Source organism: Corynebacterium frankenforstense (assembly GCF_030211955.1).
GTDB lineage: Bacteria > Actinomycetota > Actinomycetes > Mycobacteriales > Mycobacteriaceae > Corynebacterium > Corynebacterium frankenforstense_A.
Genome location: NZ_JASODI010000001.1, coordinates 55,633 through 111,000, shown reverse-complemented (window position 1 = coordinate 111,000; position 55,368 = coordinate 55,633). Strand labels below are relative to the sequence as shown.

Annotated in this window: 56 protein-coding genes and 4 pseudogenes (2 of these 60 cut by a window edge); 29 read left to right on the top strand and 31 right to left on the bottom strand. The window is 70.4% G+C overall.

Annotated elements, in window-relative coordinates; genetic code table 11:
• The 4 genes from QP119_RS00565 to QP119_RS00550 all read right to left on the bottom strand — a co-directional run.
• Positions 1–955, bottom strand: the start of a protein-coding gene (locus tag QP119_RS00565) for a potassium transporter Kup (RefSeq protein WP_284772925.1). The gene continues 1,001 nt to the left of window position 1, outside the view; only the first 955 of its 1,956 coding nucleotides appear in the window; it begins with the start codon at positions 953–955; its stop codon lies beyond the left edge, outside the window.
• A 155-nt stretch (positions 956–1,110) separates the two neighbouring features.
• On the bottom strand, positions 1,111–1,791 hold the full coding sequence (locus tag QP119_RS00560) for a PIG-L deacetylase family protein (protein ID WP_284772924.1): 681 nt from the start codon (positions 1,789–1,791) through the stop codon (positions 1,111–1,113).
• Positions 1,792–1,865: 74 nt separating this feature from the next.
• The gene (locus QP119_RS00555) at positions 1,866–2,378 is read right to left on the bottom strand and encodes an O-acetyl-ADP-ribose deacetylase (protein ID WP_284772923.1); all 513 of its coding nucleotides are present in this window, start codon (positions 2,376–2,378) and stop codon (positions 1,866–1,868) included.
• A gap of 40 nt (positions 2,379–2,418) precedes the next feature.
• Positions 2,419–3,624: a calcium:proton antiporter gene (locus QP119_RS00550; protein WP_284772922.1), complete on the bottom strand. Its 1,206-nt coding sequence runs from the start codon at positions 3,622–3,624 to the stop codon at positions 2,419–2,421.
• A gap of 377 nt (positions 3,625–4,001) precedes the next feature.
• On the opposite strand from QP119_RS00550, the gene betT reads away from it, so the two are divergent.
• Together betT and QP119_RS00540 are read left to right on the top strand one after the other, a co-directional pair.
• Entirely contained in the window at positions 4,002–6,155 is a 2,154-nt protein-coding gene (gene betT / locus QP119_RS00545) for a choline BCCT transporter BetT (RefSeq protein ID WP_284772921.1), read from the top strand.
• A gap of 288 nt (positions 6,156–6,443) precedes the next feature.
• Entirely contained in the window at positions 6,444–7,943 is a 1,500-nt protein-coding gene (locus tag QP119_RS00540) for an aldehyde dehydrogenase family protein (protein ID WP_284772920.1), read from the top strand.
• Positions 7,944–8,048: 105 nt separating this feature from the next.
• On the opposite strand, the gene QP119_RS00535 is transcribed toward QP119_RS00540, so the two are convergent.
• The 5 genes and pseudogenes from QP119_RS00535 to QP119_RS00520 form a co-directional block, all read right to left on the bottom strand.
• On the bottom strand, positions 8,049–8,477 hold the full coding sequence (locus QP119_RS00535) for an SDR family NAD(P)-dependent oxidoreductase (RefSeq protein ID WP_284772919.1): 429 nt from the start codon (positions 8,475–8,477) through the stop codon (positions 8,049–8,051).
• Between the two features lie 283 nt (positions 8,478–8,760).
• A pseudogene (locus QP119_RS11835) lies at positions 8,761–9,273 on the bottom strand (hypothetical protein); the annotation flags it as partial.
• 1 nt (position 9,274) lies between these two features.
• Positions 9,275–9,481, bottom strand: a pseudogene (locus QP119_RS11830) (NAD(P)-binding protein); the annotation flags it as partial.
• Between the two features lie 139 nt (positions 9,482–9,620).
• Complete coding sequence (locus QP119_RS00525; RefSeq protein WP_284772917.1) at positions 9,621–10,277, bottom strand: hypothetical protein; 657 nt, start codon at positions 10,275–10,277, stop codon at positions 9,621–9,623.
• 125 nt (positions 10,278–10,402) lie between these two features.
• Positions 10,403–11,062 (bottom strand): LppP/LprE family lipoprotein, encoded by a 660-nt coding sequence (locus QP119_RS00520; protein ID WP_284772916.1) that lies wholly within the window; start codon positions 11,060–11,062, stop codon positions 10,403–10,405.
• 143 nt (positions 11,063–11,205) lie between these two features.
• On the opposite strand from QP119_RS00520, the gene QP119_RS00515 reads away from it, so the two are divergent.
• Positions 11,206–11,781, top strand: coding sequence for a carboxymuconolactone decarboxylase family protein (locus tag QP119_RS00515; RefSeq protein ID WP_284772914.1), 576 nt, complete (start codon positions 11,206–11,208; stop codon positions 11,779–11,781).
• On the opposite strand, the gene QP119_RS00510 is transcribed toward QP119_RS00515, so the two are convergent.
• Positions 11,703–12,638, bottom strand: coding sequence for an SDR family oxidoreductase (locus QP119_RS00510; RefSeq protein ID WP_284772911.1), 936 nt, complete (start codon positions 12,636–12,638; stop codon positions 11,703–11,705). The two genes, QP119_RS00515 and QP119_RS00510, sit on opposite strands and share 79 nt — an antisense overlap.
• A gap of 112 nt (positions 12,639–12,750) precedes the next feature.
• Between QP119_RS00510 and QP119_RS00505 the strand changes: the two genes are divergently transcribed.
• Positions 12,751–13,146 carry a hypothetical protein gene (locus QP119_RS00505; protein WP_284772910.1) on the top strand — a complete coding sequence of 132 codons (396 nt, stop codon included), beginning with the start codon at positions 12,751–12,753 and terminating at the stop codon, positions 13,144–13,146.
• A 4-nt stretch (positions 13,147–13,150) separates the two neighbouring features.
• Entirely contained in the window at positions 13,151–14,002 is an 852-nt protein-coding gene (locus QP119_RS00500) for a DUF1963 domain-containing protein (RefSeq protein WP_284772909.1), read from the top strand.
• 22 nt (positions 14,003–14,024) lie between these two features.
• Here the strand turns inward: QP119_RS00500 and QP119_RS00495 are convergent, their stop codons facing one another.
• The 3 genes and pseudogenes from QP119_RS00495 to QP119_RS00485 form a co-directional block, all read right to left on the bottom strand.
• A complete protein-coding gene (locus QP119_RS00495; RefSeq protein WP_284772908.1) occupies positions 14,025–14,342 on the bottom strand; it encodes a HigA family addiction module antitoxin in 318 nt (105 codons plus the stop codon).
• Positions 14,317–14,598, bottom strand: coding sequence for a type II toxin-antitoxin system RelE/ParE family toxin (locus tag QP119_RS00490; protein WP_284772906.1), 282 nt, complete (start codon positions 14,596–14,598; stop codon positions 14,317–14,319). The genes QP119_RS00495 and QP119_RS00490 overlap by 26 nt, the downstream gene beginning before the upstream one ends.
• Positions 14,599–14,751: 153 nt before the next feature.
• A pseudogene (locus QP119_RS00485) lies at positions 14,752–14,979 on the bottom strand (DUF933 domain-containing protein); the annotation flags it as partial.
• A gap of 174 nt (positions 14,980–15,153) precedes the next feature.
• Here QP119_RS00485 and QP119_RS00480 point away from each other — a divergent pair.
• From QP119_RS00480 to QP119_RS00470, 3 genes are read left to right on the top strand one after another with little or no spacing between them, the layout of a single operon-like run.
• Positions 15,154–15,330, top strand: a complete 177-nt coding sequence (locus tag QP119_RS00480; RefSeq protein WP_237562138.1) for a hypothetical protein — start codon at positions 15,154–15,156, stop codon at positions 15,328–15,330.
• The gene (locus QP119_RS00475) at positions 15,327–16,547 is read left to right on the top strand and encodes a relaxase/mobilization nuclease domain-containing protein (protein ID WP_284772905.1); all 1,221 of its coding nucleotides are present in this window, start codon (positions 15,327–15,329) and stop codon (positions 16,545–16,547) included. Before QP119_RS00480 ends, QP119_RS00475 begins: the two co-directional genes overlap by 4 nt.
• Complete coding sequence (locus tag QP119_RS00470) at positions 16,501–17,085, top strand: hypothetical protein (protein ID WP_284772903.1); 585 nt, start codon at positions 16,501–16,503, stop codon at positions 17,083–17,085. Before QP119_RS00475 ends, QP119_RS00470 begins: the two co-directional genes overlap by 47 nt.
• Positions 17,086–17,455: 370 nt before the next feature.
• Here the strand turns inward: QP119_RS00470 and merA are convergent, their stop codons facing one another.
• Positions 17,456–18,880 (bottom strand): mercury(II) reductase, encoded by a 1,425-nt coding sequence (gene merA, locus QP119_RS00465; protein WP_284772902.1) that lies wholly within the window; start codon positions 18,878–18,880, stop codon positions 17,456–17,458.
• Between the two features lie 106 nt (positions 18,881–18,986).
• On the opposite strand from merA, the gene QP119_RS00460 reads away from it, so the two are divergent.
• The 4 genes and pseudogenes from QP119_RS00460 to QP119_RS00445 all read left to right on the top strand — a co-directional run bounded on the left by QP119_RS00460 (position 18,987) and on the right by QP119_RS00445 (position 22,574).
• Positions 18,987–19,376, top strand: a complete 390-nt coding sequence (locus tag QP119_RS00460) for a heavy metal-responsive transcriptional regulator (RefSeq protein WP_042529932.1) — start codon at positions 18,987–18,989, stop codon at positions 19,374–19,376.
• 36 nt (positions 19,377–19,412) lie between these two features.
• Positions 19,413–20,198 (top strand): annotated as a pseudogene (locus tag QP119_RS00455) (LLM class flavin-dependent oxidoreductase); the annotation flags it as partial.
• Positions 20,199–20,325: 127 nt separating this feature from the next.
• On the top strand, positions 20,326–20,685 hold the full coding sequence (gene cmtR / locus QP119_RS00450; protein ID WP_284772898.1) for a Cd(II)/Pb(II)-sensing metalloregulatory transcriptional regulator CmtR: 360 nt from the start codon (positions 20,326–20,328) through the stop codon (positions 20,683–20,685).
• On the top strand, positions 20,682–22,574 hold the full coding sequence (locus tag QP119_RS00445) for a heavy metal translocating P-type ATPase (RefSeq protein ID WP_284772896.1): 1,893 nt from the start codon (positions 20,682–20,684) through the stop codon (positions 22,572–22,574). The genes cmtR and QP119_RS00445 overlap by 4 nt, the downstream gene beginning before the upstream one ends.
• Positions 22,575–22,652: 78 nt before the next feature.
• Here QP119_RS00445 and QP119_RS00440 read toward each other — a convergent pair whose 3' ends face one another.
• The gene (locus QP119_RS00440) at positions 22,653–23,633 is read right to left on the bottom strand and encodes an NAD(P)-binding domain-containing protein (protein ID WP_284772895.1); all 981 of its coding nucleotides are present in this window, start codon (positions 23,631–23,633) and stop codon (positions 22,653–22,655) included.
• Between the two features lie 351 nt (positions 23,634–23,984).
• On the opposite strand from QP119_RS00440, the gene QP119_RS00435 reads away from it, so the two are divergent.
• From QP119_RS00435 to QP119_RS00425, 3 genes are all read left to right on the top strand, one after another.
• Positions 23,985–24,479, top strand: coding sequence for a putative glycolipid-binding domain-containing protein (locus QP119_RS00435; protein ID WP_284772894.1), 495 nt, complete (start codon positions 23,985–23,987; stop codon positions 24,477–24,479).
• A 51-nt stretch (positions 24,480–24,530) separates the two neighbouring features.
• Positions 24,531–25,073, top strand: a complete 543-nt coding sequence (locus tag QP119_RS00430) for a DUF488 family protein (RefSeq protein WP_284772892.1) — start codon at positions 24,531–24,533, stop codon at positions 25,071–25,073.
• Between the two features lie 67 nt (positions 25,074–25,140).
• Positions 25,141–25,500 (top strand): hypothetical protein, encoded by a 360-nt coding sequence (locus QP119_RS00425; protein ID WP_284772891.1) that lies wholly within the window; start codon positions 25,141–25,143, stop codon positions 25,498–25,500.
• A 12-nt stretch (positions 25,501–25,512) separates the two neighbouring features.
• On the opposite strand, the gene ychF is transcribed toward QP119_RS00425, so the two are convergent.
• Positions 25,513–26,598 (bottom strand): redox-regulated ATPase YchF, encoded by a 1,086-nt coding sequence (gene ychF / locus QP119_RS00420; RefSeq protein ID WP_284772890.1) that lies wholly within the window; start codon positions 26,596–26,598, stop codon positions 25,513–25,515.
• Between the two features lie 268 nt (positions 26,599–26,866).
• On the opposite strand from ychF, the gene QP119_RS00415 reads away from it, so the two are divergent.
• From QP119_RS00415 to QP119_RS00405, 3 genes are read left to right on the top strand one after another with little or no spacing between them, the layout of a single operon-like run.
• Entirely contained in the window at positions 26,867–28,306 is a 1,440-nt protein-coding gene (locus tag QP119_RS00415) for an AI-2E family transporter (RefSeq protein WP_284773053.1), read from the top strand.
• 35 nt (positions 28,307–28,341) lie between these two features.
• Positions 28,342–29,514: a DNA recombination protein RmuC gene (locus QP119_RS00410; RefSeq protein WP_284772889.1), complete on the top strand. Its 1,173-nt coding sequence runs from the start codon at positions 28,342–28,344 to the stop codon at positions 29,512–29,514.
• Complete coding sequence (locus QP119_RS00405) at positions 29,495–30,448, top strand: DUF6542 domain-containing protein (RefSeq protein WP_284772887.1); 954 nt, start codon at positions 29,495–29,497, stop codon at positions 30,446–30,448. The genes QP119_RS00410 and QP119_RS00405 overlap by 20 nt, the downstream gene beginning before the upstream one ends.
• 38 nt (positions 30,449–30,486) lie before the next feature.
• Here QP119_RS00405 and QP119_RS00400 read toward each other — a convergent pair whose 3' ends face one another.
• A complete protein-coding gene (locus QP119_RS00400) occupies positions 30,487–31,473 on the bottom strand; it encodes a 4-hydroxy-3-methylbut-2-enyl diphosphate reductase (protein ID WP_284772886.1) in 987 nt (328 codons plus the stop codon).
• Between the two features lie 150 nt (positions 31,474–31,623).
• Between QP119_RS00400 and xseA the strand changes: the two genes are divergently transcribed.
• Together xseA and QP119_RS00390 are read left to right on the top strand one after the other, a co-directional pair.
• Positions 31,624–32,865: an exodeoxyribonuclease VII large subunit gene (xseA, locus tag QP119_RS00395; RefSeq protein WP_284772885.1), complete on the top strand. Its 1,242-nt coding sequence runs from the start codon at positions 31,624–31,626 to the stop codon at positions 32,863–32,865.
• 54 nt (positions 32,866–32,919) lie between these two features.
• Entirely contained in the window at positions 32,920–33,261 is a 342-nt protein-coding gene (locus QP119_RS00390) for an exodeoxyribonuclease VII small subunit (RefSeq protein ID WP_284772883.1), read from the top strand.
• Between the two features lie 62 nt (positions 33,262–33,323).
• Here the strand turns inward: QP119_RS00390 and QP119_RS00385 are convergent, their stop codons facing one another.
• Together QP119_RS00385 and QP119_RS00380 are read right to left on the bottom strand one after the other, a co-directional pair.
• Positions 33,324–34,427 (bottom strand): DUF3500 domain-containing protein, encoded by a 1,104-nt coding sequence (locus QP119_RS00385; protein ID WP_284772882.1) that lies wholly within the window; start codon positions 34,425–34,427, stop codon positions 33,324–33,326.
• An 81-nt stretch (positions 34,428–34,508) separates the two neighbouring features.
• On the bottom strand, positions 34,509–35,153 hold the full coding sequence (locus QP119_RS00380) for a DUF4245 domain-containing protein (protein WP_284772880.1): 645 nt from the start codon (positions 35,151–35,153) through the stop codon (positions 34,509–34,511).
• 238 nt (positions 35,154–35,391) lie between these two features.
• Between QP119_RS00380 and glpX the strand changes: the two genes are divergently transcribed.
• The 4 genes from glpX to QP119_RS00360 all read left to right on the top strand — a co-directional run bounded on the left by glpX (position 35,392) and on the right by QP119_RS00360 (position 40,510).
• Positions 35,392–36,423, top strand: coding sequence for a class II fructose-bisphosphatase (glpX, locus tag QP119_RS00375; protein ID WP_284772879.1), 1,032 nt, complete (start codon positions 35,392–35,394; stop codon positions 36,421–36,423).
• A gap of 147 nt (positions 36,424–36,570) precedes the next feature.
• Positions 36,571–37,974 (top strand): class II fumarate hydratase, encoded by a 1,404-nt coding sequence (locus tag QP119_RS00370; protein WP_284772878.1) that lies wholly within the window; start codon positions 36,571–36,573, stop codon positions 37,972–37,974.
• 165 nt (positions 37,975–38,139) lie between these two features.
• Positions 38,140–38,877, top strand: coding sequence for a TetR family transcriptional regulator (locus tag QP119_RS00365; protein ID WP_284772877.1), 738 nt, complete (start codon positions 38,140–38,142; stop codon positions 38,875–38,877).
• Between the two features lie 46 nt (positions 38,878–38,923).
• Entirely contained in the window at positions 38,924–40,510 is a 1,587-nt protein-coding gene (locus tag QP119_RS00360) for an MDR family MFS transporter (RefSeq protein ID WP_284773052.1), read from the top strand.
• Positions 40,511–40,654: 144 nt separating this feature from the next.
• Here the strand turns inward: QP119_RS00360 and QP119_RS00355 are convergent, their stop codons facing one another.
• The 4 genes from QP119_RS00355 to QP119_RS00340 all read right to left on the bottom strand — a co-directional run bounded on the left by QP119_RS00355 (position 40,655) and on the right by QP119_RS00340 (position 44,422).
• Positions 40,655–41,206 carry a GNAT family N-acetyltransferase gene (locus QP119_RS00355; RefSeq protein WP_284772876.1) on the bottom strand — a complete coding sequence of 184 codons (552 nt, stop codon included), beginning with the start codon at positions 41,204–41,206 and terminating at the stop codon, positions 40,655–40,657.
• 63 nt (positions 41,207–41,269) lie between these two features.
• Positions 41,270–42,646 carry a PhoH family protein gene (locus QP119_RS00350; RefSeq protein WP_284772875.1) on the bottom strand — a complete coding sequence of 459 codons (1,377 nt, stop codon included), beginning with the start codon at positions 42,644–42,646 and terminating at the stop codon, positions 41,270–41,272.
• 237 nt (positions 42,647–42,883) lie between these two features.
• Positions 42,884–43,474 (bottom strand): LGFP repeat-containing protein, encoded by a 591-nt coding sequence (locus QP119_RS00345; RefSeq protein ID WP_284772874.1) that lies wholly within the window; start codon positions 43,472–43,474, stop codon positions 42,884–42,886.
• A 138-nt stretch (positions 43,475–43,612) separates the two neighbouring features.
• On the bottom strand, positions 43,613–44,422 hold the full coding sequence (locus QP119_RS00340; protein ID WP_284772873.1) for a LysR family transcriptional regulator: 810 nt from the start codon (positions 44,420–44,422) through the stop codon (positions 43,613–43,615).
• 24 nt (positions 44,423–44,446) lie between these two features.
• Between QP119_RS00340 and QP119_RS00335 the strand changes: the two genes are divergently transcribed.
• Complete coding sequence (locus QP119_RS00335) at positions 44,447–44,857, top strand: DUF5997 family protein (RefSeq protein WP_284772872.1); 411 nt, start codon at positions 44,447–44,449, stop codon at positions 44,855–44,857.
• 19 nt (positions 44,858–44,876) lie between these two features.
• Here the strand turns inward: QP119_RS00335 and QP119_RS00330 are convergent, their stop codons facing one another.
• Both QP119_RS00330 and glyA read right to left on the bottom strand, forming a co-directional pair.
• The gene (locus tag QP119_RS00330) at positions 44,877–46,118 is read right to left on the bottom strand and encodes an alpha-amylase family protein (RefSeq protein ID WP_284772871.1); all 1,242 of its coding nucleotides are present in this window, start codon (positions 46,116–46,118) and stop codon (positions 44,877–44,879) included.
• A 104-nt stretch (positions 46,119–46,222) separates the two neighbouring features.
• Positions 46,223–47,515: a serine hydroxymethyltransferase gene (gene glyA, locus QP119_RS00325; RefSeq protein ID WP_284772870.1), complete on the bottom strand. Its 1,293-nt coding sequence runs from the start codon at positions 47,513–47,515 to the stop codon at positions 46,223–46,225.
• Positions 47,516–47,622: 107 nt separating this feature from the next.
• Between glyA and coaA the strand changes: the two genes are divergently transcribed.
• Positions 47,623–48,549, top strand: coding sequence for a type I pantothenate kinase (gene coaA / locus QP119_RS00320; RefSeq protein ID WP_284772869.1), 927 nt, complete (start codon positions 47,623–47,625; stop codon positions 48,547–48,549).
• An 84-nt stretch (positions 48,550–48,633) separates the two neighbouring features.
• Here the strand turns inward: coaA and QP119_RS00315 are convergent, their stop codons facing one another.
• From QP119_RS00315 to mca, 5 genes are all read right to left on the bottom strand, one after another.
• Positions 48,634–49,161, bottom strand: coding sequence for a flavodoxin domain-containing protein (locus QP119_RS00315; protein ID WP_284772868.1), 528 nt, complete (start codon positions 49,159–49,161; stop codon positions 48,634–48,636).
• A 144-nt stretch (positions 49,162–49,305) separates the two neighbouring features.
• A complete protein-coding gene (locus QP119_RS00310; protein ID WP_284772867.1) occupies positions 49,306–50,079 on the bottom strand; it encodes an isoprenyl transferase in 774 nt (257 codons plus the stop codon).
• An 11-nt stretch (positions 50,080–50,090) separates the two neighbouring features.
• Positions 50,091–51,206: a 3-deoxy-7-phosphoheptulonate synthase gene (locus tag QP119_RS00305; protein ID WP_284772866.1), complete on the bottom strand. Its 1,116-nt coding sequence runs from the start codon at positions 51,204–51,206 to the stop codon at positions 50,091–50,093.
• Positions 51,207–51,531: 325 nt separating this feature from the next.
• A complete protein-coding gene (locus QP119_RS00300) occupies positions 51,532–51,825 on the bottom strand; it encodes a hypothetical protein (RefSeq protein ID WP_284773050.1) in 294 nt (97 codons plus the stop codon).
• Between the two features lie 143 nt (positions 51,826–51,968).
• Complete coding sequence (mca, locus tag QP119_RS00295; protein ID WP_284772865.1) at positions 51,969–52,883, bottom strand: mycothiol conjugate amidase Mca; 915 nt, start codon at positions 52,881–52,883, stop codon at positions 51,969–51,971.
• 169 nt (positions 52,884–53,052) lie between these two features.
• Between mca and QP119_RS00290 the strand changes: the two genes are divergently transcribed.
• From QP119_RS00290 to QP119_RS00280, 3 genes are all read left to right on the top strand, one after another.
• The gene (locus QP119_RS00290; RefSeq protein ID WP_284772864.1) at positions 53,053–53,499 is read left to right on the top strand and encodes a DUF4307 domain-containing protein; all 447 of its coding nucleotides are present in this window, start codon (positions 53,053–53,055) and stop codon (positions 53,497–53,499) included.
• Positions 53,500–53,680: 181 nt separating this feature from the next.
• Entirely contained in the window at positions 53,681–54,202 is a 522-nt protein-coding gene (gene greA / locus QP119_RS00285; RefSeq protein ID WP_284772863.1) for a transcription elongation factor GreA, read from the top strand.
• 53 nt (positions 54,203–54,255) lie between these two features.
• Positions 54,256–54,708 carry a hypothetical protein gene (locus tag QP119_RS00280; RefSeq protein WP_284772862.1) on the top strand — a complete coding sequence of 151 codons (453 nt, stop codon included), beginning with the start codon at positions 54,256–54,258 and terminating at the stop codon, positions 54,706–54,708.
• 108 nt (positions 54,709–54,816) lie between these two features.
• On the opposite strand, the gene QP119_RS00275 is transcribed toward QP119_RS00280, so the two are convergent.
• On the bottom strand, positions 54,817–55,368 hold the 3' portion of the coding sequence (locus QP119_RS00275) for a Bax inhibitor-1/YccA family protein (protein ID WP_284772861.1). 318 nt of this gene lie beyond the right edge of the window; the window shows 552 of its 870 coding nt (coding positions 319–870); its start codon lies off the right edge, out of view; the stop codon is at positions 54,817–54,819.

Sequence of the window (55,368 nt, the reverse complement as noted above, 5' to 3'; positions counted from 1 at the left end):
AGGCGATGACCGTCGCCGCGGTGGCCAGCAGCACCAGGAGGAAACCGAAGTGCTGCGGGACCAGGGTGAAGAAGGGGTCGGCCACGCGTGCCGGGTCGCGCAGCAGGCCGGCGCCCTGACCGAGGTAGTTGAGGACCAGGGCCGGCAGCACCACGGCGAACCAGGTCTCCTGGATCGGGCGGCGGCCGAAGTGCGCAATGTCCGCGTAGAGGGCCTCGGCGCCGGTGGTCGCCAGCACGAGTGCGCCGGCGGCGAAGAAACCGGCCAGCGGGCGGCCGAGGATGAACTCCACGGCGGGCAGCGGCGAGAGCGCGGCGAGGATCGCCGGGCGGGCCAGGATCTGGGGCACGCCGACGGCGGCGAGGGTGAAAAACCAGACGAGCATGACCGGGCCGAAGACGCGGCCGACCTTCTCGGTGCCGCGGCGCTGGGCGGCGAAGAGCGCGGTGAGCACCCCGAGGGCCAGCGGGAGGATCAGCGAGTTCGGCAGCCAGGGCACGGCCACGCGCACGCCCTCGACGGCGGAGAGCACCGAGATGGCCGGGGTGATCACGGCGTCGCCGAAGAAGAGCGCGGCGCCGAAGACGCCGACGCCGCCGAGGGCCGCCAGCAGGCGCCGCCTGCCGGCGGTGTCGGTGCCGGCGGCGGCGACGCGGGAGCGCACCAGGGTGGCCAGGGCGATCACGCCGCCCTCGCCGTCGTTGTCGGCGCGCAGGACGAGCAGGACGTACTTGACCGCGACGATGAGGAAGACGGTCCAGATCAGGGCGGAGACCGCCCCGACGACGGTGGCGTCGGTCAGCGGGACCGCGCCGTGGTGGACGGTGAATACCGCCCGGAGGACATAGAGCGGGGAGGTGCCGATGTCACCGAACACCACCCCCAGCGCGGCGGTGCCGGCGGCGAGCCGGGCACCGTGGCGTGGGACCGCGTGGGCCCCGGACCGGGTTGTCATGGCCCGGTAGATTACGCCATCCGCACTCCTACGCCACGCCGAAGACATATGGTCTGCATCACATATACGGTATCTATCCTGACCTGGCCTTTCCCGCCGCCGCTCCCCCACGGCGGGCGGGTTCCGCGGCCCAGCCGGTCGCCCTGGAGCAGAACTTAGAGCGGGATCGAGCGGAAGGCGATCGCGTGCTCGACCCCGGCGCGCTCGCCGCCGGAGGCGGCCATCCCGGTCACGAGGTCCTCGGGGGTGGCGTGGTCGGGCAGCGCCTCGAGGTAGACGCGGTGGCAGGCCAGGGAGGCCACGCCGGCCTCGACGTCCTGCTTCTCGACGGCCACGGCGGCGTCGGCGTGCGGGTCGCCGCAGACCAGAAAGGCGGAGGCCTGCCACTTCTCCAGGCCGTCGCGCTCGGCGAGCTCGCGGAAGACCCAGGTGTTGGCCGCGTCCCGGCAGGCGTCGAGGGCGGCAAGGCCCGCGACCCGGTGGTCGGCCATGTTGACACCCCAGGGCACCTCCCGGTCGAAGGGGATGGTGGCCACCGCGTCGGGGCGGAAGCGGCGGATCTCTCGGGCGATGTCGCGGCGCAGGTCGAGGCTCTCGGTGAGCATGCCATCGGGGTGGCGCAGCACGGTCAGCCCGGCGGCGCCGACGGCGTCGCAGGCGGCCTGCTGCTCTGCGGCGCGCGGCGGGCCGGTCTCCTCCGGCGCGCGGCCCTCGATGCCGGCCTCGCCGTGGGTGAGCAGCAGGTAGCGGACCTCCACCCCGGCGCGGGCGAGGCGGTTGACGGCACACGACATGCCGTATTCGGGGTCGTCGGGGTGGGCGACGACGACGAGCACGCGCCGCCAGTCGGACCAGTCGAGCAGTTCGAGTTCGGGGACGTCAGCGAATCATTCGTGGTCATGTCCACATGCTATCCGCACGCGGCGTCCAGCCGCTCGCGGACGGCGTCGCTGAAGGCGACCAGGCGCGCCTCGATGACGTCACTGTGCGCGCCCGCGGCGCGCAGGGTCTCGACGGCGATGCGCGCGGCGTCGTCAATCGGCCAGCCGTAGGCACCGGCGGAGATGAGCGGGAAGGCCACGGTGCGCGCGCCGAGCTCGTCGGCGAGGCGGACGCAACTGCGGTAGCAGGACGCGAGGGTGGCCGAGCGGTCCTCGGTGCGCGAGTGGACCGGGCCGACGGTGTGGATGACCCAGCGCGCGGGCATTTTCCCGGCGGTGGTGGCCACCGCCTGGCCGGCGGGCAGACCCTGCGGCAGCTCGGTGGCGCGCAACGTACGGCATGCGGCGAGGATCTCGGGCCCGCCGGCGCGGTGGATGGCGCCGTCGACCCCGCCGCCGCCGAGCAGCGAGGAGTTCGCGGCGTTGACCACGGCGTCGACGTCCTGGTCGGTGATGTCTCCGATGACCACGCGCAGTTCCATGGCCCCCGATCCTACGGGCGCTGCCGTCGCGCGGCGGGCGTCATCCGGCGGCGAGCAGGGCGGCGAAGCCACCGAAGAGCGCCAGGTGCGCGATGCCGTGCCAGGCACGCAGCCTGCCGGAGGCGACGGCGGTGCCGCTCACGGCGGCGGTGGCGGCCAGCAGCGCCAGGTTCGCCGGCGACTCCGCGAGCACGGGCGCCTCACCGGTCACCGCGCCGAGAACGAGCACGCAGGGCACCGTGAGCCCCACGGTGGAGACGAGCGCGCCGTGGGCGAGATTTCCCACCCGCTGGACCTGCCCCGCGGCGGCGGCGCGCAGCGCGGTGATCGACTCGGGCAGGAAGACGATCGCGGCGACGAGCAGGCCGGCCAGCGCCGGCGGGGCGGCCGCGGCGGCGAGCACCGTGCCGGTCAGCCCGGCCATGTCGTGGGCGAGCAGGCTGACCGGGGCGACGGTGGCCACGAGCAGTGCGGCGCGCAGCGGGATCTCCGGGTCGCGGGGACGTCGCCGCTCCCGGCGCGCCGGTTCCTTCCTGTCTTTCGTCCCCGGCTCCCGCGTCCCCGGCGCCTGCTCGTCGGCGCGGCGCAGGCCGGGCTCGGCGAAGAGGTGGGCGAGCCGGCCGGTCTGGGCGAGGAGGAAGACCGCGTAGGCCCCGGCGACCGCCACGGCCAGCACCACGCCGGGCGCGAGCGGGTAGGCGCCGCCGGGAAAGGCGTGCGGGACGGCGAAGGTCAGCGCCCCCAGCGGCACGATCATGGCCAGGTAGAGGCCCATCCCCCGGCGGTTGGGCACCGCCGGGCCGCGCCGGACGGCGACGAGCACGCAGGCGCCGACGACGAGGTTGAGGATGATCATCGTCACCGCCGTCACCGAGTCGCGCGCGGCGGTCGCCCCCTGTGCGCCGCCCAGGGTCATCGCGGCGATGAGGAGCACCTCGATGCAGACCACCGAGAGGGTCAGCACCAGGGTGCCGAAGGGCTCGCCGAGGCGCACCGCCAGCGCCTCGGCCTGGCCGACGACCCCGAAGGCGCAGTAGGCGATGACGGCGACCACGCCGGCGAGCGCCACGGGCGCGGGCGCGGCGTCGACGATCCCGGTGAGCGCGGTGAGCGCCACCGCCGCCCACCCGACGGCGAGCCGGATGAGCGTCGGGGGCGACAGGACCCGGCGCAGGAGACCGCCTGCGCCGGCGCGCGGGCCGGCGCCCGCGCCCGCCCCGGCTTCCGTGTCGGGGGACTGTTCCACTGCTGAACCTCCCGGTCGTTCGGGGCCGTCCCCTCGGTGCGGCGGCGCGGCGCCCACGAAGGCGGCGCGCGGTGGCCGGGTCGTCCCGGGCGCCGTGATGTGCGGACCCGAGGCTACCGGGTGCACATCCCCGCACGAGCCGCCGCGGCGACACCTCCGCCGAACCCGGGTGCCCCCGCGAAACGCCCGGGTCGGCCCCGGCATGCCCGACCGCAGACCGGGAATCCTGCGACACAGCACACACCCACCCCCGAAACTCGGCAGATAAGTACCCCCGAATTGTAGGGGAATACAGCAGGCTCACAGCCCGGCGTTACGGTTTAGATGACCTTACGATCCCCTATCTCCGCCCTGCGCGGCGCATCAGGAGTGCTTCGATGGCAAAAACCCGACCACACTACTCACCGGTCAACCCGCCGGTCTTCTGGACGACTGCGGTGATCATCCTCGCCTTCGTCCTGTGGGCGTGGCTGTGGCCCGACGCCGCGGAGACCTTCATCTTCGGGTCGATGGACTGGATCGCGACCAACCTCGGCTGGTACTACATCCTCACCGCCGGCGTGATCGTCCTCTTCGTGCTCGTGGTGGCCTTCTCCCGGGTCGGCCAGACCAAGATCGGCCCCGACCACTCGACGCCGGTGTTCAACATGTTCACCTGGTCGGCGATGCTCTTCGCCGCCGGCATCGGCGTGGACCTGATGTTCTTCGGCGTCTCCGGCCCGGCGACGAACTACCTGACCCCGCCGGACGTGCCCGCGATGTCGGACGAGGCCGCGCGCATGGCCCCGATCTGGATGATCTTCCACTACGGCATCCCCGGCTGGGCGATGTACGCGCTGATGGGCATGGCCTTCGGGCTGTTCGCCTACCGCTACCACCTGCCGCTGTCGATCCGCTCGGCGCTCGCCCCGATCGTCGGCAAGCGCGTGCGCGGCCCCGTCGGCGACGGCGTGGAGATCGCCGCGACGCTGGGCACCATCTTCGGCATCGCGACCTCGCTGGGCATCGGCGTGGTCTTCCTCAACTACGGCCTGCACTACCTCTTCGGCTGGGAGACCGGCACCACCGTCCAGGTCGCCCTCGTCGTCCTGGCCGTGGGCATCACGATCATCTCGACCGTCTCCGGCGTGGACAAGGGCATCCGCCGGCTCTCCGAGCTCAACGTCTTCCTGGCCATCTTCCTGATGCTGTGGGTGCTCTTCTCCGGCAACACCGCGCACCTGCTCTCGGCCCTGGTGCAGAACACCGGTGACTTCGTCTCCCGCTTCCCGGGCATGATGCTGGACAACTTCGCCTTCACCGACGGCGACGCGTCCTACCCCTCGCAGGACTGGCTGAAGGACTGGACCCTGTTCTTCTGGGCCTGGTGGATCGCCTGGGCGCCCTTCGTCGGCCTGTTCCTGGCGCGCATCTCGCGCGGGCGCACCCTGCGCCAGTTCGTCATCGGCGTGCTGGTCATCCCGTTCCTGTTCATCCTGCTGTGGGTGTCCATCTTCGGCAACGCCGCGCTCGACATCTTCCGCACCGGCGAGACCGACTTCCTCAACGAGGCCGTCGAGGTCCCCGAGTCCGCCTACTTCACGCTGCTGGACCACTTCCCCGGCGCCCTGTTCACCATCGGGCTGTCGGTGTTCACCGGCCTGTTCTTCTACGTCACCTCGGCCGACTCCGGCTCGCTGATCCTGGCGACGATGACCTCGAAGTCCTCCGCCAAGCGCGACTCGGACGGCGCGCCGTGGCTGCGCATCGTCTGGGCCGTGATCACCGGCCTGCTGACCCTGGTGATGCTGTTCATCAACGGCGTCTACACCCTGCAGGCGGCCACGGTCCTGATGGGCCTGCCGTTCTCGGTGGTGATGTACCTGGTCATGTACAGCCTCTTCCGTGTGCTGCGCTCCGAGCGCAACTCCCTGGACTCCCGCCGCGCGGCCCTTCCGAGCCTGCTCAGCGGCCGCATCCGTGCCACCGGCCCGGGCGAGAAGACCTCCTGGCGCCGCCGCCTGGCCCGCCGCATGTCCTACCCGGGCCTCACGGAGACCCGCGAGTTCCTGGACAAGACCGCCGAGCCGGCCATCCGCGAGATCGCCGCCGAGATGAAGCGCCTGGGCGCGGACGTGACCTGCACCTGCGGCGAGCACCCGGACTACCCGCTGCCCTACGTCGACCTGGTGGTCAAGTTCGAGGACCAGGACGAGTTCAAGTACGAGGCCTACCCGGTCGCCTACCCGGTGCCGGACTTCGCGCACAACCTGCGCACGGCCTCGGACGTCTACTTCCAGGTCGAGGTCTTCACGGGCACCGGCTCGCAGGGCCACGACATCCTCGGCTACACCCACGAGCAGGTCATCTCGGACGTGCTCGACCTCTACGACGCCCACCTGACGTTCATGACCATGACCGGCGACCGCGGCACGCCGACCAAGGCGGTCTACTCCGCCCCGCCGAGCGAGTGGGACGACGCCGACAACCTGCCCGACGACACCGACCCCGAGGAGGTCGTCGCCGGCGACAACGAGGACGCCGGCAGGTAGGACGCCGCCGGGGCGCGGGCGCGTAGGACGCCGTCAGGGCGCAGCCGGGACGCTTGACGACGCCCCGGTGCCCGACGTCACAGCGTCCCTCGCCCGCGGCGCGCACGTCCCCTTTTCCGGGTGCTGACGTCGGGGCCCCGCGCCCCGGGGGTGGCGCGCGGGCCGCGGAAGGCGGACACTGGGGACGAGGCACGGGGCGCACGACGCCGCCCGCACGCCCACGCCGCGCGCGTCGGCAAGCACCCGACGCACGCGGCGACCGGATCTCAACGAACCAAGAGAAAGGGAATGATCTTCTTGACCGGATCGGACAACTCCCCCGCCACGCTCTACATCGACGGCGCCTGGCGCGCCGCCTCCGACGGCGGCACGCGCACCGTCACGTGCCCGGCCGACGGGTCCGAGGTGGGGGTCGTCTCCGAGGCGACCGCGACGGACGTCGAGGACGCCATCGCCGCCGCCCGCCGCGCCTTCGACGAGGGCGTGTGGTCCTCCAAGACCGCCGCCGAGCGCGGTGACCTCCTGCTCGCCGTCTCCGAGCAGCTCAAGGAGCGCAAGGACGAGTTCGCCCGCGCCGAGGCCCTCGACACCGGCAAGCGCCTGGTCGAGGCCGAGGGCGACATGGACGACATCGCCTCCTGCTTCGCCTTCTTCGGCAAGATCGCCGACCAGCACCCCGGCCGTCTGGTCGACGCCGGGGATGACACGGTCATCTCGCGCATCGTCTACGAGCCGGTCGGCGTGGTCGGCATGATCACCCCCTGGAACTTCCCGCTGCTGCAGGTCGCCTGGAAGGTCGCCCCCGCGATCGCCACCGGCTGCTCCTTCGTGCTCAAGCCCGCGGAGCTGACCCCGCACACCGCCATCCTGCTGATGGACGTCCTGGACAAGCTGGGGCTGCCGGCCGGCGTGGCCAACCTGGTCCTCGGCGACGGCGGCACCGTCGGCGCCCCGCTCTCGGAGCACGACGACATCGACATGGTCTCCTTCACCGGCGGCCTGGAGACCGGCAAGGCCATCGCGGCCGCCGCCGCCCCGACCGTCAAGAAGGTCGCCCTGGAGCTCGGCGGCAAGAACCCGAACGTCGTCTTCGCCGACGCCGACCTGGACGCCGCCCTGGACAACGCCCTGAACGCGGGCTTCATGGACTCCGGCCTGGTCTGCTCGGCGGGCACCCGTCTGGTCGTCCAGGACACCATCGCCGAGGGGTTCGTGGACAAGCTCGTCGAGCGCGCCGGCAAGATCGTCATGGGCGGGCCCTTCGATAAGAAGGCCGAGACCGGCCCGCTGATCTCCGAGGCGCACCGCGACAAGGTCACCGACTACGTCAAGCGCGGCGTCGAGGCCGGCGCGCGCCTGCGCGTGGGCGGCAACTGGGGCGGCCCCGAACACGAGAAGGGCTGCTTCTACGCGCCGACCGTGCTCGACCAGTGCACCCACGACAACCCGGCCGTCCAGGAGGAGGGCTTCGGCCCGGTGATCACCGTGGAGACCTTCCACGACGAGGCCGAGGCCATCAAGATCGCCAACGACACCCGCTACGGCCTGGCCAGCGGCGTGTGGACCTCCAACTCCGGCACGGCCAACCGCGTCTCGCGCGCGCTGCGTCACGGCACGGTGTGGATCAACGACTACCACCCGTACCTGCCGCAGGCCGAGTGGGGCGGCTTCGGCCGCTCCGGCAACGGCCGCGAGCTGGGCCCGACCGGCCTGGAGGAGTACCGCGAGGCCAAGCACATCTACGAGAACACCGAGCCGGCCGTCACCGGCTGGTTCCCGGAGAAGTAGCCCTCCCCTCCGCGTCGATTTTCCGACGCCGCGCCCGCACCCGTCGCCCCGCATCCCGCGGGTCGGCGGGTGTCGCCGTCTCAGGCGCGCAGGCGCCGGGCGGGTTCAGGCACGCAGGCGCTTCGCGGCCCGGCGCTGCCCGGCCCGGGCGACCCACTCGACGAGCTTCGCCCCGCGCACGGCCACCGACGGCGCGGCGGCGTAGAGGCGGCACCGCAGCCCGCGCCAGCGCGGCACGACGCGCACCAGTTTCGGGCACCGGGCGACCTCGGCGACGACGTCGGCGACCTCCCCGGGCTGGAGCAGCACCCCGGAAAAGGACATGGCCGCCTCGGGGTCGTCGAGCTTCTCATAAAGCATCGGCGTCCACATCCCGTCCGGGCAGACGGTGGAGACACGTACCTTCCTGTGGCCGGCGCGGCGCAGGTCGATGGCCGTCGAGAGGCTGAAGCCGAGCACGGCGTGCTTGCTCGCGGCGTAGATCCCCTCGCCGGAGACCGGGGCGAGCGCGGCCAGCGAGGCCACGTTGAGCACGTGTCCGCGCGCGGTCCCGCCGCCGCGGGTGGGACCGGTGCGGTGGGGGCGGCGCGGATCTCCTCGGACTGCACCGGGTGCGACTGCGAGGGCGCGTGCGCCGGGCGCGGCAGGCCCCACTTGTCCAGGCCGCGCACGGTCCACGAGGAGACGCGCAGGCGGATGCGGTTGAGCAGCCAGGGCGCCCAGCCCGCACGGCGATGAGGTCGGAGGCGATGCCGGCGGTGTACTTCGGGATCACCCACTGGCCGCGGCGCAGCGGGATCGTCGCGCTGTTCGCGGTGCGCGCGGCCGCCGAGGAGATGTCGAGCGCGGAGTTGCCGGCACCGACGACGACCACGTCGCGGCCGGCCAGCTGCGAGGCGTCGCGGTAGGAGTGGGCGTGGATCTGCTCGCCGGCGAACTCGTCCTGGCCGGGGTAGGCCGGGTCCGGCAGCCTCGGGTCCCAGTGGTGGCCGTTGCAGACGATCACCGCGTCGTAGTCGCGGGTGACCTCGCCCCCGGGCCCGCGGGTGGTCACCCGCCACCGGCCGGCGCCGCGCATCTCCCCTGCCGCGTCACCGTCCTGATCGCCGGGGTCGACCGGTTCGACGGAGGTGACCTCGGTGTCGAAGGTGATCAGCGGCAACAGGCCGAAGTGCTCGGCGTAGTCGTCGAAGTAGGCGGCGACCTGGTCGTGGCGGGCGTACAGCGGGTAGTCGGCCGGCATGGGAAAATCGGAGAAGGCCATGCGGCGCACCGAGGTGCTGATCTCGAGGTGGTCGTAGCAGGCCGAGACCCCGTTGGGGTTGTCGATCAGCCAGTTGCCCCCCGATCCGGCTGCCCTTCTCGAAGCAGTCGAAGGGGACCCCGGCCAGATAGAGGTTCTTCGCGCAGGCCAGGCCCGCCGAGCCGGCGCCGATGACGCAGGTGCGCGGCAGGTCCGGGTCGCCCGGGACGGGTGCGGTGACCGGGGCGGCCTTGTCTCGCTGGGTCACGTGGTACGGCAGCAGAGTTGATTTCATGCGCCGCAGATTAGTGTTTTGTTTCCCTATCCGAACACTTTTTCGTGTCACGGGTCACTATGACCAGGTTCCCGCCAGGGTGCGCCCGCGCACCCCGCGCACCACGCACGCGGCGTCGTCAATCTGCGCGGTGCCGCGCTCACTCCTCCCCGGAGTCGTCGTCCTCGTGCGGCTCGGGCACGATGCCGTCGAGGTAGAGGCCCTCGTCGGTGTCGCCGCGCATGTCCACCAGCCAGTCCGCGGCCTCGCGGTCGATCTCGGCGGCCGGCCAGGAGGCGGGGACGTCCACGCCGAAGGACTTGGTCACCCAGTCGCGGAACTCGGCGTGGCCGGCGACGTCGTCCGCGCCCGCCTCGGCCGGGGTGCGCCCCAGGGTGTCCTCGCCGATCCAGGCGTAGCCCACGGCGAGCAGGCGCAGCAGGTCGACGGTGTTCTCGGCGACGAGGAAGGGGCCCTCGCCCTCCGCGCCGAGGAAGAGGTAGCGGTAGGGGGCGGTGCCGTCCGTGCCGGCCCAGGCCATGATGCGCGAGCCGCCGCCGTCCGGGTCGACGACGGGCACCAGGCGCTCGGCGCCCGGCCTGTCGGTGTCGAGGTAGCCGGTCAGGTCGAAGTCGATGTAGAAGACGGAGCCCGAGACGGGGTCGGCGCTCACCGAGAGGAAGCCCTCGGGCCCGTCCTCGCCATCGAAGGCCTCGCCGTGACCGGCGGACTCCAAAAAGTCGAGGGCCCGGTGCAGCTCCTCGGGCAGGGCGAAGCCGCGCGGGGCGGCGGATGCGAAGTACTCTGCGAAACTCACCTGTCCCAGGTTATCCTCCGCGCCACGCCGGCGGCACCTCGCCGGTCATGACCGTCACGGAGCCGTTCCAGGTGAACGTCGCGTAGGTGCGCCCGGGGGCATTCGCCCCCGCGCGGCCGGTGCGTCTAGTACTCGGGAACCTCGCCCATCATGACGACCTTCTCGCCGTTCCAGGTGAAGGAGGCGTAGGTGCGTCCGGAGGCGTTGGCGGTGCCCTCACCGTCCTTGGGGTAGATGTACTCGACGGTGATCTGTGAGTCCGAGTCGCGCTGGATCTGGCCGATCCAGTAGGCCTTCGAGGTCGTCGTACCGAGATACTCGCCGCGGTGGTAGAGCATGACCAGCGTCGGCGAGGAGCCGGTGCCGCCCTCGATCGGCACGGAGATCCAGGACAGGTCCGCGCACGGGTCGAAGCCCAGGGTCGGGTCCGCGTAGCCGGTGTCCCACCCGACGCCGTCGAACGGCGGCGCGGGGGCCTGTGCGACGCCGGCGTGCATGGCCTCCTCGGCCGAGACGTCCCCGCAACCGGAGTCCCGGTCGGCGGAGGGCCGGTCCGCCTCGGCGCGCTCGGCGCCGGTGGTCGGCTGCGGCTGCTGTGTCTGTTGCGTCCCGGAGGTCTCCGACAGCGGGGCCGCGGAGGTCTCCTCGACGGTGGTGAGCACGGGCGCGTCGCCGTCGCCGCCCTCGGAGTCGTCGGCGCAGGCGGTCAGGGGCAGCACCGCGGCACAGGCCAAGGTGCACAGGATTGTTCGGGCTCGGTGGTTGAGGTGCGGTGCTCTTCTCATGCCAAAAGATTACTGCCCCTGCCCGACCCCCGGGACGATCTCGGGGAACGCTCCCCGGCCCGGCCCCCTCGGCCTGCGCGGACCGCCCCGGCTCAACGCCCGAAACCCGGCGCGCGCGGTCCGCGACCCTTTAGGGTTGTTTCATGGCTGAACACACGCCCCACTCCCCGCCCGCCGGCGGCCCCGGCCCGGCGACGAACCGCGAGCTCGGCGTAGTCAACGCCGCCATCGCCGCGATCGGCGCCCGGGTCACCGGCCGCAGACGCCTCGGCGTCTTCGCCACCCTTGGCCGCGCCCGCCGGCTCTTCCGCGCATGGCTCGTATACGGCGCGATGATGATGCCCTTCGGCTACCTCTCCCGCAGAGAGACCGAGCTGATCATCCTGCGCGTGGCCCACAAGCGCGGCAGCGCCTACGAGGAGGACCAGCACCGCGGACTCGCCCGCCGCGCGGGGCTGACCGCCGCCGAGATCGAGGCGGTCACCTCCCCGGAGCATGGTTTCACCGGCCGCCGCCTGGTGCTTCTCGACGCCGCCGACGAGCTCGTCGACACCCGCAGCCTCTCCCCCGAAACCTGGGCGCGGCTGCGCGGCGAGCTCTCGAAGCGCGACCAGGTCGCCTTCGTGATGCTGGTGACCAACTACGACGGGCTGGCCACCGCGCTCGACGTGCTGGGGGTACCCGTCGACCCGCCGCGGGAGGCCCAGCGGAAGCCGTAGTTGAGCGCACGCATCACCGCCCGGTAACCCCACGGCAGGTTCACCTGCGCCCAGCGCCCGAAGGCGATGTCGCCGCTGGTGGTCACGAGGAATTTCCCGCGCGCGACCCCGCGGCGGATCTTCGCCGCGGCCTTCGCGGGGCTGACCGCATGGCCCTGGAAGAGCGCGGTGGCACGTGCCACGCGCGGGTTGGCGCGGTCCACGCCGTGGATGTCGATGGTGCGCACCAGCGGGGTGTCCACCGCCCCGGGCGCGACGACGTGCACGTCCACTCCGAACGGCCGCAGGTCGAAGCGCAGCACCTCGGCCATGGCGAGCACCCCGCCCTTCGAGGCGGAGTAGGCCGCGTGCCAGGGCAGGCCGATGAAGCCGGCGGCACTGGACATGAGCACCAATTTCCGACGCCCGCGCCTGCCGCGACGTGCGTGCGCACGCCGCGGCGCGGCGGTGATGCGCGGGACGAGGGCCTGGACGACGTGGACGGTGCCCATGAGGTTGACCTCGATGACCTTCCGCCACTTCTCCGGCGGCATGGTGCGCGTATCTCCCCAGATCGCGATGCCGGCGACATGGTGGACCTCGTCGGGCACGCCGTGTTCGGCGGTGACACGCTGCGCCCAGTCCTCGACGGCGGCCCGGTCGGTGACGTCGAGGCCGGTGGCGTCGAGGATCTCGGCGCCGGCCAGGCGCGCGTCGGCGACGGTGCGCTCCAGGCCGTCGAGCGCGACGTCGGAAAGCATCAGCGCCACGCCGTCGCGGGCGAGGCTGAGCGCGAGTTCGCGGCCGATGCCGGAGGCCGCGCCGGTGACGAGTGCGGAGTGGGTCGCCGTGAGGCGCACGGCCGTGGCCTGGGTCATGGGGGTGCTCCTGTCGGTTCGGACCCGGTAGGTTTGTCTCCCTCACTTTATGTGTCCGGCCGTTGCGCGCGCGGGGCTTTCGCGGGGCCGATCGCGGCCTAGGATCTGTGCCATGGATCAGGCACGCACCCCCGAATCCCGCCGCTACGAGGTCGACTACGACTGGCTGTGGACCAACCCGCCGCACAACGACGGCACGCCCGCGACGGTGCGCATGACCGTCACCGACGGCCGCCGCAACGCCGCCGCGCCCGCGGTGAAGGCCTGGCTGGCCACGCTCACCCCCTCCGGGGACGCCTTCGTCTGCGGCGGCTGGGTCGCCCGCGTCGTCGACGAGCGGAAGGCGGGCGAGGGCGTGCCCGGCCGCGTGGTGGTGGACCTGACCTCGGGCGGCGAGGACGTCGCCGACGGCATCCAGGACGCCACCGAGCAGGCCTACGCGCACCTCGGCGAGGGCACCGACCTGGGGCTCAGCTGGAAGCAGCTGCCCCGGCCGGTGGCGGAGTAGCGCCATGGCCCGCCCGCTGCCCGAAACTTTTGCCCGCCGCTTCCCCGACCTGGCGCGCCCGGCACTGGCGCTGCTTCCCGCCGCCGCGCCCGCCGCGCCCGGACTCAGCCAGCTGGGCGGGCACCCGTACATCGACGCCGCGCACCCCTGGCCGGTCGACGCGCGCGGCCGCGCGCTGACCTTCCTCGCGCAGGTCAATCTCGGCGAGCTACCCGCGCTGCCGGGCTTCCCGGCGCGTGGGCTGATCCAGTTCTTCCTCGCCGACGACCCCGACTACGGTCTCTTCACCGAGAGCGGCCACCTGGTGCGCCTCCTGCCGGAGGTGCCGGTTGGCGGGGCGGGGCGTGGAGATCCCAAGGGGATCTTCGCCGGTTCCCGGATCCCCGCCCCCGACGCGGCGTTCCCGCCGCCGGAGTTCAGCCCGCTGGTCGAGCCCGCACTCCCCTACGGCCTGCGGGGCGTGCCGGTGCTCACACTGCCGAGGCTGGGTTCGGTGGAGTTCGGCGGCGAGGGAAACGAACTGCTGCCCGACGAGCTCGTCGCCGCGCTGACCGATCTCGCCCGCGAGCGCGGCCTGGACCAGGCCGCAGGCGCCGCCGACGAGTGGGAGGCCTATGACATGGCCACCGTAGCGCTGGCGCCGACCGGTCAGCTGACGCTGGGCGGCTTCCCCGACTTCGTGCAGGCCGACCCGCGCGAGAGCACGCACCAGGCCGCGCTGCTCACGGTGCGCTCGGCCGGCCGCGGCAGGATCGTGAACTGGGGCGGTGACCTGGGTGTGGGCTGCTTCTTCGCCGCCTCAGAGACGACGCAAGCCGGTAACCTCTCGGCCACCGGCTTCAGCTGGGACGTGTGAGCGACTCGGTGACGCCAGGTGCCTACGCGGCACCGAGGGGCGTGATGTTCTCCACGTCGTCGCCCAGTTCGCGCAGACACATCCGCAGCTCGTAGCTCGACTGCAGATTCATCCAGAAGTCGGCCGTCGTCCCGAAGTAACGGGCCAGGCGGACCGCGGTGTCCGCCGTGATACCCCTCTTGCCGTGGACGATCTCGTTGATCCGGCGCGGCGGCACCCCGATGTCGACGGCCAGCCGGTGCTGGGTGATCCCGAAGCCGTCGATGAAATCTTCCATCAGAATCTCACCCGGGTGGACGGGCTCGATCCGCTCCTCAGTGATAGTCGGTGAGTTCGACATCTTCCACGCCTCCAGTGGTCCAGTTGAAGCAGATACGCCACTGCCTGTTGACCCGGATGCTGTACTGACCGGACCTGTCTCCGGACAGCTGTTCCAGACGGTTTCCTGGAGGAACGCGGAGATCAACCAGGACTGCGGCGGCATCCATCATCTCGAGCTTTCTCAGCACCGTGCGTTGCAGCTGCCGGTCAAGCCCTTTCACGTAGCGCCCACGCCAGATCGCCTCGGAGGCTTTGTCCCGAAACGACCTGATCATGTCGCAAACCTACGACACATAACGCTCCGCGTCAATAACGCGCTTCGTCATGCCGACGGACAAGCCCCGACCACCACCCCAAAGACGACTGAAGCCGGTGACCTCTCGGCCACCGGCTTCAGCTGTGACGTGTGAGTCCCGGACGCGTGAGTCCTAGACGTTGAACTTGAACTCGACCACGTCGCCGTCCTGCACGACGTAGTCCTTGCCCTCCTGGCGGACCTTGCCGTGGGCGCGGGCCTCGGCCATGGAGCCGAGCTCGTCGAGGTCGTCGAAGCTGACGATCTCGGCCTTGATGAAGCCCTTCTCGAAGTCGGAGTGGATCACGCCGGCGGCCTGCGGGGCGGTGTCGCCCTGGTGGATCGTCCAGGCGCGGGCCTCCTACCGACTTCGGAGAGGCCACGCTCGCGGCGCTTCGCACTCGTGCGAAGCGGCTCGGGCTGGCTCCGAGCACGTGGGTGCGGGCCGTCGTCCGAGATGCCCTCCACGCCTCTCGGAGCGAGGAGCTGGACGCCGCCGTGGCCGCGCACCTGCTCGGCGTCGAGGCGCGCGCAGGTGTCGGCGGACGCGCGCGAGCTGGCCGCGCAGATCCGCCCGCTGGCGATCAACGTCAACGACCTGGACCACCGAGCACGTGCCGGTGAGGCGGTGGCGCTGTCGTCGGAGGTGCCCGAGCTGATCGAGCTGCTGCGCGAGGTCCGCGCCCTGCTCGGTGATCGGACGGCCTCGTGAGCACGACGCACTACAGCCCGAGCGCCAGCGCCGCCGACACGGAGCGCTATAACCGGGGCAAGGAGGACGAGCGGAGCGTCGCGATCACGTGCGATGTGCCGGGAAGCCCCGGCGCGTTCTCGGCGCGCGCTCGGGCGCTCACGCAGAACACGACGCTCGAGGTCGAGGCGCTGCACTACCGCCAGTCGTTCAGCGACGAGGAGTTCGACCCGAAGAACCCCGAACACGTGCAGCGGGTGAACGACCTGGGCTACCAGCTCGCCAAGAAGATGCACCCGGATTCCGACTGCCTCGTCGTTAGTCATGTGGATGGGCGGGGAAAGAAGCCGCACAACCATATTTTGGTTCTCAATCACAACAACCGCACGGGAAAGGCGCTCTCGGACTATCGCACGTTCCACGACCGCAAGGCCGGGAATCAGAAGGGCGTGCAGTCGGCGAACGACGAGCTGATGCGCGAGCACGGGCTCTCGGTCGTGAAGCGGCTGGAGCACGCGCCGAAGGACTGGGAGCTGCGCCGCGAAGACTTCGCCGAGGGGTCGCTCGACCGCGAGATGGGCGACCGGATGAGTGCGGCGCTGGCCGATCCCCGCGCGGTGGACAAGGCCGGTCTGGTCTCGGTGATCGAGGAGCAGAACCAGCAGCTCGGTGATGACGGGGATCGGGTGCCACGGATGTGGCTGCACAGCCCCGTCAGCAAGAAGGGCAAACGCGCCGGGCAGGAGACCTGGACGCTCTACATCGAGGACCGCCGCGGCGAGTCCGGGCGTGCCGAGCGCCGCAAGCGCACGAGCGCACTCTCGGCGGACTTCACCCCGGAGGGCGCGCAGGTGTTCTTCGACTACCACCAGCAGCAGAAGGAGCAGGAACATGAGCGCAGCACTCGACAGGCTGAAGCAGCAGAACGGGCCCGTGCAGTCGCCGCAACCGCTCGGCAGTCCGGAGACGATGGAGCTGTTGGCCTCGATCCTCGCCGCCGTCGAGGCGCAGAATACGAGGATCGCCACGCTGACCGAGCAGCAGAAGAAGCTCGCGGGGTTCGTGAAGGTGGACAGCGAGGAGCAGGAGAAGCAGCTCTCCGCGATCTCGCATCAGCTGACCTCAACGTCGCCGCCGGAGTCGAACGAGAACAGCGAACTGCTCGCCGGAATCGCGTCCACTCTCGCGGGTATGAGCATGAACCTCAACGGGGAGAGTCTGAAGGGCTCAGCCTCTAAGTCCGAGGCTGCCGCCAAGCATCTCGATGAGAGCCGGGCTAAGTTCGAGCGGGCCGCGAACGGTGCGCAGAAGGCCTGGCGGGAGTCGATCACCCAAGCCAGCGCCGAGGCGACGAGCGCGATCAGCACGGCCCGGGATCAGGCTGTGCAGTCGATCGGGAGGGCCGCTGCCGACGCCGGGGCCGTGGCAACAGCCAAGATTGACGCCGCGAACGAGCGGGCCGAAAAGATCATCGCCACAACGGCGAAGCTGGAGGCCCGTCAGCTTTGGTCTGTCGCCGCGTCGATGTGCCTCGCGCCGCTGCCGGTCGCAGTGATCGTCGCGGGTGTTTGGATGGCCGTCGCCGGGCTTATCACGGGCGCTCAGTGGGCCCTCGACGTGGACGGGAGCGTGTGGCTCGGGATCGGTCGCTGGCTCGTGGTCTCCATGGGCCTCGCCGGGGCCGGCTACGGACTCTTCGCGTCCGTCCGCTGGGTCGCCGGTCTCGTGGAGACCTGGAAGGGCCGCGGGATGCCGAGGTGGCCCCGTTGGCGGTGATGGCTGGATCCGATCGAGCTACCGGTTCCGATCAGCAGTCGAAGGATTTTCGCAGCAGCCAGTCCTGCGGCCTCGGTGCCGCCGCCGTAGCCTGACGAGCATCCCGGCCGTGACGGCCATCGCGACGGCGATCCCGGCACCGATGATCCAGGGATTGCCGAGGAGCCCTCCGACGCCTGCGAGTGCTCCGCCCGCCGCGATGAGCGGCAGGCCGCAGCAGAGCAGCAACGGAAGCGCGCAGCATGCCAGTAGGAGCAGCCCGGTCCCTGCGGCGACGATGGGACCGGCGCGCCGTTCGTCGCGGTCGTGATCGGCGCTCATCGTCTGGACCTCTTCCGGATGAGATCTCCCCGATTGCATGCGTTGCCGTTCATGCGCAGCACGAGAGCAGTGACGGGTCGGTGGTGAAGGACTTCGCGGCGATCCGGATGCCTTCGGTCATGGTCAGGTAGGGGGCCCAGGCGTCGGCGACTTCGGCGATGGTCTTGCCGAGCACGTGGACGCCTGCGGCGGCGAGTTCCCCGGCGTCCTTGGCGACGGCGGTGAGGCCGAGGATCTCGCTCGTATCGGCGTTCACGACGATCTTGATGAACCCGCGAGTGTCGCGGTTGATCACCGCCCGGGGCACATACTCCAGGGGCAGCACGCGGCAGTCGCAGCGGATCCCCGCGGCGACGACCTCCTTCTCGGTCATCCCGACCGCGCCGATCGCCGGTCCGGTGAACGTCACCCGCGGCAGATGGGAGTAGTCGACGGACCGGTCGGCGTCGGCGAACGCGTTCTCGGCGACGAGGGTGCCGTGGTGGGCCGCGACGTAGACGAGCTCCGGGTGCCCGGTCACGTCGCCCGCGGCCCAGATCCGCGGGTTCGACGACTGCAGATGGTCGGAGACGACCACCTCGCCGGAGTCCCCGGTCTTCACCCCGACCGCATCGAGGTTCAAGCCGTCGGTGACGGGACGGCGTCCGAGGGCAACGAGCACCTGGTCGGCGCGGAACTCCTGCGAGCCGCCGGACACGTCCGCGGTAACCACGACCTGCCCGGTCGCCGCGTCCCGGGACACCCGGGTCGGCACCGCGCGGCGGACCACCCGGATGCCCTCGTCGGCGAACACCTCCTGCAGTGTCCGGGACACCTCCGGCTCCTCCTTCGACGCGAGCCGGGACCGCACCAGCACGGTGACCTGGGAGCCGAGGCGGGCGAACAGCTGCGCCTGCTCCAGGGCGACGTAGCCGCCGCCGAGCACCAGCATCGACTCGGGGACCTCGGTCAGGTCCATCGCCGTGGTCGAGGTCAGGTACCCGGCCTCGTCCAGGCCGTCGATCGGCGGAGCCCACGGCCGCGCACCGGTGGCGACCAGGTAGTGCTCGGCCTCGATCGTCTCGACCGCTCCGTCTGCGGCGGTGACCTCCAACACCGGCGCGTCCGGGGTGCCCGCGAACCCGGCGTCTCCCCGCCGGACGTGCCACCCGTATGAATCGGCGACGTCGGCGTACTTCTCGCCCCGCATCGTCTCGACCAACGCCTGCTTCCCGGCGATCAGCGCGGGCATGTCCACTGGGCCTGCCGTCGTCGCGATCCCCGGGAACCGGTCGGCGGCGTCGGCGGCGACGTGCCGTGCATCGGCGGCGGCGATGAGGGCCTTCGACGGCACGCAGCCCGTGTTCACGCAGGTGCCACCGAGCGTGCCACGCTCGATCATCACCACCGACTTCCCGAGCATGGTCGCGCGAATCGCGGCGGCGAACGCTCCGCCGCCCGATCCAATGATGGCGAGATCGTACTTCGTAGGCATCGCTGCTCCCGTCAAGGCTTGGACTTCTGTTCCGTTTCAGCCATACTGGACCTTCCAGTGCAGGGGAAGGTCAAGCGTGGCCCCTGCCGAATGATCGGAGGCCGCAATGCGCATCGGAGAACTCGCCGAACGCGCGGGCACCACCTCGAAGACGCTCCGGTTCTACGAAGAGCAGGGACTGCTGCCCCCGGCCGACCGGACGCCATCCGGGTACCGCGACTACGCGCCCGACGCCGTCGCCCGGATCGACTTCGTTCACCGTGGCCAGGCCGCAGGCCTCACCCTCGCCCAGATCCGCCAAATCCTCGACATCCGCGACAGCGGCCACGCGCCCTGCGAGCACGTGCGAGACCTCCTCGACGCGCGCCTGGCCGAGATCGAGCAGCAGATCGCCCAGCTCACCGCCCTGCACGGCACCATCGCCGACCTCCGGCACGACGCCGCGCACCCGGACCCCGACACATGCAGCCCAGACCAGGTCTGCCGGTACCTGTAGAGGGACGCGGACCGAGAAAGCGAGAGCCATAACACGAACATGCGCTACGAAAACCCGCTCTACCTCGCCGAAGAGGCCGCGTCGCTGTACCAGCTCTCCGGCGGCCGCGTGGCCTTGGGCGTCTCGCGCGGAGCCCCGGAGGTGGCTGACCGCGGCTGGGAGGCCTTCGGCTACAAGGGCGAAGCACCCAACGGCGCGGACGTGGCACGCGCCCACCCTGAGGCGTTCATGTCCGCGGTGGACGGCTATGGGTTCGCCGCCGCTGCACCGCTGGACCGGCAGTACCCCAACATGTTCCAGCCCGACTCCGCCCTGCAGGTCTTCCCCATGGTGCCCGAACTGCGCAAACATATCTTCTACGGCTCCGGCACCCACACCTCAGCCGAACAAACTGCCAAGGATGGACTGAACCTGATGTCGTCCACCCTGGTCTCCGAGACCACCGCCGAGCCCCTGGGCGAAATCCAGGCGGACCAGATCAGCTGCTACCACGCCGCGTGGAAGGAGGCAGGCCACGCTTGGACGCCGCGCGTGTCGGTGTCCCGCTCCATCTTCCCCATCGTCGACGGCGCGGACATGCAGATGTTCGGCATGCAGGCCTCCGGTTCCGACCAAGTGGGCGCGCTGCCTGATGTCGGCTCCACCACTGTCGGCCGCACCTACGCCGCCGAGCCGGACAAGCTCATTGAGCAGCTCAAGGCCGACCCTGCCGTCATGTCCGCCGACACCCTGCTCATCACCACCCCCACCGGCATGGGCGTAGATGTCAACGTGAAAATCTTGGAAAACTTCGCCACCAACGTCGCCCCTGCGCTGGGCTGACGGCCGAACAGCGAAGGCCCAGTTACCGGCTATCCCATCAACTAATCCCTGCAGGTCGCAGGAATTACACGTTCATTTCAGTTCAGTTCATCTTGAATAATTCAGCATGTGTTGTATAGTTCAGCGTATGCTGATTATTGCTTCACGCCTCGACGTCATGAACCGGCTCGGCCGGGCCATGGCGGATCCGACGCGCTCCAGAATCCTGATGACCCTACTTGACGGCCCGAGCTACCCGGCCGTGCTTGCGTGCGACCTGGACCTGACCCGCTCGAACGTCTCGAACCACCTAACCTGCTTGCGTGACTGCGGCATCGTCGTCGCCGAGCCGGAGGGCCGCAAGACCCGCTACGAAATCGCCGATCCGCACCTCGCGGCAGCGCTCGACGCGCTGGTGAACGCGACGTTGGCTGTCGACGAAAACGCCCCGTGCATCGACCCTGAGTGCTCGGTGCCCGGCTGCGGCGAGAAAGGAGCGGACGCATGAGTTCAGCATGTGGATGCGAACACGAACCCGACACGGAGATTGACGAGCTCGATCGGCCATGGTGGAAGGACCCTGAGCTACTGTTACCGATCTTCTCCGGCGTAGCCCTCATAACAGGACTGGCGTTGGACTGGTCCGACTTGGAGACGCCCGCGACGGTACTGTATTGGATTGGCCTTCTGTTGGGCGCTTACACGTTCGCGCCTGGAGCGATCCGGAACCTTGTCACGAAGCGCAAGCTCGGCATTGGCTTGCTAATGACGATCAGCGCGGTCGGCGCGGTGATCCTCGGATTCGTCGGAGAAGCCGCGGCGCTAGCGTTCCTGTACTCGATTGCCGAGGCACTGGAAGACAAGGCGATGGACCGGGCCCAAGGCGGACTGCGGGCGCTGTTGAAGCTGGTACCGCAGACCGCGACGGTGCTGCGCGACGGCACAGCGGCCGAGGTCGAAGCGAAGGACCTCGAGGTTGGCGAGCTAATGCTCGTGCGTCCCGGGGAGCGGATCGCCACGGACGGCATCATTCGGTCCGGGCGCTCCAGCCTTGACACCTCAGCGATCACCGGAGAATCCATTCCGGAGGAGGTTGCGCCCGGCGACGAAGTGCCTGCGGGAGCGATCAACTCCGCCGGGGTGCTTGAGGTCGAGACGACCGCAGCTGGAACGGACAACTCGCTGACCACACTCGTGGACCTGGTCGAGCAAGCGCAGGCGGAAAAGGGCGACCGCGCCCGGATCGCCGACCGGATTGCCCAACCCCTAGTGCCCGGGGTGATGATCCTGGCGGTGTTGGTCGGCGTTATCGGCTCGCTGCTGGGCGACCCTGAGACGTGGATCACCCGTGCGCTGGTAGTCCTGGTCGCAGCGTCGCCGTGCGCGCTGGCAATCTCCGTGCCGTTGACGGTCGTGGCCGCGATCGGCGCGGCCAGCCAGTTCGGAGTGGTCATCAAGTCCGGCGCGGCGTTCGAGCGACTGGGCGGCATCCGTCACCTGGCAGTGGACAAAACCGGAACACTTACCCGCAACCAGCCTGAGGTTAGCGGAGTGGTTCTGGCAGACGGATTCGATCGGACGCAGGTGCTTTCCTTCGCGGCGGCAGTTGAGCAGCAATCGACGCACCCCCTCGCCGCGGCGATTGCGGCAGCGGGGTCCGAAGCGCCGACCGCCTCGGACATCAGCGAAGAAGCCGGGCATGGCATCGGCGGCACCGTCGAAGGCCGACGGGTGCTGGTGGGCAGCCCCCGATGGATCGACGCCGGGCCACTGAAAGCAGACGTTGAGCGCATGGAGTCCGAGGGCCAGACCTGCGTCCTGGTCACCGTCGATGACGCTCTCGCCGGGGCGATCGGGGTCCGTGACGAGCTGCGGCCCGAGGTGCCCGAAGCCGTGCAGGCCCTGCACGCCAACGACGTGGAAGTGAGCATGCTCACAGGCGACAACACTCGCACCGCCCGGGCACTGGCTGAAATCGCCGGAATCGACGACGTGCGCGCCGAGCTGCGCCCGGAGGACAAGGCGAGCATCGTAGCCGAACTCTCCTCCAAGACGCCGACGGCGATGATTGGTGACGGCATCAACGACGCGCCGGCACTGGCGGGCGCGACGGTGGGCATAGCGATGGGAGCGACTGGCGCCGACGCCGCGATCGAGTCCGCTGACGTCGCCTTCACCGGCCACGACCTCCGGCTGATCCCGCAGGCGCTGCAGCACGCCCGCCGAGGCAGCAGGATCATCAACCAAAACATCGTGCTGTCTCTGGCCATCATCATCGTGTTGATGCCGCTGGCGATCAGCGGCGTGCTGGGCCTGGCCGCCGTGGTGTTGGTTCACGAGGTAGCCGAAGTCATCGTGATCTTGAACGGCCTGCGGGCCGCGCAAGCGAAGCGCTGAGCCACACTTTCGCCCAGCGTGCTGGCTCTCCAACGCGGATCTTGGAACGATCGAGCTGATCAGGAACCAAGCGTCATCTCAAAACTTTTGATGCCGAGCTTCATCGACACGGCCCGCGACTACCTGGGCAGTGTGTTTGGCAAAGGGCCCCACCCCCATCAGCGTTGCCGAGCCGTCGCCGGTCCAGTTGCCGTAACCGACTAGATGCAGATTCTCCACTTCAGGTTCGCGGCCGCGCATGAGGTGGCGGAATGGGCCGAGGGCCGGACGGAAACCGGTGCACCAGATCAAGTGGTCGTGGTCGAGCTCGCTCAGGCTATCGAAGATGGCGGTAGCGGTGAGCTGACCGGAGTTGCGGAGCTCACGTAGATGAGGAAGTGCGACAATGTCCCCGAGGTTCCGGCCGGAATCGGCGCCGAGAATCCGGCGGCGGCTGCTGAGAAAGAGATCGCGGCCGTCGACGTCATCGGGCATCCAACGCGGCTCCTCACGCGTGAACCATGTGACCTCCGACGTCCCAATGAGGTCTGCGGCGATCTGGGCACCCGAGTTGGCCGCACCGACCACCGCGACCTTCGCGCCGCGAAACGGTTCGGGACCGGGGTAAGTGGACGAGTGCCACTGGCGTCCGTGGAAGGTGCCGGGATAGTGGGGCACGAAGGGCGCGGACCACGTGCCTGTGGCCGCGATAACGTGTTCCGCTGTGAATTGACCGGCGCTGGTATCTAGGGAGAACATCCCTTCCTCGTGGGACACGCTGTGGACGTGCACTGGGCGCCTAACCGGGAGGTCGTACCGGTGTTCGTAACCTTCCAGATAGTCGATGACATGGCTTGCTGGCGGGTACCCCGGGTACCGCGGCATAGGCCAGCCGGGGAGATTGGCGAACCCTGCGGCCGAGAAAAGTGTCAGTGAAGGCCACGTATGCAACCATGCGCCGCCGGGTTCTTCCTGGTTGTCCAGTACCAGAAAATCCACTTTGAAGCGCCGCAGATAATAGGCCGTAGCTAAACCGGACTGGCCACCACCGACGACAATGGCAGTGTGGTGCTCAGTCATTGGAGAGCACCGCCATTGCACCCACGGGGACCTCAAGCGCCGCCTGCCGGTGATTCGGGCGCTGGCCACCGCACGCAAACGCGACAACACCTGCGACGGCCAAAATCACCGCCACCATTCTGATGGACAAGCGCTTCGTGCCCGCGACTTTAGTCAGCGTCCCCGCAAAACTACAGAACCGCAACACTCTCCTCGGGCCCGGCTGCAGCCGACTACCCGCTTTCCCATGCATGGTCTCTCGATAGCCTAACCACCGTGGAACGCAGCTACAGGTAGGTGCACATAGTCAACCCCGTCATCCGGAACGAGGCTACGGTTCGATTTCACGGAGCCGGTTAATCGGCCACCGGAGTGCAAAACGGAGAGGGTTACCGGGCAACCTGGGCACTAGAGGCCACGGAGAACTGGGTGCCCCAAAATGTGACGGTGAACGTTGAAGGCGATGGTTGGGAGCGGAGCCTCAAACTCGTCAGGTCCGAGCAGGACGTATGGTCGTCGCAGACCAAAGAAGAGGGCACCCAGCCAACAGATCTGCCCTCCCCGGGAATTGCTCGTTCAGCAGACCTGGAAGACGCGCTGGATTATGAACTCGGCCTTTGCCCGCTCACGAACACGATGCCCATTCGCCGCTTGGGGCTTTTGGAAGCTCAGGTTCCTAAGACGCAACTCATCATGGCCTGGATTGATATGCCATCGCTAGAAGTGATCGCTTCGGACCAGTACGACAGCTCAATCGACTCTAAGACAGTGCGCTACGCAAGCGGAACACGTGGAGTCGACATCGAATTAGAAATGGACAGCGACGGAGCGGTCGTACATTACCCCGATCTCGCCCAGCGCGTCTGATTCAGGCGGCTCCGCTCAGGAGCACCTCGGGTTAGGGGTACGGTGGCACCCATGCGCATCTTCACCATCGGCCACTCCAACCTCGAATTCGACGAGTTCGCGCGAATGCTTCAGGCAGCCGGGGTCGCGGCAGTCGTCGATGTACGCAAGCTGACCGGTTCACGGAAGTACCCGTGGTTCAACGACGACGCCCTCACCCAGCACCTCCCCGAGCACGGCATCGACTACATGAAGAACGAGGGTCTGGCGGGGCGGCGCAACGTATCCAAGACGATCCCGTTCGAAGTCAACGCCAACTGGCAAAACCGCAGCTTCCACAACTACGCCGACCACGCCCTGGGTGAAGAATTCTCAACAGCATTGGAGAAACTGCGCCAGCACGCCGCTCACACGCCGACCGCCATCATGTGTTCCGAGGCGGTGTGGTGGCGCTGCCACCGCCGCATCATCGCCGATCACCTCCTCGCCCACGGGGACGAGGTGGAGCACGTGATGGGGTTGGGGGCCAAAGGTGCGTCGATACGCAAAGCAACGCTTAACGACGGCGCCGTGGTCGGCGACGACCTCCTCGTGCGCTACCCCGCGCGGGAGTAGCGCCTACACCAGCGGCCAAGGGTAAGGAAACTCTGACTGGGGCTGCGGCAGCCACGGCAGGCACACGATGCGTAAGGCGCGCGATCTCAACGCCGCCACGCCTTCCGGAACCTCGTCCACGAGCGGCTCCACCGCATCCACCAGCTCGGATGGGATCGGCACCGACGGCGAGCCGACCTCTATCCTGACCGAATGGGGCGAGGCCTACTTCAACTGGCCGACCGACCGCACCACGCTCGCGCGCACAGTCGATGCGCTTGACACGGTGACCAAACGCGGGACGAAGATCACCTTCTTCCGCCTCGGGGATGATCCAGGGCTCGTTTCGCTTATCGATGCCCTCGCCAACCGCACCGGCGCCAACGTCGTCGCCCCCGACCTCAACGAACTCGGAGGCGCTGTGGTGGGAGAGTACCTCCGCTGGTAACAGCGTTAAACGCTAAACGTTGAATTTGAACTCCACGACGTCGCCGTCCTGCATGACGTAGTCCTTGCCCTCCTGGCGGACCTTGCCGTGGGCGCGGGCCTCGGCCATGGAGCCGAGCTCGTCGAGGTCGTCGAAGCTGACGATCTCGGCCTTGATGAAGCCCTTCTCGAAGTCGGAGTGGATCACGCCGGCGGCCTGCGGGGCGGTGTCGCCCTGGTGGATCGTCCAGGCGCGGGCCTCCTTGGGCCCGGCGGTCAGGTAGGTCTGCAGGCCCAGGGTGGCGAAGCCGGCCTTGGCCAGCGTCTGCAGGCCCGGCTCCTCCTGGCCGACGGCGGCGAGCAGCTCGGCGGCCTCCACCTCGTCGAGCTCGAGGAGCTCGGCCTCGCTCTTGGCGTCGAGGAAGACGCAGTCGGCCGGGGCGACCAGCTCGCGCAGCTGCTGCTTGCGGTCCTCGTCGGTGAGGACCTCCTCGTCGGAGTTGAACACGAAGAGGAAGGGCTTGGCCGTCATCAGGTGCAGTTCCTTGAGGTCGGCCAGGTCGATCTCGCCGTTCTTGGCGGCGGCGAAAAGCGTGCGGTCGTCCTCGAGCACGGCCTGGGCCTTCTTGGCGGCCTCGAGCTCGGCGGCGCGCTCCTTGTCCTTGCGCGCCTCCTTCTCCAGGCGCGGGACGGCCTTCTCGATGGTCTGCAGGTCCGCGAGGATCAGCTCGGTCTGGATGACCGAGATGTCGCTGGCCGGGTTGACCTCGCCGTCGACGTGGACGACGTTGTCGTCGGCGAAGGCGCGGACGACCTGACAGATCGCGTCGGCCTCGCGGATGTTGGCGAGGAAGGCGTTGCCCATGCCCTCGCCCTCCGAGGCGCCCTTGACGATGCCGGCGATGTCCACGAAGGACACGGTGGCCGGCAGGATGCGCTCGGACTCGAACATCTCGGCCAGGCGCTTGAGCCGCTTGTCCGGCAGCTCGACGAGGCCGACGTTGGGCTCGATGGTGGCGAAGGGGTAGTTCGCCGCGAGCACGTCATTGCGTGTCAGGGCGTTGAACAGGGTGGACTTCCCTACGTTGGGCAGACCGACGATTCCAAGAGTAAGGCTCACGGGCGCCCATCCTAGCCGCTGGCCCGCAGCGGCCGGCGGCCGGGCCGTGCCACCACCCCACGGGCCGCCGTCGCGCGGGTACGGCAAGATGGTGGGCGTGAGTGACAACGAGGAGACAACGCACCGCCGTGACGTACCCGGCGACGGCGACGCCCGCGCGGCGTCGGCAATCGCGGCGGAGGCCGCGGACCAGCTCCCCGACGCCGAGCACACCGCCCCCGAAGAGGAGCCGTACACGCCGGTCAGCGACGCCCGCCGCACCGACGCGATGAGCACCGTGGACACCGCCAACGACGAGGTCGACCGCTCCGTGGTCATGCTACGCGCCCTGCGCGACGCGGCGAAGGTCTGCGTGCAGGTCCTCGTCATCTGCGTGACGCTCTACGGCGCGTGGTTCGTGCTCGGCAAGTTCTGGGCCGGCATCTTCCCCGTGATCATCGCCCTGATCCTGTGCACGGTGCTGGCCTCCCCGACCGGCTGGCTGCGCCGCCACCACGTCCCCGGCGGGCTGGCCGCGCTGATCACGCTGCTCGGCTTCTTCGGCGTCGTCGGCGGCCTCTTCGCCGTGGTCGCCCCGGACGTCGCCCGGCAGTCGCAGGCAATGATCCTGCAGGCCGTCGAGGGCATCCAGCGGCTGCGCCTGTGGCTGCAGGGCCCGCCGGTCAACCTGGACAGCGAGGACTTCGACCAGGCCATCAACGAGGCCGTCTCCTGGATCCAGAACCAGGCCGGCACCATCGCCGGCGGCGTGTTCGCGGGCATCTCGACGGTGACCTCGATGGCGTTCACCCTCGTCGTCGTCTTCGTGCTGACCTTCTTCTTCCTCAAGGACGGCCACAAGTTCCTGCCCTGGGTGCGCCGCGTGGTCGGCCGCCGCCAGGGCTGGCACCTGACCGAGCTGCTCACCCGCGCCTGGCGCTCGCTGGGCGGCTACATCCGCGCCCAGGCGGTCGTCTCCGCCGTCGACGCGCTGTGCATCGGTGTCGGCCTGTACTTCATCGGCGTGCCCATGGCGCTCGCGCTGGCGATCATCACCTTCGTCGCCGGCTTCATCCCGATCGTCGGTGCCGTCAGCGCCGGCGCGCTGGCCGTGCTCATCGCGCTGGTCTCCCTCGGCGTGCCGGAGGCGCTGATCACGCTCGTGCTCATCGTCGCCGTCCAGCAGCTCGAGGGCAACGTGCTCTCCCCGATGCTGCAGTCGAAGGCGATGAACCTGCACCCGGTCATCGTGCTGGTCTCCGTCACCGTCGGCGGCGGCCTGTTCAACATCGCCGGCGCCTTCCTGGCCGTGCCGATGGCCGCGATGATCGCCGTGGCCTTCCGCTACAGCCAGGACATCATGATGCTGCGCTCCGGCGAGCGCAGCCTCGACGAGATCGAGTTCAAGACCCGCGCCGGTGTCGCGGTGGGCACCGTCGCCGAGGAGGAGGGCCAGCGCATGCGCGCCGAGCTTCACGACGCCGTGCGCGTCGCCGCCGCCGGCGACCCCGACGCCCCGGCGGAGGCGGCGCCTGAAGGCGCCACAGATTCCGGCCACGGCCACCGCCCCGGCTTCGGCGGGCGCGGCTGGTTCGGCGGCGCAGAGCGCGGGGACGCCGCAGGCGAGGGTCGCTCCGGCTTCGCCCGGCGCACCGCCGCGGTCGGCACCGCGACCGCCGCCGGCGCACGCCGCGTCGCCTCCGTGTTCGATAAACTGCGCCGCCGCTAGGACTCCCACCGCGCGCCTGTGCCAGTCTGGGAGGCATGACGATTCACATTGTCTCCCTGCTCGTCGGCCTCGTCCTCGGCGTCGTCGGCGGCTGGCTCGCCTGGGGGCGCGGCCGTTCCGCCACCGCGCCCGGGCGCGAGGTCGCCCGCGGTGACGGGACCGGAAACGGCGACGGGTGGGGCGTCAGCAATCCCGACGCCGCCACGGCGAACGCGCCCGCCCGCGTCTCCGACGTGGCCGCCTCCATCGCCCCGCTCAACGAGGCCGTCGGCCGCCTCGGCGCCGAGCTGCGCGGCATGGACCGCGACCGCGCGGCCACCATGGCCGCGCTGACCAGCCAGGTCCAGGCGATGACGCGCACCTCCACGAGGCTCTCCGACCGCACCGACCGGCTGGTCGCCTCGCTGCGCTCGCCGCAGGTGCGCGGCCGCTGGGGCGAGATGCAGCTCTCCCGCGTCGTCGAGCTCGGCGGCATGGTCGAGCACTGCGACTTCGACACCCAGGTCACCGCCCGGGTGGAGGGCAAGCTGGTCAAGCCGGACATGGTCGTCCACCTCGCCGGCGGGCGCAGCATCGTCGTCGACGCGAAGGTGCCCTACGCCGCCTACCTCGACGCCCTGGAGACCGACGACCCGGAGGAGCACGCCGCCTTCCTGCGCCGCCACGCCCACCAGCTGCGCTCGCATGTCGTCGAGCTCGCCCGCCGCGAGTACGTCGCCGCCTTCTCCCCCACCCCGGAGTTCGTCGTGCTCTTCGTGCCCGCCGACCCGTTCCTGGACTCCGCGCTGCAGGTCGACCCCGAGATCCTCGAGTACGGCATGGCCAACTCCGTGGTCATCGCCACCCCCACCACGTTGTTCGCGCTGCTGCGCACCGTGGCGCTGGGCTGGCGCCAGGAGGACTTCTCCGACAAGGCCCGCGAGATCCACCGGCTGGGTCGCCAGCTCTACACCCGCCTGGGCACACTCAACGAGCACTACGCGCAGGTCGGCCGGGCCCTCGACCGCACCGTCGAGGCCTACAACTCGACGCTGGGTTCCCTGGACTCGCGCGTCGGGGTGACGGCCCGCAGGCTCGCCGAGATGGGTGTGCCCGTCCGCACCGACCGCGAGGTGCGCGACCCGCAGCCCGCCACGCGGCCCCGACCCGCATCGGTCGAGGGCGGACGCCACGGTAAGATTGCGGACCGTGTCCCACACGACCCGTAGATTCCGCACCGCCTCCGACCTCGGCGCCGTCGGGCTGCCGGTGTGGTCCGGCGTGGCCATCGTGGTCGCCGCGCTGGCCACCGGGATGCTCATCAGCCTGCTCAACCAGGAGATGGGCGCCCTCTACCTGACGTGCTTCGCCGTCGCCGCCGTGGTCGTCGCCCTGTTCACCCAGCCGCGGGGGCTCTTCTTGACCGTCGCCACGATGCCGCTGACCTTCGTGGTGTTCACGCTGGCCACGGCCTGGCTGATCGGCCGCCAGCTCAGCCCGAACGTCTCGGGCACCTCGACCACGGCGATCATCACGATGATCTACCCGGTCTTCCAGTTCTTCCCCGTGCTCGCGCTCGTGGTCGCCGGCGCCGCCCTGATCGCCTGGCTGCGCCTGCACCTGCTGCACCGCAACCTGGCGCGCAGCCAGCGCCAGCGGCAGGCCAGGCGGCGCCGCGACGCCGAGGCGGACCGCCGCAACCGCACCACCGCCACCCGGGCCCGCCGACGCGCAGGCGCCGGTGCCGGCGAGGGCCGGGCGGCCACGGCGACCACCGCGACCGCGGCACCGGGCGAGGGTGTGCGCGAGGACGAGGCCACCGTGGCCGGTGCCGCCGCCTCGACGCGTGTCCCGCGTGTCCTGCGCGACGAGCGCCCCGATCGCGACGAGAGCGCTGAGCGCAGCGAACGTACCGGGCGTGCTGAAGTCTCCGCGCGTACCGAGCGTCCCGGGCGCCCCATCCGTCGGCGCACCCCCGACGCCGGGGTCGAGGAGCCGCGCGGCGAGCGCCGCTCGCGCAAGGGCCGTCGCGACCGCCGCGAGCGCACCTCGGACCGCGCCAAGCGCCGCAGCCAGCAGGTCACGGTGCAGGAGCTGATCCGCCGCAACGAAGCGCGGCGTCAGCGCCGCGAGTCGCTCAACCGCGACCTTTACGAGGACTGAGCCTCAAGGGGCCCGGGAGGCGCAGGCCCCCGGAGTCCCTAGGAGGACTGGGCCGCCCGGGCCGCGCCCTTGCGGGTGCGCGCCGGACGCAGGTCACGCGGCAGCGCGAAGGTGATCGTCTCGGAGGCCGTGGTGACCTCCTCGACCCCGCCGAAGCCGTACTCCCCCAGGCGCTCGACGACGGTGCGCACCAGGATCTCCGGCACGCTCGCCCCCGAGGTCACGCCGACGGTCGTGACGCCCTCGAGCCACGCCGGGTCGATCTGCTCGGCGTAGTCGATCAGGTGGGCGTCCTCTGCGCCGGCCTGCAGGGCGACCTCCACCAGACGCTTCGAGTTCGAGGAGTTCTGGGAGCCGACGACGATCATCAGCTCGCAGCGCTCCGCGATCGCCTTGACGGCGACCTGGCGGTTCTGGGTGGCGTAGCAGATGTCGTCGCTCGGCGGGTCCTCCAGCTGCGGGAAGCGCCGGTGCAGCTCCTGGCGGATCTGCAGGGTCTCGTCGACCGACAGCGTGGTCTGGGACAGCCAGATCAGCTTCTCGTCGTCGAGGAAGTCCGGGAGCTTCGCCACGCCCTCGACGCCGTCGACAAGGTGGGTGACCTCCGGGGCCTCACCCGCGGTGCCCTCGACTTCCTCGTGGCCCTCATGCCCGATGAGCAGGATGTGGTAGCCGTCGCGGGCGAAGCGCTTGACCTCGTTGTGGACCTTGGTCACCAGCGGACAGGTCGCGTCCAGGGTGCGCAGCTGCAGCCCGTCGGCCGAGTCGCGCACCGCGGGGCTGACGCCGTGGGCGGAGAAGACCAGGTGGGCGCCCTCGGGGACCTCGTCGGTCTCGTCGACGAAGATGACCCCGCGTTCGGCCAGCGTGTCCACCACGTAGCGGTTGTGCACGATCTCCTTGCGCACGTACACGGGGGCGCCGTACTTCTCCAGCGCCTTCTCCACGGTCTCCACCGCACGGTCGACACCCGCGCAGTAGCCGCGGGGCGCGGCGAGCAGCACCTGCTTGTCTCCTTCACTCATGCGCCCCACCGTACCCAGCCCTGTCCACGGGGCACAACGCACAGCGCGCGGGTCCGGTTATCCACAGCCTCACACCCGTCCGTGGCGTCTTCCACCGGCCGCTCCGGTGCGCCCGGCGGGCCGTCGCGCGGCGGCGATAGACTCTGCGCCATGGGCAAAATGGTCACCAGCGCCGAACGGCCGGTCCCCGTCAGCCGGCTCAACGACATGGTCAAGGGCTGGGTCGAGCGGATGGGCACGATCTGGGTCGAAGGTCAGCTCACCCAGGTCGCCGCGAAGCCGAACTGGAAGCTGGCCTACCTTACGCTGCGCGACACCGAGCGCCAGGCCAGCGTGAAGCTGACGTGCCCGGCCAAGCTCGTGCGCGACTCGCCGATGCCGCTTGACGACGGCGCGCGGGTCGTCGTGCGCGGTAAACCCGCCTTCTACGCGGGGCGCGGCGAGTTTTCGCTGTGGACCACCGAGATCCGTCCCGTCGGCGTGGGCGAGCTGCTCGCCCGCATCGAGGCGCTGCGCAACCAGCTGGCCGCCGAGGGGCTGTTCGACCCCTCCCGCAAGCGCCGGCTTCCGTACCTGCCGCAGCTCATCGGCTTGATCACCTCGCGCGACTCCGCCGCCGAGCGCGACGTGCGCTCGGTGGCCGAGGACCGCTGGCCCGAGGTCGCCTTCCGCACGGTGCACACGCCCGTGCAGGGCGCCGACGCCGCGCCGAAGGTCATCGAGGCGCTGCGCACCCTCGACGCCGACCCGGAGGTCGACGTCATCATCATCGCCCGCGGCGGCGGCTCGGTCGAGGACCTGCTGCCGTTTTCCGAGGAGGCCCTGCAGCGCGCCGTGGCGGCCGCCGGCACCCCGGTCGTCTCCGCGATCGGCCACGAACCGGACCACCCGGTGCTCGACAACGTCGCCGACCTGCGCGCGGCCACACCCACCGACGCGGCCAAGCGCGTGGTCCCGGATGTCGCCGCCGAGCGCGACCTGCTCGCAGAGGCCCGCGCCCGGGCGGCGGCCGCCCTGCGCAACTGGGTGCGCCGCGAGGAGCGAGGCCTCGCCCAGCTGCGCTCGCGGCCGGTGCTGGCTAACCCGATGACCCCGATCGAGACCCGGCGCGAGGAGATCGGCCGCGCACTCGACCTGGCCCGCCGCGACATCAGCCAGCTGCTCGCCCGCGAGCGCGAGCGGGTCACCGGGCTGCGCGCCCGGGTGGCCACGCTCGGCCCGGCCGCCACGCTGGCCCGCGGTTACTCGGTGGTCCAGGTCGTCCCGCGCGACGGCACCCCGCCGGAGGTGGTCACCGAGATCGGCCAAGCCCCGCCCGGAAGCCAGCTGCGCATCCGGGTCACCGACGGCTCGATCACCGCCGCCGGCATGTCCACCCGCCCCGCCGACTGACCCGCCCCGCCCCGCCGACTGACCCGCCCCGCCAACTTCCAGAGGAGAACCACGATGACCCAGCCGAACGCCAACCAGCCCAACCAGCAGCACGCCAACCGCGACGCCTTCGGCACCGGCGAGCCCGGCGAGGACGCCTTCCCGCCGGTCGACCAGCTCAACTACGAGACCGCGCGCGACCAGCTCGTCGAGATCGTCAAGATCCTCGAGCTCGGCCAGATGAGCTTGGACGAGTCCCTGCGCTACTGGGAGCGCGCCGAGGAGCTGGCCGGCCACTGCGAGCGCCAGCTCGCGCGGGCCTCCAAGAAGGTCGAGGACGCCCTTTCCCGCCGCGACGGCGCCGGGCAGGAGGGCGGCGCGGGCGCGCAGAGCACCGGGGCGAACGCGCAGCAGTAACAAAGACGAAAACGGCGCCGCACGCGCGGCGTCGTCAATCTGTCTGAGGGGGGGCGGGCCGCTCAGCCGCGCAGGTAGACGCTGCGCGCGGCGGTCCAGTCGGAGTTTGCGAACTCGAAGTAGCCGGGCGAGCCCTTCAGGCGCAGGCCGATGCCGCCGCCCTGGGACAGGTCGTAGACGGTGGAGCCCGACCACTCGACGGAGACGGAGTCGATGTCCGCGGTGAACTCGCGCAGCACCGCCTTGCCGGACTTCTGCGAGGTCAGGTCGACCCAGTCGGCGACCATGTCGAGCAGCAGGTGCTTCTGGGCGTCGTTGAGTTCGCTGCCCTTGAGCCCGTCGACCTCGGGGCGGGTGCAAGAGACGTCCTCGAGGCAGTCGGAGGCCTCGGGCGTGGAGTTCTGGTAGACGGCCGAGCGCTGCTCGTGGGTCAGCGAGTTGAAGAAGGCGAAGGCCGAGCCGTACATGCCCAGCACCGGGTTGCGCGGCTCCGCGCCGCGGCCGTTGTCCGCCGCGGTGTAGCTGGCCCGGGCCGGGGCGACGGTGACGGTGCTGCGCTTCGGGTCGACGGCCGCGCCGACGTCGAGGGACTCCCCGTCGGCGCGCACCGACCAGGCGTCGCCGTCGAGCGGGTCGCCGCTCATCCGCAGGCGCAGGTCGTCGCTGGCGTCCCCGTCGCCGCTCTCGGAGAGCGCGGAGTAGGCGTCGTCGCTGACCAGCACGCGCGCGAGCCGCTTGCCGGCGGCCAGCTGGCGGCCGTCGAGCTCCCGGGTGTCCAGGCCGCGGCCGGTCAGCTGGGCGCGCTGGACGTCGTCGAGGGACTCCAGGAAATCGACCGCGCTGACGGTCACCGTGGCCATCGCGCCGCCGGCGGCGGTCGGGTCCGCGCCGACGGAGCCCGCGCGCAGGACCCCGGTGCCGTGGCCGGCGTCGTCGGGCTCCTGCTCGGCCCCGGCGGCGCCGCGTTCGGTGGGCGCGACCAGGGAACCGACGGCCAGTGACTCGGGTTCCTCGCCGCGGGCCGAGGTCAGGGTGTCATTGCGGACCAGCGCCACGACGCCGCCGACGCTGATCACACCGAGTGCGACCAGCGGCACAAGGACGGCCACGCGGCGCCGCCGACGGCGGAAGCCGACGGGGGTCGCGGACCTGGACGTCAAACGCATGCTCTCCATTGTGCTCCCGGACCTGTGTGCGGGCTGAGTGTGGCCCTGTGAACTCCCGCAGCGTTGCGCGGGATCCCGTGCCTACCCGTCAGGACTGGCTCTCCCCGCTTCGGTGTTCGCGGCGGCCGGGGCCTGCCCGTCGGCGGCGCCCCCGCCGGTCTCCGCGCCGGGGTTCTGGTCGATGACCGGGGCTTTCGCGACGGCCTCGGTGAGCGTCTCCCAGTCGGGCTCGGGGGCCGCGCCGCTGATCAGCGCGCGGGTCTGGCCCAGGTCGATCGCCCAGATGTCGCGGACCTCGTCGCTGTCAGCCGCGTAGACGGAGACGGTGACGCCCGCGACCTCGCGCTCGCCGGTCTTCTCGCGTCCCTCGGTGGCGGCGGCGTCCTGCTCGGAGGCGCCGGTCTGGGTCAGCTGCAGGTAACCCTCGTCGGCGGTGATGTAGCCGGTCACGGCGGCCTCCTCGCCGCCGGCGGTGCCGCGGCGCGCGGAGTTCGGCGTCCAGCCCTCGGGGACGCCGGGGTCGCGCACGGGCACGCCCAGGCTCGCGGCCTCCATGTGCAGGAAGGTCCCCGCGTCGACCTCGCGGACCGGCCCGTTCTCGGGGCGGCCCGGCTCGAAGGAGCACATACCGGTCGGCGCGACCGCGAGGACGATGATCACGCCCATCACCACGAGGGTGAGGACCATGTCCCGCGTTCCGTTGAAGATCCTGGGTTTCTCCGACACGTGCCCAAGTATCGCATGTCCGCGGGACACGGCCGCAGCCGCCCACCTCAGGGGTGTGTGCAGACAGTACTCACAGACTCCGTATGACCGCACCCGTGGGAGAGCACGCACGCGCGACCGACGGTGGCATTCACGGCACTGCCCTATTCCAGGGGTGCACGTCACTCCGGTTCCGCCCCGGAAAGTGCAACAATATAAGTGGTACCCAAGAACCGGTCTCCCAGGAGGAATTGCCAGTATGACCACCGAAAAGCACGGCACTGAGGGCCACGAGGCCCCCGACCGCAACCTCGCCATGGAGCTCGTCCGCGTCACCGAGGCGGCCGCGCTGGCCTCGGGCCGCTGGGTGGGCCGCGGGATGAAGAACGAGGGCGACGGCGCCGCCGTCGACGCGATGCGCGCCCTGATCAACTCGGTGACCATGAAGGGCGTCGTCGTCATCGGCGAGGGCGAGAAGGACGAGGCCCCGATGCTGTTCAACGGCGAGGAGGTCGGCACCGGCTTCGGCGCCGAGGTCGACATCGCCGTGGACCCGGTCGACGGCACGACCCTGATGGCTGAGGGCCGCCAGAACGCCATCTCCGTGATCGCCGCCGCCGAGCGCGGCACCATGTACGACCCGTCCGCGGTGTTCTACATGAAGAAGATCGCCGTGGGCCCGGAGGCCGCCGGCTCCATCGACATCGAGGCCCCGGTCGCGCACAACATCAACGCCGTGGCCAAGGCCAAGGGCATCCGCCCCTCCGAGGTCAACGTCGTCGTGCTGGACCGCCCGCGCCACAAGGACCTCATCGCCGAGATCCGCCGCGCCGGCGCCAAGGTGCGTCTGATCTCCGACGGCGACGTCGCCGGTTCCGTCGCCGCCGCCCAGGACACGACCTTCAACTCGGTCGACATCTGCATGGGCACCGGCGGTACCCCGGAGGGCATCATCACCGCCTGCGCCATGAAGTCGATGGGCGGCGAGATCCAGGGCATCCTGGCCCCGCGCAACGACGAGGAGGCCGCCAAGGCCCGCAACGCCGGCCACGACCTGGGCCGCGTGCTGACCACCAACGACCTGGTCACCTCCGACAACTGCTACTTCGCCGCCACCGGCGTGACCAACGGCGACATGCTGCGCGGCGTGACCTACCGCAACGCCGGCGCCACCACCCGTTCGGTGGTCATGCGCTCCAAGTCCGGCACGGTGCGCTACGTCGAGTCGCGTCACCTGCTCAAGAAGCTGCAGGAGTACGCCGTGGTCGACTACTCCGACCCGAACGCCTGAGTTTTCGGGCACACTGGATCCCGGGTCCGACACCGGGGCTATAGGCCCCGCGTCGGACCCGGTGCCACGCCCGGCGCTCCCCCGTCGGTGAGCGCACCGGACCACATACTTAACTAACACCAGCAGATGAAAGTGGTTGAGACAGTCATGGCAGATCAGGAATACCGCATCGAGCACGACACGATGGGTGAGGTCAAGGTGCCCGTCGACGCTCTGTGGCGTGCGCAGACCCAGCGCGCGGTGCAGAACTTCCCGGTCTCGGGCCGCGGCCTCGAGGCGACCCAGATCCGCGCGCTCGGCCTGCTGAAGGCCGCCTGCGCCGAGGTCAACAAGGCCTCCGGCGCCCTGGACGCCGAGAAGGCCGACGCGATCATCGCCGCCGCCCGCGAGATCGCCGGCAACGAGCACGACGACCAGTTCCCCATCGACGTCTTCCAGACCGGTTCGGGCACCTCGTCGAACATGAACACCAACGAGGTCATCGCGTCGATCGCGCACAACAACGGCGTCGAGATCCACCCGAACGACCACGTCAACATGGGTCAGTCCTCCAACGACACCTTCCCGACCGCGACCCACGTCGCCGCGACCGAGTCGGCCGTCAACCACCTGATCCCGGCTCTGAAGGTCCTGCACGACTCCCTGGACAAGAAGGCCCACGAGTGGGAGGAGATCGTCAAGTCCGGTCGCACCCACCTCATGGACGCCACCCCGGTCACCCTGGGCCAGGAGTTCAGCGGCTACGCCCACCAGATCGCCGCCGGCATCGAGCGCGTCGAGGCCACCCTGCCGCGCCTGGGTGAGCTGGCCATCGGCGGCACCGCCACCGGCACCGGCCTGAACACCTCCGCCGACTTCGGCGCGAAGGTCACCGAGGAGCTCAAGAAGCTCACCGGCCTGGAGCAGCTGCGCGAGGCCCGCAACCACTTCGAGGCGCAGGCCGCCCGTGACGCCCTGGTCGAGTACTCCGGCGCGATGCGCACCATCGCGGTCTCCCTGAACAAGATCGCCAACGACATCCGCCTGATGGGCTCCGGCCCGCTGACCGGCCTGGCCGAGATCCACCTCAAGGACCTGCAGCCGGGCTCCTCGATCATGCCGGGCAAGGTCAACCCGGTGCTGTGCGAGTCGGCCACCCAGGTCGCCGCCCAGGTCATCGGCAACGACGCCGCCGTCGCCTTCGGTGGCTCCCAGGGCCACTTCGAGCTCAACGTCTTCATCCCGATGATGGCGCGCAACGTGCTCGAGTCCGCCCGCCTGCTGTCCAACGTCGCCCGCATCTTCGCGGAGAACTGCGTCGACGGCATCGAGCCGAACGTGGAGCGCATGCGTCACTTCGCGGAGTCCTCGACCTCGATCGTCACCCCGCTGAACTCGGCGATCGGCTACGAGAACGCCGCCAAGGCCGCCAAGCACGCCCTGCACGAGAAGATCACCGTGCGCCAGGCCGTCATCGACCTCGGCTTCGTCGACGGCGAGAACCTCACCGAGGAGGAGCTGGACAGGCGCCTCGACGTGCTGAGCATGTGCAACACCGACCGCGACGAGTGATCCCCCGCCGCTGAGCGGCACAGAGCACGACCGGACCCGTCCCGACCGCACCCGCGGCCGGGACGGGTCTCTCTGTGCGCGATGCACAGCCTCTGACCTGCACCGTAAACATGCACCGCGTGCATACTTGCACCCAGTGCACTGATAGCACTAAGTTGGTCCGCCGTGACCGATGAGAACCTGAGCCTGCGCGAGACGAAGCGGCGGGCGACCTTCGACGCGATCGAGGACGCGGCGACCGCGCTCGTCCTCGAGCGCGGCTTCGACTGCGTCACGGTCGACGAGATCTGCGAGGTCGCCGGCATCGCCCGTCGCACCTTCTTCAACTACGTCGACTCCAAGGAGACGGCCGTCTACGGGCTGCCGCTCGAGCCGCCCTCCGAGGACGCGGGCACCGCCTTCATCGAGGCGGAGCACGCCGAGCCACTGGTCGACCTGCTGTACTTCTACTTCGACTGCTCGGTGCTGGCGGCCGCCCCCAAGGGACGCGCCCCCAGCCTGCAGGTGATCAAGCGCCGCAAGATCCTCAACCGTCAGGCCCCGGGCTCGGTGATCCAGAGGTACTACCGGGACCCGGAACTGTACTCCGCCTACGCGGGGATCATGACGGCCTTCCTCGAGCGTCACCCCGGGGCCCGTTCGGCCCCCGACATGCCGGTCGAGCAGGAGGCGCTGTACGCGGTGGCGCTGTGCGGCACCGCGCTCCGAGTCGGCATGCACGCCTGGATCCGGCAGCCGGACAGCGTGCTCGAGGACCTCAAGCCCACCTGCCGCGAGGCGCTGCGCAACCTGCTGCGTCTCTCGCTGCGCCCCGGCCCCGACGCCGCGCCCGACCCGGCCACACAGAACAACCAGAACACTTCCCCCGAGACCCGAAAGGAGGCCACCGGTGAGCACCACTGACCCAGCCGATACCGCGACCGTCGCCAAGCACGACGCCGGCGACCGCATGCCCGACACCGCCGCCGCCACGTCCACCACCCCCGAGGCCACGCACCCCTCCGGCATCCCCGCCGAGACCCGCCGCCTGCTGCCCTGGATCATCGCCTCGCTGATGCTCTCCATGCTGATGAGCTCGCTGGGCCAGATGATCTTCTCCACCGCCCTGCCGACCATCGTCGGCGAGCTCGGCGGCGTGGAGCACATGAGCTGGGTGATCACCGGCTTCCTGCTCGGCCAGACCATCTCGCTGCCGATCTTCGGCAAGCTGGGCGACCAGATCGGGCGCAAGGGCCTGTTTGTCTTCGCCAACGCCCTGTTCGTCCTCGGTTCCCTGCTCGGCGGGTTCGCCAACTCGATGGCCGTGCTCATCGTCGCCCGCGTGCTGCAGGGCATCTCCGGCGGCGGCATGATGATCCTCTCGCAGGCCATCACGGCCGAGGTGACCACCCCTCGCGAGCGCGGCAAGTACATGGGCATCATGGGCTCGGCCTTCGCCGTCTCCTCGGTGCTCGGCCCGGTGCTCGGCGGCTGGTTCACCGACGGCCCCGGCTGGCGCTGGGGCCTGTGGCTCAACGTCCCGCTGGGTCTGGTCTCGATCGTGGCGGTCGCCTTCCTGCTGCGCCTGCCCGAGCGCGAGCGCCGCCTCAACCTCGACTGGGCGGGCACCGCGACCATGGCGATCGCCACCGCGGCCCTGGTGCTCGTGACCACCTGGGGCGGCAACGAGTACGAGTGGTCGGATCCGGTGATCATCGGGCTGATCGTGACCTTCGTCGTCGTCGGCGCGCTCTTCGTCTTCGTCGAGCTGCGCGCGGAGGACCCGCTGGTGCCGATGCGGCTGTTCGCCAACCGCAACTTCGTGCTGACCACCGTCGCCGGCTTCGGCATCGGCGTCTTCATGTTCGGCTCGCTGGCCTACTTCCCCACCTACCTGCAGATGGTCCACGGCCTGTCCCCGACCGCGGCCGGGCTGATGCTGATCTGGATGATGGTCGGTGTCATGGGCACCTCGATCGCCGTCGGCGGCCTGGTCTCGCGCACCGGCAACTACAAGGTCTTCCCGATCGTGGGCATGTTCATCGTCACCGCCGGGCTGGTCCTGATGTCGCGCCTGGACCGCGAGACCAGCCTGACCGGCGTGGGCCTGCGCATCTTCGTCTTCGGCTTCGGCATCGGCTGCGCCATGCAGGTGCTGGTGCTCATCGTGCAGAACTCCTTCGCCGTCCGCGAGGTCGGCACCGTCACCGCCGCGAACAACTTCTTCCGCCAGATCGGCGGCTCGGTCGGCGCGGCCCTGGTCGGCGGCCTGTTCGTGGACAAGCTGAAGGACCTGCTCGCCGAGCGCATCCCCGAGGCCATGGCCTCGATGGGCCAGGCGGGCGCGGCCGCCGGCGGCCAGCTGCCGCAGATCGACAGCGCGCGGCTGACCCCGGACCTGGTCAACTCGCTTCCCGAGCCGATCATGATCGCCATCGAGTCCAGCTACAACGACGCGCTGACCCCGATCTTCCTGCTGCTCGCCCCCATCGCCCTGGTCTGCGGGCTGATCCTGATCGGCATCCGCGCCGACACCCTCAAGGAGACCATCTCCTGATCCGGCGTTGAGATTGCCGACGCCGCGCGGCGTGCGCGAGCGCGCAAAAGCGCCCGTCCCCTGGTGCAGGGGGCGGGCGCTTTCCTGTGACTTGTGTGAGGCCCGCGGCCGGTCGGGCGCGGAGCAGGTCAGCTGTCGGGCAGGTCAGCTGTCGGGCAGGTCGTCGACGTGGATCTCGGGCTTGGGCAGCAGCTTCTCCCAGACGTCGGTGTCGCGCCACTGGCCGGCGAGCTCGCCGTAGGGCATCTTGGCCAGGTGGTGGTAGGTGCCCACCTTCTCGAAGCCGCGGGAGGCGTGCAGGCGCGCCGAGCCCTCGTTCTCCGGGAAGATCCAGGAGTGGATGGCCCACTTGCCCATCTGGGAGACGCGCTCGATCAGCGCGTCGAGCAGGGCGCTGGCCACGCCGCGGCCCTGGGCGTCCGGGGAGATGTAGATGGAGTCCTCGACCACGCCGCTGAAGACGCGGCGCGAGGAGACCGGGGCTGCGGCGACCCAGCCGAGCAGCTTCGAGTCGTCCTCCTTGTCGACGGCGACCTGGACGCTCTCCAGCAGCTTCGAGGTGCTGAATTTCTCCCAGTCCCAGGCGCGCCGCTCGTAGGAGGCGTGCCCGGTGTTCAGGCCGTGCTCGTAGATTCCCTGGACCTGCGGGAAGTCTTCCTGGCGGAAGTCCCGGACGGTGAAGGTCTTTTCTGCCATGCCCACCATTTTCCTGTCTCTGCGCGGGCCGCGCAACCAGTTGGCCGGACGCCTTTTCCCGGGTCAGTCGCCGAGCAGCTCGGTGACCAGTTCGGCGATCTCGGAGCGCTCGGAGCGGCGCAGCGTCACGTGCGCGAACAGGTGGTGGTCCTTGAGCTTCTCGATGACGGCCTGCACGCCGTCGTGACGGCCGACGCGCAGGTTGTCGCGCTGGGCGACGTCGTGGGTGAGCACGACCCTCGAGCGCGCGCCCAGACGGGACAGGACCGTCAGCAAGACGTTGCGCTCCAGCGACTGCGCCTCGTCGACGATGACGAAGGCGTCGTGCAGGCTGCGGCCTCGGATGTGGGTCAGGGGCAGCACCTCGAGCAGGCCGCGGTCCTCGATCTCGTCGAGGACGTTCTGGGAGACGAGACTGGACAGCGTGTCGTGCACGGCCTGGGCCCAGGGGTTCATCTTCTCGTCCTCGCTGCCGGGCAGGTAGCCCAGGGTCTGCCCGCCGACGGCGTAGAGCGGGCGGAAGACGATGATGCGGCGGTGCTCGCCGCGCTCGAGGACGGCCTCGAGGCCGGCGCACAGGGCCAGCGCGGACTTGCCGGTGCCGGCGCGCCCGCCGATGGAGACGATGCCGATCTCCGGGTCGTTGAGCAGGTCGAGGGCGATGCGCTGCTCGGCGGAGCGGCCGGTCAGGCCGAAGGCCTGGGCGTCGCCGCGCACCAGCCGCACGCCGGTGGCGGTCACCCGGCCGAGGGCCGACTGGGAGAGCGCGGAGAACTGCACGCCGCAGTGCACGGGCAGGTCCTCGAGGTTCTCGCCGTCGTCGGTGACCACGTCGGCCAGGCCGGGGTGCTCGAAGTCGAGCTCGCCGTCGGCGAAGAGGGCGTCGACGACCTCGCCGGGCACGTGCACGCGCGCCATGCCGGAGTAGCCGGTGAGCACGACGTCCTGGGCGTGGTACTCGTCCGCCGGCAGGCCGACGGCGCCGGCCTTGACGCGCAGCGGGACGTCCTTGGTCACCAGGGTGACGTCGCGGCCCTCCTCGCGCAGGTTGAGCGCGCAGGCCAGGATGCGCTGGTCGCCGCCGGGGCCGCGGAAGGCGACGGGCAGGACGGCCTGGTCCTGGTGGTTGAGCTCGACGACGAGCGTGCCGCCCTCGACGTTGACGGGCACCGGGCGGTCGAGGCGCTCGTAGGTCGCGCGCAGCTCCTCGAGGTGGCGCAGCGCCTCGCGGGCGAACCAGCCGAGGTCCGGGTGGTTACGCTTGTCCTCGAGCTCGCTGATGACCACCAGCGGGAGCACGACCTCGTGCTCGGCGAACTTGGTCAGGCAGTGCGGGTCGGAGAGGAGGACGGAGGTGTCGATGACGTAGGTCCGTGTGGCCACCCGACCCTCCTCCTCTCGCTCGGCGTGCTCTGCGGTGCGCGTGATCGGGCTGGTCATGTCGGGACGTCTCCTCGGTAGGCCGGGTTTTCCTCTGTCCACCGCCGAGGCTAAGGGCCGTATGCGGGAATTACATTGCTGGGATATGAACGGTCGGTGACTGTGCCGGATACTTCCGATGGCTCTTTTCCCCTCGAGTCACAACAGCCCCAGGAGACGAAAACGGTCCCGCACCGACGTGGTGCGGGACCGGCGATCCGGCCGGGTGAGCCTCGGCTCAGCCCTCAGCCCAGAGCCCTAGCTCTGCTGGATGTCGGCGCCGAAGCCGGAGCCCTCGTCGATCCAGGAGATGGTGCCGTTCTGGAACTCCTGGGTCCAGCCGGTGGCCTCGGAGGCGTCCTTCTCCGGGGCGGTCGGCAGGCCGACCTCGGCGTCCAGGCCGCCCTCCTCGACCCAGGTCTCGCCGATCTTGCCCACCAGCTCGACCGGGTCGGTCTCCTCAGAGTAGACGATGCGGTCGTCGTTCTCGAAGGTGGCGACGGTGCCGTTCTCGCCCTCCTCGACGTCGGTGACCTTGCCGAAGTCGGACTCGTGCTCCTCGATGGCCTTGGCCAGCGCGCCCGGCACGGCGACCTTCTCGCCGCCGGCGGTCTCGATCTCCTGGGTCTCGCCGTCGGCCTTGTCCGACTCGGAGGCGGAGGCCGACTCGGAGGCGGTCTCCGAGGGGTCGGAGGAGTCGGAGGCGTCCGCCTCGCTGGTCACGGCGTTGGAGGTGACGGTCTCGTCGATCGAGCCGTCGTTGCCGTCATCCGAGCAGGCGACCAGGCCGAGGGCCAGGGCACCGGCGGCGGCACCGGCGAGCACGCGACGGGTGAGGGAACGGTTCATGGTGAAGACCTTTCTTACAGTGAGTGTGTACTTTTCCATGGTGCGTCATGTGACCGTCCCCGTGCCACCGTGGGTGACAACTGTGACACTCCCGTGATCCGGCGGGGTGCCCGTGCATCCGCCCCGCGGTGCCTCCGCTCAGCGCCTCCCGCGGCCCCCGCGCCCGCCACGTCCGCCCCGACCGCCGCGGCCGCGGCCCGGGCGTCCCCCGATCCCGGCGGACTTCCCGGGGCCCCTGCCCTTCCTGTCATTTCCGCCCTTACCGGCCTTCCCGGCCTTGGTGCCCTTCTTCCCGGCCTTGGCGCCCTTGCCCGCCTTGTCGTCCCGGGCGCCGCCCGCGCTGCTCCCCCGCCCGCCGCGCGGGTTGGCGCGCCGGGTCGAGTTGCCCGTGCGTCCCTTGGCCACGCCGACGAAGTCCTGCACCGCGTCCGAGTCCGCCTCACGTCGCCACACCAACGCCACGCGGGTAGGCACCACGCCGGCCTGCGCGGCGTCGGCAAGCGTCAACGGAACCACCTGGCGCTTGGCCAGGACCTTGAGCACCGGGCGCGGCGCGAGCACCACGCCAACGTTCGCGCCGACGACGGGCAGCATGGTGCGCACCTGGGCGATGTCGACGGTGCCGTCGGCGGCGGGCCGGTAGTGCACGGTCTCGCCCTCGAGATCGGCGGGGCACACCTCCTCGCCGAGCTCGGCGAAGACGCTGTCCTTGGGCACCGCCACGCCCGGGGCCTCGTCGTAGAGCTCGACCTTGTGCAGGCTCTCGAGCGCGGCCTCGACACGCGGGTCGGGCAGCCGCACCAGCGCGAGGGTGACCCGGCCGTCGAGCACCTCGGCGACGGGGTCGTCGGAGGCGGCGGCCTCCACTCCCCCGTGCGCGGTGGTCTGCCGGTAGCGGCGCAGCCACTTGCCGGGCTCGCAACCGGTGGCGAAACTCAAGGTCAACATGGCGGTAATGCTACCGTGAGGCCCATGAGCGAAGAACTGGCCGGACGCCGCCCCTCAGGCCGGGCGATGAAGCCGCAGACCGCCGCGCGCAAGCTCGGCGTCTACCTGCCCGCAACCCCCCAGGAGTTCCAGGACAACGCCGTCACCCACGCGGAGCTGCGCGAACTGCAGCACAACCCGCCGCAGTGGCTGACCGAGCTGCGCGAGAAGGGCCCGCACCCGCGGCCCGTGGTCGCCGCCAAGCTGGGCGTGACCATCGCCGCGCTGAAGCGGCACGACTCCGCCGGACCCCTGACCACCGCCGAGATCGAGGCGCTGCTCGCCGACCAGCCCGAGTGGCTGCGCGCCGAGCGCGAGGCCGCCCGCGGCGAGGGCGAGGCCAAGGAAGAGGCCCCGGCGGACGACGCCGAGGCCCCGGCCGAAGACGAGGACTGACCCCGCCGCCTGGCCGCGCCTAGCGCCGCGGCCAGGCGAACTCCACCTCACCGTCGACGGTGACGCGCGCCGTGCCCTCCGGGTACGGCGCGTCCGCGTCTTCGGGCACCGGCCCGGAGACCGTCAGCTCCACGTCCGCGCGGTGCTCCGCGCCGTCGGCTGCACCGGTGACCCGGTAGACCAGGCGCGTGTTCTCCGTGTCGACGACCTCGATCTCGCCGCGGGTCAGCCACGGGTGGCGCCGGCGCAGCGCGATGAGCGCCTCGTAGACCGGGTAGAGCCAGCGGCCGAGCCCCGAGAGCTCCTCCGGGGTGCCGGGCAGCGGCGGGCGCAGCGCGTCGTCGGCGCCCCAGCCCTCCCCTTTCGCGCCGCGGAAGGCCTGCTCGTCGCCGTAGTAGACGCTCGGCAGCCCGGGCACGGTGAACAGAACGGTGGCGGCGAGCACCGCGCCGGCGTCGCCGACGGTGCCGGCGATGCGGTCGACGTCGTGGTTGCCCACGAAGGTCTGCATGAGCAGCTTCGCGGAGAAGTCGTGGTGGCGGCCCAGCGCGTGGGCCAGCTCGAAGAAGTTCGCGTCCTTCAGCGAGCTCCACACGGCCTTCCACAGCTCGTACTGGGTGACCGTGTCCAGGTGCGAGGCCAGGCCGAACTCCGCGTAGTCGCCGTGGATCATCTCGCCGAGGAACTTCGCGTCCGGGTGTGTCTGATGCACCCGGTCGATGACCTCCGCCCAGAACTGCGTGGGCACCGCGTAGGCGACGTCGAGGCGCCACCCGGAGATCCCCCGGTCCAGCCAGTGGCGCATGACGTCGACGACGAAGTCCGCGGTGCGTGGGTCCGAGTGGTCGAGCTCGGCCAGCGTGCCGTCGCCCTCCCAGCCGGCGACGTCGCCCCCGGCGTCGCGGCGCACGGGACCGCCCCCGTCCACAAAGGGATGGGTGGCGGCGACGTGGTTGAACACACCGTCGAGGATCACGTCCAGCCCGCGGGCGTGGGCGGCCTCGATGAGCCGGCGGAAGTCCTCCTCGTCGCCGAGGCGCCGGTCGATGCGGTAGTGGTCAAGCGTGTCGTAGCCGTGCGCGACGGACTCGAAGATCGGGCCGAGCAAGAGCCCGTTGCAGCCCAGCCGGACGACGTAGTCGAGCCAGGGCTCCAGGCGGCGCAGCCGCGGCGCGGCGTCGTCGCCGTCCCGGTCGCGCACGGGTGCCCCGCAGGCGCCGAGGGGGTAGACGTGCCACCAGATGGCGTAGTCGAGGTTCACGGTCTGCTCTCCGTTTCCGCTTGGCGACGCCGCGCGGTGCACCCTGGGCGGGTGCCGCCCCGTTGCGGGTGCCGCCCCGGTTCCCGGGGCGACTCAGGCGGCCTCTAGTCGCTGAATTTCCAGTTCTCCCACCCATCGTAGAGCGGGTAGTCCTCGGCGATCTTGGCCACGCGGGCGCGCAGGGCCTCGACGTCGGCGTTCTCGCCTGCGGCCAGGGCGGTGCCGATGATGTCGGCGACCTCCTCGAAGGCCTTGGTGTCCAGGCCGCGGGTGGCCAGCGCCGGGGTGCCGATGCGCAGGCCGGAGGAGACTGCCGGCGGACGCGGGTCGAAGGGCACGGCATTGCGGTTGACGGTGATGCCGACCTGGTGCAGGAGGTCCTCGGCCTGCTGGCCGTCGAGCTTGGACTCGCGCAGGTCCGCGAGCACCAGGTGCACGTCGGTGCCGCCGGTGAGCACGTCGACGCCGGCGGCGCGGCAGTCCTCGCCGGTCAGTCGCTCGGCGAGGATGCGCGCGCCCTCGAGGGTGCGCTCCTGGCGGGCCTTGAACTCCTCGGTGGCGGCGATCTTGAGCGCGATGGCCTTCGCGGCCACCACGTGCATCAGGGGGCCGCCCTGCTGGCCGGGGAAGACCGCGGAGTTGATCTTCTTGGCCCAGTTCTGCTTGGTCAGGATCATGCCGGAGCGCGGGCCGCCCAGGGTCTTGTGCACGGTGGTCGAGACGATGTCCGAGTGCGGCACCGGCGAGGGGTGCAGCCCGGCGGCGACCAGGCCGGCGAAGTGGGCCATGTCGGTCCACAGCACGGCACCGACCTCGTCGGCGATGGAGCGGAAGGCCGCGAAGTCGAGGGTGCGCGGGTAGGCGGACCAGCCGGCGATGATGACCTTCGGGCGGTGCTCGAGGGCCAGCTCGCGGACCTTGTCCATGTCGATGCGCATGGTCTCCGGGTCGACCTCGTAGGCGACGACGTTGTAGAGGCGGCCGGAGAAGTTGATCTTCATGCCGTGGGTCAGGTGGCCGCCGTGGGCCAGCGAGAGACCCATGATCGTGTCGCCGGCGCGGGCCGCGGCGTGCAGCACCGCGGCGTTGGCCTGGGCGCCCGAGTGCGGCTGGACGTTGGCGAAGTCGGCGTCGAAGAGGGACTTCGCGCGCTCGCGCGCCAGGTCCTCAATGACGTCGACGTGCTCGCAGCCGCCGTAGTAGCGGCGCCCGGGGTAGCCCTCGGCGTACTTGTTGGTCAGCACCGAGCCCTGCGCCTGCAGGACGGCGCGGGGCACGAAGTTCTCGGAGGCGATCATCTCCAGGGTGGTGCGCTGGCGGTTGAGCTCGGCGCGGATCGCGGCGTCGACGTCGGGGTCCAGCGTCGAGAGCGGCTGCAGGCGGGTGTCTTCGGTCATGGGGGCTGACGGGCCTTTCGTTCCTGTCTACGGTCAAGTGCGACGGTTCACAGTCTAGACCCGCCCCGCGACGACCCACCCGCACCCTCCCTGGCAAGATGTAGGCCATGTCGCGCAGCAACGTCATCAGTCCCTACCTGGACTTCGACCGGGAACAGTGGCGGAAGCTGCGTCGTGCCATGCCGCAGGTGCTCACCGAGGAGGAGGTCGCCTCCCTGCGCGGCATCGGCGAGAACATCGACCTGCGCGAGGTCGCCGAGGTCTACCTGCCGCTGAGCCGTCTGATCCACCTGCAGGTCGCCGCCCGCCAGCGCCTGACCGCCGCCACCGACGAGTTCCTCGGCGCCGAGGCCCAGCACGTGCCCTTCATCATCGGGGTCGCCGGCTCCGTGGCCGTGGGAAAGTCCACCACCGCCCGCCTGCTGCAGGTCCTGCTGCAGCGCTGGGACTCCCACCCGCGGGTCGACCTGGTGACCACCGACGGCTTCCTGTGGCCGGCCGCCGAACTGCGCCGGCGCCGGATGATGAACCGCAAGGGCTTCCCCGAGTCCTACGACCGGCGCGCGCTCTTACGCTTCGTCACCGACGTCAAGTCCGGCATGCCCGCCGTCGAGGCGCCCGTCTACTCCCACCGCCTCTACGACCGGGTGCCCGACGAGGTGCAGACGGTGCGCCGCCCGGACATCCTCATCCTCGAGGGACTCAACGTGCTGCAGACGGGCCCGACGCTGATGGTCTCCGACCTCTTCGACTTCTCCGTCTACGTCGACGCGCCCACGGCCACCATCGAGGAGTGGTACATCAAGCGATTCCTCGCGCTGCGCTCCACCGAGTTCACCAAGCCCGGCGCGCACTTCCGCCACTTCGCGGGCCTGCCCGACGCCGAGGCCGTCGCCGAGGCCCGCGAGATCTGGCAGTCGATCAACCTGCCCAACCTGGTCGAGAACATCCTGCCGACCCGGGTGCGCGCCTCCCTGGTGCTGCGCAAGGGCGACGACCACCAGGTCACCCGGGTGCGCCTGCGCAAGCTCTAAGGCTCTACGGCCCGGAAAGCCGTGGCCGCGCCCACGCCGCGGGGAACCGCGAAGCGTCGGGGCGCGGCGTCGTCAATCTCCCCGTCAGTGCGTGGCGTTGGCGCACACCCACGCCTCGATGGGGTCGAGCTCGGAGAAGTCGACCTGGTCGACGTCGCGGTCGTAGGCGGCGATCATCGCGCGGTCGTTGTCGGACTTGCGCGGCTTGGCCTTCAGCGCGCGGATCACGCCCCACATCACCGCGCGGTGGGCGCGGCTGATCTCGGAGTAGAACAGCTTGCCCGGCAGGTAGAAGCGGGCGATGCCGGGCCGGTCGCGCAGCTTGCCGGCCATCTGGTCGCGCTCACGGGCGGAGGCGGGCAGCGACATGCCCACGGCCACCGCGGCGGCCGGGCGGGTGCCGATCTCGGCGTCGGCGAGGAAGTCGGCGGCCTCGACCTGGGGCCCGAAGGTCGGCGAGGCGATGACCAGCGGGGCCTGCGAGGCGCTCAGGTCGGCCGCGCGGGCCTCGTCGAGCGGGCGGGCGACGGTGCCCAGGCGGGCGGCGAGCTCCTCGGCGTAGCGGCGGGTGGAGCCGTAGGTGGTGGTGAAGAAGACGTCGGCTGCGGGCATGGGTGAATCAGCGCTCCTGGAGGGCGACGGGTGCGGAGAGATCGGACGGGAGGCCGGCCCCGCGGGCGGGGCGACGGTCAAGGCCCAGGCTACCGGTGGGTCCGTGGGCAGCGGCGCGGGGCCGGTGCGGCGGCGCGGCCGGTGTCAGCGGCCGAAGCGGCGCGAGCGCTTGGAGTACTCGCGCAGGGCGCGCAGGAAGTCGATGCGGCGGAAGGCCGGCCAGTAGGTGTCGGTGAACCAGATCTCCGAGTAGGCGGCCTGCCAGAGCAGGAAGCCGGAGAGGCGCTGCTCGCCGGAGGTGCGGATGACCAGGTCCGGGTCCGGCTGGCCGCGGGTGTAGAGGTGGTGCGAGATCGACTCGACGGAGACCTTGCCCGCCAGCTCCTCGGCCGGGGTGCCGGCGGCGACCTCCTCGTCGATGAGCGCGTGCACGGCGTCGACGATCTCCTGGCGCCCGCCGTAGCCGACGGCGACGTTGACGGTCACCCCGTCGTTGCCCTCGGTCTCGGCGGCGGCGTCGCTGAGCCGGCGCGAGATCGCCTCGGGCAGCAGGTCCAGGTGGCCGACGAGGCGCAGCCGGCAGTTGTTCTCCTTCTGGGCGAGCTCGGCGACGACCTCGGCGATGATGTCGTAGAGCATCGTGAGCTCTTCGGGCTCGCGGCGCAGGTTCTCGGTGCTCAGCAGGTAGACCGTGATGATCTCGACCTGCGTGTCGACGCACCAGCGCACCATCTCGCCGATCTTCTTCGCCCCGACGCGGTGGCCGTGGCTGACGTCGTCGAAGCCGGCCTCCCGGGCCCAGCGGCGGTTGCCGTCGCACATCACGGCGACGTGCCGGGGCTGCGGCAGCCCCTTGAGCTCGCGCTCGAGACGGCGCTCGTAGAGGGGGTAGAGCAGCCTGCGCGGGGAGAAGTTCACGCCATCCGAGTCTAGTCGCGCGCCGCCCGACGGGCGCGCACCGCCGCGGCCAGCTCGCCGAGGAGGTCGACGGTGACGTCCATGCCCATGCAGGCGTCGGTGACCGACTGGCCGTAGACCAGGCCCTCTCCCCCGTTGGCCTTCAGCCGCGCCGGGTCGATCTTCTGGGCGCCGGGGACCAGGAAGGACTCCATCATGATCCCGGCGATCGCCGAGCCGTGGGTCCCGCCCGCGGTGACCTGGGCGGCGATGTCGCGCACCACGTCGGCCTGGCGGACGTGATCCTTGCCGGAGTTGGCGTGCGAGGCGTCGATCATCAGCCGCTTCGGCCGCTCGTCGGAGAGCCGCTGCAGGGCGCGGTCGACGGCGCCGGCGTCGTGGTTCGGCCCGCCGGTGCCGCCGCGCAGGATGATGTGGCAGTGGTTGTTGCCGGCGGTCTCGACGACGGCGAGCTCCCCGTCGTCGGAGGTGCCGAAGAAGGTGTGCGGCTGCGCGGCGGCGGCCACCGCGTCGACGGCGACCTGGACGTTGCCGTCGGTGCCGTTCTTGAAGCCGATGGGCATCGACATGCCGCTGGCCAGCTGGCGGTGCACCTGGCTCTCGGTGGTGCGCGCGCCGATGGCGCCCCAGGCGACCGCGTCCGAGTAGTACTGCGGGCTGTTGGGCTCGAGAAACTCGCAGGCGGCCGGCAGGCCCAGGGTGACGACTTCGGTGAGGACCTGGCGGGCCAGGCGCACCCCGCGCGGGATGTCGAAGGTGCCGTTGAGGTCCGGGTCGTTGATCAGGCCCTTCCAGCCGACGGTGGTGCGCGGCTTCTCGAAGTAGACGCGCATGACGATCTTCAGCTCGTCGGACAGCCGCGCGGCCAGGGGGCTGAGCCGGTTGGCGTAGTCGAGCGCGGCGACCGGGTCGTGGATCGAGCACGGGCCCACGATCACGGTCAGGCGGTCGTCCTCCCCGGCGAAGGCGTCCGCGATCTCCTGGCGGTCGCGCTCCACCTGCGCCTGGGCGCGAGCGCCGAGCGGGTGCTCGGACTGGATCTTGGCGGGGCTGGGCAGGGAGTGGAAGGCCAGCACGCGGCGGTTGGTCGTCGATGCCGGGTGGTCGAGGGAGACCGGGCTGCTCATGGGGTGGCTCCTGGTTCGTGAGACCCGCGCGGATTCTGTGGTTCGCGCGGTACGGGCGGTGGCGGGGTGGAAAGGGGGTCAGGACACAAAAAAGCAGCCCTCCCGCCGGGTGGCGGAAGTGCTGCTGCTCCAGGGCTGCGCCTTATCAGGGGGTGGGCGCCGACGCTGCGGCGCGGCTCACTCCTGGAGCCTCGCCGAAATAAAATCGCCTGGTCTGCGTCATGGGCCCGACGCTAGCACACCGGCCGGGCGGCCGGGGGCGTTTTCGGGCGGGAATCCCGCGGGGCCGCGCGCCGGCGCGGCAGCGCGCCGAGGGGCGCGAAGCCTACAGCCAGCGTTTCTTCGACCGGTCGAGCACACCGGCCTCGGCCATCGCCTCGTCGATCGCCTTCTCGTCGAAGGGGTCGATGCCGTGGCGCTCGGCGAACATCATGCGGCGGTTCATCCGGGAGTAGCGGCGGTAGAAACGCCAGCCGATGAAGAGCACCGCGGCCAGCAGGGCCACGATGACCAGCAGGCCGACCGGGGACGCCTTGCCGAACTCCGGGCCGAGCGGTCCCCCCTTCTCCTGCTGGGCGAGCACGATCAGGTAGCCGAAGTCTGCGCGGGCGCCGGCCAGCGCGGCGTTGAACGCCGGGGCAGCGGCAGCAAATCCGGTCACGGGCGTCATCCGCCTTTCCTCTAGTCGGTCCCCGGGTCAGTCTCCGGGCGGGCGCACATGCGCCCGGTTTCATTCCAGGTTAGTCTCCGCGGGCGCCAGGATCAGAGCCGGGCGCGGGCCGCGGCCTCCTGGGCGTCAGCCTCCGCGACGTCGTCGGAGATGCCGGCGAAGAGGTCATCCTCGGGGATGTCGGTGCTCACACGGGTCTGGGCGAGCTCGAACTCCTCGGTGGGCCACAGGCGCGCCTGCACCTCGGGCGGGGTCGCCAGGAACGCGCCGGCCGGGTCGATCTGGGTGGCGTGCGCACGCAGGGCGGCGTCGCGGTTGGTGAAGTAGTCGTCGCAGCGCACCTGGGTGGTCACGCGCGCCATGATGTCGGCGTCATGCGCCTTCCAGCGGGCCAACATCGGCTCGTACGGGCTGGGCAGGCCCTGCTCGATGAGCAGGTTGTGGAAGAGCTCGAGGCGCTGGCGGACGAAGCCGTGCGTGTAGTACAGCTTCAGCGGTGCCCAGGGGGCGCCCAGCTCCGGGGCGTAGTCGGAGCGGCCGGCCTTGTCCCAGGCCTTCATGGAGACCTCGTGGACCTTCAGGTGGTCCGGGTGCGGGTAGCCGCCGTTCTCGTCGTAGGTGATGATCACGTGCGGGCGCAGCTCGCGGATGACCTTGACCACCTCGCGGGTGACCTCCTCGCTGTCGTCGAGGGCGAAGCAGCCCTCCGGCAGCGGCGGCAGCGGGTCGCCCTGCGGCAGGCCCGAGTCGACGTGGCCGAGCCAGACGTGGTCCACGCCGAGCGCGGCGACGGCCTGGGCCATCTCCTCGCGGCGCACCGAGACCATGTTCTCCTTGATCCCCGGGCGGTCCATCGCCGGGTTGAGGATGTCGCCGCGTTCCCCACCGGTGCATGTGAGCACCGTCGTCGGGTGGCCCTCGTCGGCGTAGCGGGCGAGGGTCGCCGCACCCTTGGACGACTCGTCGTCCGGATGGGCGTGGATGGCCAGAAGCCGGGTGGCACTCACCGGTGCATCCCTTCCTTTCGCGGGTGGGTCTCGGGGGAACCTTACAAGACCATTCACTGTACGCGGCAGGCTACGATGAGGGCACCGCCACCGGTGACCGCGGGTGCGCGAGCCCGCCTTCACCGCGCCCCTGAACCGATCCCGCGCCGAGGAGGCCCGAGCGACCACCGTGTCCGATTCGACCAAGTTCACCCGCCCCGCCGAGCGCTACGGGGCCGCGCGCCGACCCGTCGACAAGTCCAACCGCAGGACCGGCCGGGCGGTCATCCTCGCCGTCCTCTTCGTCGCGATCGTCACCGTCGTCCTCTTCGCCCAGTTCATCTCGCAGCGCGAGGACGCCGACGTCACCGCCTCGATGACGAACTTCGAGCGCGTCGAGGACGACACGTTGGCCATGAGCATCGACGTCACCCGCGACGACGTCGACAAGCCCTCCTACTGCATCGTCACCGCGCTCAACTACGACAAGGCCGAGGTCGGTCGCCGCGACGTCGTCATCCCCGCCGGCGGGCCGGAGACGCAGCGCATCGACGTCGAGATCACCACCCGTGACCTGCCGGTCTCGGGCAGCGTCTACGGCTGTTCCACGAACATGCCCGCCTTCCTGGAGCACTAGCACCCGTGTGCTAGGATCAGGCACCATCTAGTGCGCATTTGACCCGCGGTTTCACCGCCCCGGCCCGGCAGGGGCCACGGACGGGGAGGCCGCGGGTGGTGTGTGACGGCCCGCCCGCGCCGCGGGAGCAGCCCCGCGCGGCGGGCCGACGAGGATTCGCAAAGCGGAAAGGACGCCACGCATGGCAGACGGTCAGCAGCAGTACATCACCCCCGAGACCAAGGCGAAGCTCGAGGAGGAGCTGCAGAGCCTCATCGACCACCGCCCCGTGGTCGCCGCCGAGATCAACGAGCGCCGCGAGGAGGGCGACCTCAAGGAGAACGCCGGCTACGACGCCGCGCGTGAGATGCAGGACCAGGAGGAGGCCCGCATCAAGAAGATCTCCGAGATCCTCGCCAACTCCACCACCGAGCGCTCCGCCGTCGTCGAGGGCGTGGCCAACGTCGGCTGCGTCGTGCACGTCTACTACAACGGCGACGAGAGCGACAAGGAGACCTTCCTGATCGGCACCCGCGCCGCCGCCTCGGACAACAAGGACCTGGAGACCTACTCCGAGCAGTCCCCGCTCGGCGCCGCCATCCTGGGCGCCAGCGAGGGCGAGACCCGCGAGTACACCGCCCCGAACGGCCGCACCATCTCCGTGACCATCGAGTCGGCCGCCCCCTACGACTCCATCAAGGCCGCCACCCCGCGTCAGAGCTAAGGCCCGGGACGGTTTCCCGTAACCCCCTCCCCCACGACCCCAAGGAGCCTCCCATGAACCGTTCCCTCCGCCGCTTCGGCGCGCTGAGCGCCGCGGCCCTCGCCGCCAGCCTGGCGCTGTCCGCCTGCTCCCCGCCCAACGAGCAGGACTCCGAGAAGAAGTTCGACACCGCCACCGAGGCGCCCGCCGGCCAGGCCACCGCGGCCAGCTCCGCGACGAGCAGCGCCACGGCGACCACCTCCGCGGCCGCCGCCGAGCTGCCGGGCTACGCCGACTGCCAGGCCGCGCCCGTCACCGAGCCGGCCACCCTCACCCTCGACTGCGTGCGTCTCGACGACCGCGTGACCGGCGTCCAGTGGGACGAGTGGACCGCCGAGGGCGCCACCGGCACCGGCACCCGCGGCTCCGAGAAGGTCGACGTCGAGCTCTCCGAGCCGACCGCCAACGAGGCCGGCGCCACCGTCTTCACGACGGTCACCGTCGACGGCGAGACCGTCACCCCTTAAGCGCGTGCGGCGCCTTACGGCGCCGACAGAAAAACCGCCCGCAGGAGATCAACTCCTGCGGGCGGTTCGCTTACCCGGGGCGGGTTCCGGCCCCGGGGGCCGTCTGCGTCAGTTGCGGTTGAAGTAGCTGAGCAGACGCAGGATCTCGGTGTAGAGCCAGACCAGCGTGACGGCCAGACCGAGTGCCACGCCCCAGGCCATCTGCTGCGGCGCCTGGGCGCGCACCAGCTCGTCGGCCAGGTCGAAGTCCTGCAGGAAGCTCAGGGCCGCCAGGACGATGCAGACCAGGGAGAAGATGATGGCCAGCATGCCGCCGTCACGCAGCGGGTTCATACCGGTGAACAGGGCCAGCAGGAGGTTGCCCAGGGCCAGCACGGCCACGCCGACGATCGCGCCGGTGACGATGCGCTGGAACTTCGGGGTGACCTTGATGGCGCCGGTCTTGTAGACGAAGAGCATGCCGATGAAGACGCCGATGGTGCCCAGGACCGCCTGGCCGATGATGGCGGCACCGGCGTCAGCGTCGATCCCCTGGCTGCTGAACATCCCGGCGAAGACCAGCGAGATGCCGCCGACGAACAGGCCCTCGAAGGCGGCGTAGATCAGGGTGACCGCCGCGGAGCCGAACTTCTTGCCGAAGGAGTGGACCAGCACGGTGAT

Bases quoted from the DNA above. Each gene is read 5' to 3' on its own strand.
- QP119_RS00345 (WP_284772874.1), bottom strand. From the start codon at position 43,474: ATGAACCGTTCCCTCACCCGTCGCGTGCTCGCCGGTGCCGCCGCCGGT.
- QP119_RS00305 (WP_284772866.1), bottom strand. From the start codon at position 51,206: ATGAGCAGCCCGGTCTCCCTCGACCACCCGGCATCGACGACCAACCGC.
- QP119_RS00500 (WP_284772909.1), top strand. From the start codon at position 13,151: ATGGCCCGCCCGCTGCCCGAAACTTTTGCCCGCCGCTTCCCCGACCTG.
- QP119_RS00520 (WP_284772916.1), bottom strand. From the start codon at position 11,062: ATGAGAAGAGCACCGCACCTCAACCACCGAGCCCGAACAATCCTGTGC.
- QP119_RS00555 (WP_284772923.1), bottom strand. From the start codon at position 2,378: ATGGAACTGCGCGTGGTCATCGGAGACATCACCGACCAGGACGTCGAC.
- coaA (WP_284772869.1), top strand. From the start codon at position 47,623: ATGTCGCGCAGCAACGTCATCAGTCCCTACCTGGACTTCGACCGGGAA.
- QP119_RS00350 (WP_284772875.1), bottom strand. From the start codon at position 42,646: ATGACCAGCCCGATCACGCGCACCGCAGAGCACGCCGAGCGAGAGGAG.
- merA (WP_284772902.1), bottom strand. From the start codon at position 18,880: ATGCCTACGAAGTACGATCTCGCCATCATTGGATCGGGCGGCGGAGCG.
- glyA (WP_284772870.1), bottom strand. From the start codon at position 47,515: ATGACCGAAGACACCCGCCTGCAGCCGCTCTCGACGCTGGACCCCGAC.
- QP119_RS00540 (WP_284772920.1), top strand. From the start codon at position 6,444: ATGATCTTCTTGACCGGATCGGACAACTCCCCCGCCACGCTCTACATC.
- QP119_RS00460 (WP_042529932.1), top strand. From the start codon at position 18,987: ATGCGCATCGGAGAACTCGCCGAACGCGCGGGCACCACCTCGAAGACG.
- QP119_RS00360 (WP_284773052.1), top strand. From the start codon at position 38,924: ATGCCCGACACCGCCGCCGCCACGTCCACCACCCCCGAGGCCACGCAC.
- QP119_RS00505 (WP_284772910.1), top strand. From the start codon at position 12,751: ATGGATCAGGCACGCACCCCCGAATCCCGCCGCTACGAGGTCGACTAC.
- QP119_RS00335 (WP_284772872.1), top strand. From the start codon at position 44,447: ATGAGCGAAGAACTGGCCGGACGCCGCCCCTCAGGCCGGGCGATGAAG.
- QP119_RS00510 (WP_284772911.1), bottom strand. From the start codon at position 12,638: ATGACCCAGGCCACGGCCGTGCGCCTCACGGCGACCCACTCCGCACTC.
- glpX (WP_284772879.1), top strand. From the start codon at position 35,392: ATGACCACCGAAAAGCACGGCACTGAGGGCCACGAGGCCCCCGACCGC.
- greA (WP_284772863.1), top strand. From the start codon at position 53,681: ATGGCAGACGGTCAGCAGCAGTACATCACCCCCGAGACCAAGGCGAAG.
- QP119_RS00410 (WP_284772889.1), top strand. From the start codon at position 28,342: ATGACGATTCACATTGTCTCCCTGCTCGTCGGCCTCGTCCTCGGCGTC.
- QP119_RS00425 (WP_284772891.1), top strand. From the start codon at position 25,141: ATGCGTAAGGCGCGCGATCTCAACGCCGCCACGCCTTCCGGAACCTCG.
- betT (WP_284772921.1), top strand. From the start codon at position 4,002: ATGGCAAAAACCCGACCACACTACTCACCGGTCAACCCGCCGGTCTTC.
- QP119_RS00515 (WP_284772914.1), top strand. From the start codon at position 11,206: ATGGCTGAACACACGCCCCACTCCCCGCCCGCCGGCGGCCCCGGCCCG.
- QP119_RS00315 (WP_284772868.1), bottom strand. From the start codon at position 49,161: ATGCCCGCAGCCGACGTCTTCTTCACCACCACCTACGGCTCCACCCGC.
- QP119_RS00495 (WP_284772908.1), bottom strand. From the start codon at position 14,342: ATGTCGAACTCACCGACTATCACTGAGGAGCGGATCGAGCCCGTCCAC.
- QP119_RS00355 (WP_284772876.1), bottom strand. From the start codon at position 41,206: ATGGCAGAAAAGACCTTCACCGTCCGGGACTTCCGCCAGGAAGACTTC.
- QP119_RS00445 (WP_284772896.1), top strand. From the start codon at position 20,682: ATGAGTTCAGCATGTGGATGCGAACACGAACCCGACACGGAGATTGAC.
- QP119_RS00340 (WP_284772873.1), bottom strand. From the start codon at position 44,422: ATGTTGACCTTGAGTTTCGCCACCGGTTGCGAGCCCGGCAAGTGGCTG.
- QP119_RS00415 (WP_284773053.1), top strand. From the start codon at position 26,867: ATGAGCACCGTGGACACCGCCAACGACGAGGTCGACCGCTCCGTGGTC.
- QP119_RS00490 (WP_284772906.1), bottom strand. From the start codon at position 14,598: ATGATCAGGTCGTTTCGGGACAAAGCCTCCGAGGCGATCTGGCGTGGG.
- QP119_RS00400 (WP_284772886.1), bottom strand. From the start codon at position 31,473: ATGAGTGAAGGAGACAAGCAGGTGCTGCTCGCCGCGCCCCGCGGCTAC.
- QP119_RS00385 (WP_284772882.1), bottom strand. From the start codon at position 34,427: ATGCGTTTGACGTCCAGGTCCGCGACCCCCGTCGGCTTCCGCCGTCGG.
- xseA (WP_284772885.1), top strand. From the start codon at position 31,624: ATGGGCAAAATGGTCACCAGCGCCGAACGGCCGGTCCCCGTCAGCCGG.
- QP119_RS00390 (WP_284772883.1), top strand. From the start codon at position 32,920: ATGACCCAGCCGAACGCCAACCAGCCCAACCAGCAGCACGCCAACCGC.
- QP119_RS00280 (WP_284772862.1), top strand. From the start codon at position 54,256: ATGAACCGTTCCCTCCGCCGCTTCGGCGCGCTGAGCGCCGCGGCCCTC.
- QP119_RS00470 (WP_284772903.1), top strand. From the start codon at position 16,501: ATGAGCATGAACCTCAACGGGGAGAGTCTGAAGGGCTCAGCCTCTAAG.
- QP119_RS00370 (WP_284772878.1), top strand. From the start codon at position 36,571: ATGGCAGATCAGGAATACCGCATCGAGCACGACACGATGGGTGAGGTC.
- QP119_RS00440 (WP_284772895.1), bottom strand. From the start codon at position 23,633: ATGACTGAGCACCACACTGCCATTGTCGTCGGTGGTGGCCAGTCCGGT.
- cmtR (WP_284772898.1), top strand. From the start codon at position 20,326: ATGCTGATTATTGCTTCACGCCTCGACGTCATGAACCGGCTCGGCCGG.
- QP119_RS00430 (WP_284772892.1), top strand. From the start codon at position 24,531: ATGCGCATCTTCACCATCGGCCACTCCAACCTCGAATTCGACGAGTTC.